The 40,669-nt window shown below is 52.6% G+C and carries 36 protein-coding genes and 2 tRNA genes; 8 read left to right on the top strand and 30 right to left on the bottom strand.

All coding sequences use genetic code 11. From position 1 onward, the window contains the following. Positions 1-65: 65 nt before the first annotated feature. Both ACT3XD_RS15880 and ACT3XD_RS15875 read right to left on the bottom strand, forming a co-directional pair. Positions 66-1,244, bottom strand: coding sequence for an extracellular catalytic domain type 1 short-chain-length polyhydroxyalkanoate depolymerase (locus tag ACT3XD_RS15880; RefSeq protein WP_192536925.1), 1,179 nt, complete (start codon positions 1,242-1,244; stop codon positions 66-68). 22 nt (positions 1,245-1,266) lie between these two features. Further along, positions 1,267-1,683, bottom strand: a complete 417-nt coding sequence (locus tag ACT3XD_RS15875; protein WP_192536924.1) for a CopG family transcriptional regulator — start codon at positions 1,681-1,683, stop codon at positions 1,267-1,269. A 342-nt stretch (positions 1,684-2,025) separates the two neighbouring features. Here ACT3XD_RS15875 and ACT3XD_RS15870 point away from each other — a divergent pair, with 342 nt between their 5' ends. Both ACT3XD_RS15870 and ACT3XD_RS15865 read left to right on the top strand, forming a co-directional pair. Continuing rightward, on the top strand, positions 2,026-3,144 hold the full coding sequence (locus tag ACT3XD_RS15870; RefSeq protein ID WP_192536923.1) for a glycosyltransferase family 4 protein: 1,119 nt from the start codon (positions 2,026-2,028) through the stop codon (positions 3,142-3,144). Then, positions 3,128-4,171, top strand: coding sequence for a lysylphosphatidylglycerol synthase transmembrane domain-containing protein (locus tag ACT3XD_RS15865; protein ID WP_192536922.1), 1,044 nt, complete (start codon positions 3,128-3,130; stop codon positions 4,169-4,171). The genes ACT3XD_RS15870 and ACT3XD_RS15865 overlap by 17 nt, the downstream gene beginning before the upstream one ends. A gap of 89 nt (positions 4,172-4,260) precedes the next feature. Here the strand turns inward: ACT3XD_RS15865 and sucD are convergent, their stop codons facing one another. From sucD to sdhC, 9 genes are all read right to left on the bottom strand, one after another. Then, a complete protein-coding gene (sucD, locus tag ACT3XD_RS15860) occupies positions 4,261-5,133 on the bottom strand; it encodes a succinate--CoA ligase subunit alpha (protein ID WP_007111115.1) in 873 nt (290 codons plus the stop codon). Further along, entirely contained in the window at positions 5,133-6,299 is a 1,167-nt protein-coding gene (sucC, locus tag ACT3XD_RS15855; RefSeq protein ID WP_018916615.1) for an ADP-forming succinate--CoA ligase subunit beta, read from the bottom strand. The genes sucD and sucC overlap by 1 nt, the downstream gene beginning before the upstream one ends. A gap of 145 nt (positions 6,300-6,444) precedes the next feature. Next, the gene (lpdA, locus tag ACT3XD_RS15850; RefSeq protein ID WP_192536921.1) at positions 6,445-7,881 is read right to left on the bottom strand and encodes a dihydrolipoyl dehydrogenase; all 1,437 of its coding nucleotides are present in this window, start codon (positions 7,879-7,881) and stop codon (positions 6,445-6,447) included. Between the two features lie 117 nt (positions 7,882-7,998). Further along, positions 7,999-9,588 carry a 2-oxoglutarate dehydrogenase complex dihydrolipoyllysine-residue succinyltransferase gene (gene odhB, locus ACT3XD_RS15845; RefSeq protein WP_192536920.1) on the bottom strand — a complete coding sequence of 530 codons (1,590 nt, stop codon included), beginning with the start codon at positions 9,586-9,588 and terminating at the stop codon, positions 7,999-8,001. 39 nt (positions 9,589-9,627) lie between these two features. Next, the gene (locus ACT3XD_RS15840; RefSeq protein WP_192536928.1) at positions 9,628-12,462 is read right to left on the bottom strand and encodes a 2-oxoglutarate dehydrogenase E1 component; all 2,835 of its coding nucleotides are present in this window, start codon (positions 12,460-12,462) and stop codon (positions 9,628-9,630) included. Positions 12,463-12,785: 323 nt separating this feature from the next. After that, complete coding sequence (locus tag ACT3XD_RS15835; RefSeq protein WP_018916611.1) at positions 12,786-13,496, bottom strand: succinate dehydrogenase iron-sulfur subunit; 711 nt, start codon at positions 13,494-13,496, stop codon at positions 12,786-12,788. 27 nt (positions 13,497-13,523) lie between these two features. Further along, positions 13,524-15,296, bottom strand: coding sequence for a succinate dehydrogenase flavoprotein subunit (gene sdhA, locus ACT3XD_RS15830; RefSeq protein ID WP_192536919.1), 1,773 nt, complete (start codon positions 15,294-15,296; stop codon positions 13,524-13,526). A 3-nt stretch (positions 15,297-15,299) separates the two neighbouring features. Then, a complete protein-coding gene (sdhD, locus tag ACT3XD_RS15825) occupies positions 15,300-15,647 on the bottom strand; it encodes a succinate dehydrogenase, hydrophobic membrane anchor protein (RefSeq protein WP_018916609.1) in 348 nt (115 codons plus the stop codon). After that, a complete protein-coding gene (sdhC, locus tag ACT3XD_RS15820; protein ID WP_026285629.1) occupies positions 15,641-16,018 on the bottom strand; it encodes a succinate dehydrogenase, cytochrome b556 subunit in 378 nt (125 codons plus the stop codon). The genes sdhD and sdhC overlap by 7 nt, the downstream gene beginning before the upstream one ends. A gap of 537 nt (positions 16,019-16,555) precedes the next feature. On the opposite strand from sdhC, the gene gltA reads away from it, so the two are divergent. Then, positions 16,556-17,842, top strand: a complete 1,287-nt coding sequence (gene gltA / locus ACT3XD_RS15815; RefSeq protein ID WP_192536918.1) for a citrate synthase — start codon at positions 16,556-16,558, stop codon at positions 17,840-17,842. Between the two features lie 643 nt (positions 17,843-18,485). Here gltA and ACT3XD_RS15810 read toward each other — a convergent pair. From ACT3XD_RS15810 to gltX, 3 genes are all read right to left on the bottom strand, one after another. Continuing rightward, a tRNA-Glu gene (locus tag ACT3XD_RS15810) sits at positions 18,486-18,561 on the bottom strand. Positions 18,562-18,582: 21 nt separating this feature from the next. Next, a tRNA-Ala gene (locus tag ACT3XD_RS15805) sits at positions 18,583-18,658 on the bottom strand. Between the two features lie 129 nt (positions 18,659-18,787). Next, entirely contained in the window at positions 18,788-20,266 is a 1,479-nt protein-coding gene (gene gltX, locus ACT3XD_RS15800; RefSeq protein WP_192536917.1) for a glutamate--tRNA ligase, read from the bottom strand. Positions 20,267-20,554: 288 nt separating this feature from the next. On the opposite strand from gltX, the gene ACT3XD_RS15795 reads away from it, so the two are divergent. After that, the gene (locus tag ACT3XD_RS15795) at positions 20,555-21,079 is read left to right on the top strand and encodes a helix-turn-helix domain-containing protein (RefSeq protein WP_192536916.1); all 525 of its coding nucleotides are present in this window, start codon (positions 20,555-20,557) and stop codon (positions 21,077-21,079) included. 23 nt (positions 21,080-21,102) lie between these two features. Here ACT3XD_RS15795 and ACT3XD_RS15790 read toward each other — a convergent pair whose 3' ends face one another. From ACT3XD_RS15790 to ACT3XD_RS15765, 6 genes are all read right to left on the bottom strand, one after another. After that, positions 21,103-21,681: a hypothetical protein gene (locus ACT3XD_RS15790; protein ID WP_192536915.1), complete on the bottom strand. Its 579-nt coding sequence runs from the start codon at positions 21,679-21,681 to the stop codon at positions 21,103-21,105. Between the two features lie 131 nt (positions 21,682-21,812). Beyond that, positions 21,813-22,544, bottom strand: coding sequence for an oxygen-insensitive NADPH nitroreductase (gene nfsA, locus ACT3XD_RS15785; RefSeq protein WP_192536914.1), 732 nt, complete (start codon positions 22,542-22,544; stop codon positions 21,813-21,815). Between the two features lie 133 nt (positions 22,545-22,677). Continuing rightward, on the bottom strand, positions 22,678-22,944 hold the full coding sequence (locus tag ACT3XD_RS15780; RefSeq protein WP_192536913.1) for a DksA/TraR family C4-type zinc finger protein: 267 nt from the start codon (positions 22,942-22,944) through the stop codon (positions 22,678-22,680). Positions 22,945-23,069: 125 nt separating this feature from the next. After that, positions 23,070-24,476, bottom strand: a complete 1,407-nt coding sequence (locus ACT3XD_RS15775; protein WP_192536912.1) for a Na+/H+ antiporter NhaC family protein — start codon at positions 24,474-24,476, stop codon at positions 23,070-23,072. 33 nt (positions 24,477-24,509) lie between these two features. Next, positions 24,510-25,799: an NAD(P)/FAD-dependent oxidoreductase gene (locus tag ACT3XD_RS15770; RefSeq protein ID WP_192536911.1), complete on the bottom strand. Its 1,290-nt coding sequence runs from the start codon at positions 25,797-25,799 to the stop codon at positions 24,510-24,512. A gap of 5 nt (positions 25,800-25,804) precedes the next feature. Then, positions 25,805-26,602 carry an IclR family transcriptional regulator gene (locus tag ACT3XD_RS15765; protein ID WP_225736030.1) on the bottom strand — a complete coding sequence of 266 codons (798 nt, stop codon included), beginning with the start codon at positions 26,600-26,602 and terminating at the stop codon, positions 25,805-25,807. Between the two features lie 344 nt (positions 26,603-26,946). Between ACT3XD_RS15765 and ACT3XD_RS15760 the strand changes: the two genes are divergently transcribed. Continuing rightward, entirely contained in the window at positions 26,947-27,714 is a 768-nt protein-coding gene (locus tag ACT3XD_RS15760) for a class I SAM-dependent methyltransferase (RefSeq protein WP_192536909.1), read from the top strand. 90 nt (positions 27,715-27,804) lie between these two features. Here ACT3XD_RS15760 and ACT3XD_RS15755 read toward each other — a convergent pair whose 3' ends face one another. Continuing rightward, positions 27,805-29,487 carry a methyl-accepting chemotaxis protein gene (locus ACT3XD_RS15755; RefSeq protein ID WP_192536908.1) on the bottom strand — a complete coding sequence of 561 codons (1,683 nt, stop codon included), beginning with the start codon at positions 29,485-29,487 and terminating at the stop codon, positions 27,805-27,807. Between the two features lie 175 nt (positions 29,488-29,662). Further along, the gene (locus tag ACT3XD_RS15750; RefSeq protein ID WP_192536907.1) at positions 29,663-30,724 is read right to left on the bottom strand and encodes an NAD(P)-dependent alcohol dehydrogenase; all 1,062 of its coding nucleotides are present in this window, start codon (positions 30,722-30,724) and stop codon (positions 29,663-29,665) included. 204 nt (positions 30,725-30,928) lie between these two features. On the opposite strand from ACT3XD_RS15750, the gene ACT3XD_RS15745 reads away from it, so the two are divergent. Continuing rightward, the gene (locus tag ACT3XD_RS15745) at positions 30,929-31,822 is read left to right on the top strand and encodes an AraC family transcriptional regulator (protein WP_192536906.1); all 894 of its coding nucleotides are present in this window, start codon (positions 30,929-30,931) and stop codon (positions 31,820-31,822) included. Between the two features lie 33 nt (positions 31,823-31,855). Here the strand turns inward: ACT3XD_RS15745 and ACT3XD_RS15740 are convergent, their stop codons facing one another. After that, complete coding sequence (locus tag ACT3XD_RS15740; protein ID WP_192536905.1) at positions 31,856-32,281, bottom strand: VOC family protein; 426 nt, start codon at positions 32,279-32,281, stop codon at positions 31,856-31,858. Positions 32,282-32,415: 134 nt separating this feature from the next. On the opposite strand from ACT3XD_RS15740, the gene ACT3XD_RS15735 reads away from it, so the two are divergent. Next, a complete protein-coding gene (locus ACT3XD_RS15735) occupies positions 32,416-33,291 on the top strand; it encodes a LysR substrate-binding domain-containing protein (RefSeq protein WP_192536904.1) in 876 nt (291 codons plus the stop codon). Positions 33,292-33,385: 94 nt separating this feature from the next. Here ACT3XD_RS15735 and mqo read toward each other — a convergent pair whose 3' ends face one another. Then, positions 33,386-35,089, bottom strand: a complete 1,704-nt coding sequence (gene mqo / locus ACT3XD_RS15730) for a malate dehydrogenase (quinone) (protein ID WP_192536903.1) — start codon at positions 35,087-35,089, stop codon at positions 33,386-33,388. A gap of 144 nt (positions 35,090-35,233) precedes the next feature. On the opposite strand from mqo, the gene ACT3XD_RS15725 reads away from it, so the two are divergent. Next, positions 35,234-35,452 (top strand): DUF3820 family protein, encoded by a 219-nt coding sequence (locus ACT3XD_RS15725; RefSeq protein WP_192536902.1) that lies wholly within the window; start codon positions 35,234-35,236, stop codon positions 35,450-35,452. Between the two features lie 2 nt (positions 35,453-35,454). Here the strand turns inward: ACT3XD_RS15725 and ACT3XD_RS15720 are convergent, their stop codons facing one another. The 6 genes from ACT3XD_RS15720 to ACT3XD_RS15695 form a co-directional block, all read right to left on the bottom strand. Beyond that, positions 35,455-35,796, bottom strand: coding sequence for a hypothetical protein (locus tag ACT3XD_RS15720; protein ID WP_192536901.1), 342 nt, complete (start codon positions 35,794-35,796; stop codon positions 35,455-35,457). Between the two features lie 128 nt (positions 35,797-35,924). After that, positions 35,925-36,287 (bottom strand): ribbon-helix-helix domain-containing protein, encoded by a 363-nt coding sequence (locus ACT3XD_RS15715; protein ID WP_192536900.1) that lies wholly within the window; start codon positions 36,285-36,287, stop codon positions 35,925-35,927. 146 nt (positions 36,288-36,433) lie between these two features. Beyond that, positions 36,434-37,003: a DJ-1/PfpI family protein gene (locus ACT3XD_RS15710; RefSeq protein ID WP_018916588.1), complete on the bottom strand. Its 570-nt coding sequence runs from the start codon at positions 37,001-37,003 to the stop codon at positions 36,434-36,436. Positions 37,004-37,128: 125 nt separating this feature from the next. Further along, complete coding sequence (locus tag ACT3XD_RS15705) at positions 37,129-37,632, bottom strand: metallophosphoesterase family protein (RefSeq protein WP_192536899.1); 504 nt, start codon at positions 37,630-37,632, stop codon at positions 37,129-37,131. Then, positions 37,616-38,245, bottom strand: a complete 630-nt coding sequence (locus tag ACT3XD_RS15700) for an SDR family oxidoreductase (protein ID WP_192536898.1) — start codon at positions 38,243-38,245, stop codon at positions 37,616-37,618. The genes ACT3XD_RS15705 and ACT3XD_RS15700 overlap by 17 nt, the downstream gene beginning before the upstream one ends. Positions 38,246-38,374: 129 nt before the next feature. Beyond that, positions 38,375-40,480 carry a methyl-accepting chemotaxis protein gene (locus ACT3XD_RS15695; RefSeq protein WP_192536897.1) on the bottom strand — a complete coding sequence of 702 codons (2,106 nt, stop codon included), beginning with the start codon at positions 40,478-40,480 and terminating at the stop codon, positions 38,375-38,377. Positions 40,481-40,669: the final 189 nt, after the last annotated feature.

Here is a 40,669-nt window from a genome sequence, read left to right as displayed (position 1 = left end):
TGATGGCTTTCTTATTTTTGATGGCTTTCTTATTTTTGATGGCTTTCTTATTTTTGATGGTGCTCTTAATGATGGTGCTGCATGAAAAAGCGCAACATCTCCTTGGAAGCATCCGGCCCTTTGGGGTCAGTGTAACTTCCTAGTGAGCTACCCCCGGCCCAGGCGTGGCCAGCCCCGTGAATGCGCCACTGCTCCAGGCGCGCCTCACCCATGGCGTCGCGATAGACCGTGCGCGTGTAGCCATGGCCGCCTGCCACGCGTCCTGCATCAACATCCCCCTTGCCCTGTGTGATGGCGTACTGCGCCGCTACGCGTTCGGCATTGCTCAGGTGAACGGTGGTGTCGCGATCACCGTGAAAGATGATCGCCGGCACGCTGGATGCCGGATGACGCCCCTGCCCTTTTGCTCCGGGTGCGCCGCCCTGCATGGCGGCCAGCGCGTCGGGCAGGCTCTTGGCCACGCCATGAGGCAGCCCGGAGTGCACACCTACGGCGGCGAAAAGTTCCGGATAGGTCATCGCCAAGGTTGTAGCCATGGCGCCGCCGGCGGAGAGCCCGGCGACGTATACCCGCGTAGCGTCAAGCTTATGGGTATCGAGTATCTCGCGCGTCATGCCCGCCAGCACCTCGGGCTCACCGCCGTCGCGCTGTTGATCGCTCGCCTTGAACCAGTTCCAACATCTGGAGCTGTTGGCACTTATCGGCTGGGCCGGATAAAGCACGCAAAACGCCTGCTCTTCGGCCAGTTGATTCATCTGGGTTCCTGCCGCGAAGTCATCCGGGTTCTGGGTACAGCCATGCAGCATGACCACCAGCGGCATCGCCTGGCCGTGATAGCTACTCGGCAGAAAAATTTTGTAATCCCGCGTGCCCGCTCGATTGCTGAAACTGCCTGCGGTAAAAGCTCCGGGTTTAGCTTCTTCAGAACGACCAGGCGTATGACCAGGCTGCGCCATGCCTTGAAAGCTGGTCCATTTGCTGCGCCAGTCAGGTGCCTCTTGGGTACGGGTGGCACGTCCAAAAGAGGGAGATTCTGCCTCAGGCTTTACGCTTGAAACTTCTTCTTCCACACACTGACAGGTACTTTCATATACGTTACCGGGCTGAGAAGAGGCTATGGGTGCCTGCTGACGTTTGCAACCATCCCCATCGCCCTGAAGCAGCGCCATGGCCTCCTTCAATTTTCCAGCGCGGGTAAGCCGCGTCGCTTCTTGCATTCGTTGGGTCACAGTGGCGTCGATCATTATCAATGCCCTCATCAAGAATTCAGTGAATGCGGTCTGCCAACGCAGCCTTCACTGCGGCACTGGCATTTAAGGCGCCCAACACGACCACCGATTCAATGGTGGCGGCAGCGAGCTCGGGGGTAACGTCGTTTGCAATGCTGGCCATGCCCAGCACCTGAATCTGCAGCATCTCGCCCGCCGCCTGAACGGCTTCTAAATCCGAGCGACTGTAGTGCTCCAGCCCGAGCACGAAAGATTTACGCGATACGGTTTCTTTGACCACCTCGGCATGGGTTGTCAACTGATTACGGATAGCCGTACGAATCAAATCGGTTCGGTTGGAGTAAAACCCTTCCTGAACCAGCAGGTCGATCTGACCAAGATCGATGACTCCCACATTAATCGTGATCTTTTCGCTGGAGTCGCCAGGCTTACGGCGTAATTCATGCACGCTCATATTTACTTCCTCAGTGGCCTTACCGCAATGCAGAATAAAGGCTAAAAAAACATCCTTATGGAATCCATTTACCATCCATATGGATGGTAGAGTAGATTATGCGTTGTTATAGTCAAGACGGCAGACCAGGATAAGAGTGAATACCCAGAAGTTTTAACAAAGATGGGAATCCCCCGGACATTACCAGAACAAGGGGACTTAACAGGCCAAAAACGCAGGTAAGTACTGAACACTCGGATACTTTGAGCGGGCCAAACTGGTCAGCTGGCGATAACTGTCGTATAACTGACTTATCTCTGCATTATGATAAACCGATGACACTTTGATGGCTCGGAGGTTGCTTTGCATATTGCCGATGTGACCATGTTTCATGCGCCCGCCAGCGGCGGTGTGCGCACTTATTTACAGGCCAAGCATCGCGTTATGAGTCGCTATCCCGACTTTCGTGCGAGCTTGCTTGTGCCTGGCGCCGAGCGCGATAGCCTCGGCGATTTGCATACCCTGCCCGCGCTACGGTTGCCGTTAGGTCAGGGCTATCGTTTTCCAGTGCGCAGCACGCCTTGGCGGCAACGATTGATAGAGCTAAACCCGGATATGATCGAAGCGGGTGACCCCTATGTGACGGCTTGGGCAGCTCTTTCCGCTGGCCAAAAGCTGGGGGTGCCGGTATCCGGCTTCTATCATTCTGATCTGCCGCGCCTGATGGGCGACCGTTTTGGTAAACGGGTCTGCAAGCGTCTTGAACGCTACGTCGTGGATCTCTACTCGCGCTTCGATAGTGTTTTAGCCCCATCTCAAACGATAGCTGATCGGTTACTCGAATGGGGTGTGCCTAATGTGCGCGTGCAGCCGCTGGGCGTTGATCTTGAACGTTTCCATCCCGGCGCCCGTGACCCGCATCTACGCAGTACGCTAGGTATCGCTGCTGACAAGCGCCTGCTGATATTCGTTGGGCGTTATTCACGCGAAAAAAATATCGATGTGTTGCTTGCCACTATGCGCAAGCTGGGTAGTCAGTACCATCTTTTGTTAATCGGGCCAGGCATGCCGCGCCAGGTTTCCAGCAATGTATCGGTGGTGGATCGCTGTTGTAATGCCCATGAAGTTGCCACAGCATTAGCCAGTAGCGACGCACTGCTTCATGCAGGCACCCGGGAAACGTTTGGGCTGGTCGCCCAAGAGGCAATGGCATGCGGCCTACCGGTTATCGCTGCCAATATCGGCGCCTTGGCTGAAAACGTGCCGTTGGGGGGAGGTGTTCTTTGCAAGCCCCTTGACCCTGATGAAATGGCGGACGCCTGCCACGCACTTTTTAACCGCGATATCGCGGCCAGTGGGCGCTATGCTCGCCGCCATGTTGAACGCCACTTTAACTGGGATAAGGTTATTCTTGATCTTTTAAAGCATTATCAGGCGCTCCATCAACCCGAAACGCAGCAACTTCATGCCAAAAACGGTTAAACACCTTATTCAGTCCAAGTGGTTGCTTCATCTACTTTTCATTACCTTGGCGTTGTCAGCGCCGTTACTGCTCACCCATTGGATAGGCGGGGATGCCGCCTGGAGCGAGCTGGCAGCGTTTCCTTTCTCAATTTTTCTGGGCATGCTGGCGTTAGCCGTGCTGTGCTGGAATTTGAATGCCTTAAGGCTGCGCCTTTTATTGAATGGGCGTGCAGGCCCCATGAATCAACGTAGCGCTTTAGGTATTGAACTAGCCACCAAGTGTGCACTTTGCGCAACGCCTGGAGGAAGCGGAGGGCCTGCAGTTTTGCTCACACTTCTTGCCCGGCGCGACCTGTCGCCCGCGAAAGGGGCCGGTGTATTTTTGATCGACCAGGGGTTCGACTCGCTATTTTTCATCAGCTTATTGAGTGGCCTGGCAGCTTATACCCTATCCGTCGATACCGGCTGGCCCTATCAGACCTTAATTCAGTGGTCCTTATTGGGGCTACTCACGGTTATCGTGCTGGTATCACTGTGTCTGTGGACATTTCCGCGCTGGCGGCTTGGCATATTTACCGATAGCCGTTTTTTTAGGCGTACTTGGCAGCGCACGCTGCTGCGTCGTTCGCTACGTTGTCGCCAGGCATTTTTACGTACGCTCAAACTTCCTAAACGGATACTGGGGGCCGTATGGGTACTCACGATAATGCACTGGTGCGCTCGTTACAGTCTGCTGTATTTGGCGGTGATCGGCGTGGGAGGCAATATCGATTGGCTCTGGACATTCTTTACTCAGATGCTGGGTATGGCTGCTAGCCAGTTCAGCTTTCTGCCAGGCGGTGCGGGCACTGCTGAGGTAGGCGTTAGCGCGTTGTTAATGCCTTTTTTAACGACGGCTCAAATAGGTGCGGCGGTATTGATCTGGCGGCTGGTGTCGTATCACCTTTACATACTCGCAGGCGCTCCTGTCCTGCTGTGGTTCGGCTTTAAGCGCCTGGGGCAGCAGGCTTCACCGCATGAGGCCAAGCTTAGCCGCTTTAGATAACGCGACTGATCGTCCTTGAGCCAATAAATGCCAGGCAATAAAAAAGCACCCCGAAGGGTGCTTTTTTGACATGCAAGATAGAGCGTGACTTACCAGCCAGTCACTTCTTTCAGTGCATCGCCGATTTCTGCCAAAGAACGAACGGTTTTAACACCGGCGTCTTCCAGGGCAGCAAACTTCTCGTCAGCAGTACCTTTACCGCCAGAAATGATCGCGCCGGCGTGGCCCATACGCTTGCCAGGAGGTGCAGTAACACCGGCAATGTAGGATACCACTGGCTTGGAAACGTTGGCTTTGATGTAAGCCGCTGCTTCTTCTTCAGCCGTGCCGCCGATTTCACCGATCATGACGATCGCTTCGGTTTTCGGGTCTTTTTCGAACATCTCCAGGATGTCGATAAAGTTGGAACCCGGAATCGGGTCACCGCCGATACCTACACAGGTAGACTGGCCGAAACCGTGATCAGTCGTCTGCTTAACGGCTTCATAGGTCAGGGTGCCTGAGCGCGATACGATACCTACGCGGCCCGGCTGGTGGATATGACCCGGCATGATACCGATTTTGCATTCGCCCGGGGTGATAACACCAGGGCAGTTCGGGCCAATCAGACGCACACCCAACTCGTCGCATTTTACTTTTGCTTCGAGCATATCAAGCGTGGCGATACCTTCGGTGATGCACACGATCAGCTTGATGCCTGCATTTGCAGCTTCAAGGATCGAGTCTTTACAGAACGGTGCCGGAACGTAGATAACGCTGGCTTCCGCGCCTGTTTTCTCAACCGCTTCTTTAACGGTGTTGAAAACCGGCAGACCCAAGTGCTCCTGGCCGCCTTTGCCCGGCGTTACACCGCCGACCATCTGCGTACCATAGGCAATCGCCTGCTCGGAGTGGAACGTGCCCTGGCCACCGGTGAAACCTTGGCAGATGACCTTGGTGTTCTTATCGATCAGGATACTCATTACTTGCCCTCCGCCGCTTTAACGACCTGCTGAGCCGCATCGGTCAGACTGGTAGCAGCGATGATGTTCAGACCGCTAGATGCCAGTTTCTCAGCACCCAGCTCGGCATTGTTACCTTCCAGGCGAACGACAACCGGTACGTTGACACCGACTTGCTCAACGGCACCGATAATGCCTTCAGCAATCATGTCGCAACGAACGATACCGCCGAAAATGTTAACCAGAACGGCTTTAACATTGTCGTCAGACAGAATGATCTTGAACGCTTCTGCAACGCGCTCTTTGGTCGCGCCGCCGCCAACGTCCAGGAAGTTAGCCGGTTTGCCGCCGCTCAGGTTGACGATGTCCATGGTACCCATGGCAAGGCCTGCGCCGTTAACCATGCAACCAATGTTACCGTCGAGAGCAACGTAGTTCAGTTCCCACTTCGCCGCATCGGCTTCACGCTGATCTTCCTGGGAAGGATCACGCATGGCCTGCAGATCCGGGTGACGATACAGCGCGTTGCTGTCGAGGCCCAGTTTGGCGTCGAGGCAGTGAAGATTGCCTTCGTCAGTAATAACCAGCGGGTTGATCTCTAAAAGCGCCAGATCTTTGTCATGGAACAGCTTGGAGAGGCCTAGGAAAATCTTGGTGAACTGTTTGATCTGGTCGCCTTTCAGGCCCAGAGCAAACGCCAGTTCACGCGCCTGGTACGGCTGTGCGCCGACCAGCGGATCGATTTCGGCTTTAAGAATCTTTTCCGGCGTTTCTTCTGCAACCGTTTCGATCTCGACACCACCTTCAGTCGAGGCCATGAAGACCACGCGACGGGTAGTACGATCGACGACGGCACCCAGATACAGCTCATCAGCAATATCGGTGCAGGTTTCAACCAGGATCTTGGCAACCGGCTGACCTTTTTCGTCAGTCTGGAAGGTCACCAAGTTTTTGCCCAGCCACTGCTCAGCAAATGCTTTTGCTTCGGCGGGATCTTTGATCAGCTTAACGCCGCCCGCTTTACCGCGACCACCTGCGTGAACCTGGGCTTTAACAACCCACATGTCGCCGCCGATTTTTTTACACGCTTCTACTGCTTCTTCGGGAGTGTCCACGGCAAAGCCTTTGGACACTGGTAGACCATAATCAGCAAACAGCTGTTTGCCTTGATACTCGTGAAGGTTCATCGATTCATGCCATTGGTTGCATGTGACTCGAACGACAGCCAGTTATCGAAACTGGCTATCCCCGTACTTTCGCGCGCTATTTTACAACATGCCCGAAAGTGATGCGCCACCTTATGGTGGCGCTTGGTTGTTACCGCTGAACTTATTAACGCTTTTTACGATTAGCCATATGAATTGCATGGCCTTCCACCGCGAGAGCCGCTTCGTGAATCGCTTCAGAAGTACTCGGGTGGGCATAGCAGGTCAACGCCAAGTCTTCGGCACTGGAGCCAAATTCCATTGCGATAACGCCTTGGGCAATCAGCTCACCCGCGTGCTGGCTGACGATATGCATACCCAGAATGCGGTCGGTCTCGGCATCGGCAATAATCTTGGCCATACCTTCAGGCGCATTGTTGGCAAGCGCACGACCGTTGGCCGAGAACGGGAAAGAGCCCGTTTTAACTTCGATGCCTTTGGCTTTGGCATCCTGCTCGGTCATACCTACCCATGCCACTTCAGGCGAGGTGTAGATAACGCTGGGGATGGCATCGTAGTTCATTTCAGCTTTATGGCCGGCAATAATATCAGCCACCATAACGCCTTCTTCAGATGCTTTATGCGCCAGCATCGGTCCACGTACGCAGTCACCGATCGCATAGACGCTCGGGACATTGGTACGGCACTGATCATCAACGAAAATAAAGCCACGCTCGTCAAGCTCAACACCTACGCCGTCGGCAATCACGCCTTGCGTATAAGGACGACGACCCACGCAAACAATCAGTTTGTCGAAGGTCATTTCCTGCTCGCCGTCACCATCGGTGTACTTAACGACGACTTCACTGTCCTTAACCTCAGAACCGGTCACGCGTGCGCCCAGTTTGATGTCCAGTCCCTGTTTCTTGAGCAGCTTCTGGGTTTCTTTGGCAATCGCACCATCAACCATCGGCAGGAAGCTGTCCATGGCTTCAAGAACGGTAACGTCAGAACCTAAACGCTTCCAAACGCTACCCAGCTCTAAGCCGATAACACCGGCACCGATAACCCCCAGACGCTTGGGTACTTCGGTAAACTCGAGCGCGCCTGTCGATGTCACAATCAGGTCGTCGGTCAGCGGCGTCGGCGGAATTTCAACCGGTACGGAGCCTGCGGCGATAACGATGTTGTCAGCGGTGTAGGTTGTCGCATTGCCATCGTGGTCAGTTACTTCAACTTCTGTGGAAGAAGTAACTTTGCCTTTACCTTCCAGTGAAGTAACGCCATTCGCTTTGAACAGCGCGCTGATGCCGCCAACGTTCTTGTTAATGACCGAGTTTTTGAACTCGAGCATTTTGGCGATATTAGCCTTCGGCGCGTCGATTTCGATGCCTACTTCGGCAAAGTGATCGCGCGCTTCAACAAACTTATGCGACGTTTCAAGCAGCGCCTTAGAAGGAATACAGCCGACATTTAGGCAGGTACCGCCATGAACGGTTTTGCCTTCTTTATTGACCCATTTCTCAACACAGGCTGTTTTCAGGCCCATTTGTGCTGCACGAATAGCAGCAACGTAACCGCCAGGGCCAGCGCCGATAACGATCACATCAAACTTGTCAGCCATGTTGGCTCCTTTAGCTTGGTGCCCTTCTCCCGTTTTGACATTAGCCGGGAGAGGGGCTGTGTGCGATTGCATTAGAAGGTGACGCGTAAATACGCGAAGATACGTAGTGACTGTATCTTAGACGTCCAGCAGCAGACGTGCCGGATCTTCCAGCAATTCTTTAATGGTCACCAGGAATCGAACGGCGTCTTTGCCGTCGATCATACGGTGGTCATAGGAGAGCGCCAGGTACATCATAGGGCGAATCTCGACCTTACCGTTGATCGCCATCGGACGATCCTGGATCTTGTGCATGCCCAAGATAGCGGTCTGCGGCGGGTTGATGATCGGCGTCGACATCAGCGAACCGAAAGTGCCACCGTTAGTGATGGTAAAGGTACCACCGATCATGTCGTCCATACCCAGCTTGCCGTCACGACCACGTTTACCAAAGTCGACAATCGTTCTTTCGACGTCAGCAATTTTCATATTGTCCGTGTCGCGCAGTACCGGTACGACCAGACCGCGGTCAGTAGATACCGCAACGCCAATATCCTGGTAACCGTGATAAACGATGTCGGTACCGTCGATAGAGGCGTTAACGTCCGGGAAGCGCTTGAGCGCTTCAGAGGCCGCTTTAACAAAGAAGCCCATAAAGCCCAGTTTGATATCATGCGCTTTGAGGAAGGTATCTTTGTACTGCGCACGCAGGGCCATGATTTCAGTCATGTCCACTTCGTTGTACGTCGTCAGCATCGCCGCCGTTTGCTGCGCCTGAACCAGGCGCTTGGCGATGGTCTGGCGCAAGCGGGTCATAGGTACACGCTTCTCAGCACGCTCGCCTTCAGCCACAGGCGCCGCCGCTGATTTAGCCGGTGCAGCAGCAGGTTTGGCAGCACCTTTCTTGGCGGAGCCATCTTTCACGGCTTTTTGCACGTCTTCTTTCAGGACGCGACCACCTTTACCCGTACCTTCAATCTTGGCAACATCAAGGTCGTGCTCAGCAATCAACTTACGTGCAGCCGGTGCAACAATCTTATCGCCCATCTTCTCATCGCTGGCGCCATCGTCAGCAGAGGCGGCTGGCTCTTTATCAGCCGCTGTCGCTACGTCGCTACCGCCGCCTTCAGTGAAGACTGCAAGAATCGCTTCGGACTCAACCTGGCTGCCCTCTTCGGCCTTAATTTCAGCCAAAGCACCGTCAGCCGGTGCTACGACTTCGAGCACAACTTTATCGGTTTCAATATCAGCCAGCACTTCATCGCGCTTAACCGCTTCGCCGACTTTCTTATGCCAGGTAGCAACGGTGCCTTCCTGAATCGACTCAGGGAAGCTCGGCGCCTTGACGTCATGCTGCTTACCGCCGCTGCTGGCTTGCTTCTCTTCCTGCTTGGCGTCTTTCTTTTCGTCGGATTTCTCTTCGGATTTTTCAGCGCCGTCATCGTCAGAAGATTTTTCTTCTTTCTTACCGCTGTCGTCGCCTGAAGCACTGCCTTCACCGATTTTGCCAAGCACCTGCTCAGACTCGACGGTTTCGCCCTCTTCGGCCATCACGTCAGTCAGGGTACCCGCTTCCGGTGCAACGACCTCCAGCACCACCTTGTCGGTTTCGATTTCAACAATCAGTTCGTCACGTTCGACGCTGTCACCCGGCTTTTTATGCCACGCAGCCACAGTACCTTCGGCAACGGATTCCGGAAAGGTTGGCGCTTTGATCTCAGTAGCCATGTCGTTTCCCTTATGTGTTCTCTAAATCCGGTGGGCGCTTTATAGATTAAAAGCGTCTTCCACCAGTTGGCGCTGCTGTTCAGTGTGAACGGACATGTAGCCCGCTGCCGGTGCGGCAGAGGCAGGACGTCCTGCAAATTTCAACTCGCGTCCTAGGCCATCTTTAAGCATATCGGCCACTGTACGCATGTGGTGTTGACTTGAATACCAGGCGCCTTGATTCAATGGCTCTTCCTGACACCAGACAATATCTTCCACATTGGCATACGCCTGGAGCACTTCCAGAAGCTCTTCTTTCGGGAAGGGATAGAGCTGCTCAAGACGAATAATCGCCGTATCGTTACGCTCATTCTCTGTGCGCCAAGCCGCCAGGTCATAATAGACCTTGCCTGAACACAGAATCACACGCGTTACCTCTTCAGCAACCAGATCCGCTTGATCCGGCAATACCATTTGGAATTTGCCGTGGGCAAGATCATCAAGGCTCGATACCGCTTCTTTATGGCGCAGAAGCGACTTAGGTGACATAACGATCAACGGCTTACGCAGCGGGCGAATAACCTGACGACGCAGCAAGTGATAAATCTGCGCAGGCGTTGTGGGTACGCACACCTGCATGTTGTGCTCAGCGCACATTTGCAGGAATCGCTCCAGTCGGGCAGACGAGTGCTCTGGACCCTGACCTTCATAGCCATGGGGTAGCAACATCGTCAGGCCACACAGCCGGCCCCACTTGGTTTCACCTGATGAGATGAACTGGTCGACCACCACCTGGGCACCATTAAAGAAATCACCAAACTGGGCTTCCCAGATAACTAGATCATTCGGCGCTGTGGTCGAGTAGCCGTATTCAAACGCCAGCACGGCCTCTTCCGAAAGGTAAGAGTCATGAATCGTGAACGTCGGCTGGCCATCGGCCATGTTTTGCAGCGGCACATAGGTAGAGCCATCTTTCTGGTTATGTACCACGGCGTGACGGTGCGAGAACGTACCGCGGCCTACATCCTGACCGGTAATCCGGATGGGATGGCCTTGCTCCAGCAAAGTGGCATAGGCCAGCGTTTCTGCAAAGCCCCAGTTCATGGCCATGCCACCGGCCTGCATCTTGCGACGGTCTTCGTAAATCTTGGCTACCTGACGCTGCACTTCGACCCCATCCGGAATCTCGCACATTTTCGCAGCCAGCTGCTGAAGACGCTTCATGTCAAAAGACGTGTCGGCATCGCCAGACCACTCATGCCCCAGGTACGGCGCCCAATCCACAAACAGGGATGTATTAGGCTCCTGCACCAGCGCATTGGCAACGTGGTTACCCGCGACCAAGTCATCGCGATAGGTTTCCATTATTGCTTTGGCGTCGTCTTCAGATAAAACACCCTGCTCAACCAGACGCTGCGCATAAACTGTGCGCGTTGAAGAATGGTCTTTGATCTTGGCGTACATTAGTGGCTGCGTACCGGAAGGCTCATCGGCTTCGTTGTGCCCACGACGACGGTAGCAGACCAAATCAATGACAACGTCTTTTTTGAACTGCTGACGGTAGTCCAACGCCACTTGGGTAGCATGGATAACGGCGTCAGGATCATCACCATTAACGTGAAAGATAGGCGCTTGAACCATCTTGGCGATGTCAGTGCAGTACTCAGTAGAACGAGCATCCAGGGGGTTAGACGTCGTAAAGCCCACCTGGTTATTGATGACGATATGAATCGTCCCGCCAGTTTTATAGGCCCGGGTCTGAGACATCTGAAATGTCTCCATGACCACACCTTGACCAGCAAAAGCAGCATCACCATGAACATTGATGGGTAAAACTTTATCCCCTGCGGGATCTTTGCGGCGGTCTTGACGTGCACGTACCGACCCTTCAACCACCGGCGCTACGATTTCCAGATGCGACGGGTTGAACGACATGGCCAAGTGGACTTCGCCACCCGGTGACATGACGTTAGAGCTAAAGCCTTGGTGATATTTCACGTCGCCAGAACCACGCTCAATCACTTTCTTGCCGTCGAACTCGTCAATCAAATCAGCGGGATTTTTACCCAGAATATTGACCAACAAGTTAAGGCGACCGCGGTGCGCCATACCGATAACGACTTCCTTTGTACCATAACCGCCAGCACGCTGGATAAGCTCGTCCATCATAGGTACAAAGACTTCACCGCCTTCAAGACCAAAGCGTTTGGTACCTGGATATTTAGACGCCAAGTAAGTTTCCAAGCCTTCCGCAGCGGTCAGACGCTCAAGTACATGCTTGCGAACATCGTCACTAAACTTGGGAGCACTGCGTACTGATTCGAAGCGACGTTGCAGCCAACGTTTTTCTTCGGTGTCCACAATGTGCATGAACTCGCAGCCGATGGAGCGACAGTATGTCTTCTCCAGCGCATCCACGATGTCACGCAGCGGGGCCTTATCAATACCCAGGAAAAATGAACCGGTCTGGAACTCTGTATCAAGATCAGCTTTCGTCAGCTGATGAAATGACAAATCGAGGTCAGGGACGGGGGTGGGATTGCGCAGTCCTAGCGGATCGATATCGGCCTTTTGATGGCCACGAAAGCGATACGCATTGATCAGCTGCAGGACTTTAACCTGCTTTTTGTTCTCACCGCTATCGGCAGCGGCGACTACCCGACCAGGACGGCTTTCGCGGCCTAACTGGTAGAACTGATCACGAACGGGGCTTAGTGGAACATCGTGGGAGGCACTGCCCTCAGAACTGGGTAGCTGATCAAAATAGCTACGCCATTCGTCGGGAACAGCATCGGGATCGGCGAGGTACTGCTCGTAAAGCGCTTCCACGTAGTGGACATTGCCACCACTAACGTGAGAGGAACGCCACATTAACTCCATTATGCCTTGTTGCATCTCTCGGTCACCCTGCACTGATGGGGTGGTATCGGCATCGCTGCAAAAACGCAACGACATCGCTATTGCCCTGCCGGCGGGGCGGAACATTTGCCGGCGGCATCGGCTCAAAGCCGGAAGCCCTACTTATCTAGCGGTTCTTAATCAGTTCATGCTCAAAAGCCGGTACGTACAGCACCGGCTTTTAAACGTGTCTGGTCATAAGCTGCGACGCGTCGCCGCACCTTATGACAAACCCTATGATAACAAGCGAAGCGCCACGATTTAAGTAGCAAAGCGATACAAGTTGCGTGGCAATCGCTTTTTATTTGCTCAAAGGGTACTTACGTTGCATCCGCAAGCAGCATTTCACGGATTTTACCGATGGCGCGCGTCGGATTTAAGCCCTTCGGGCAAACTGCTACACAGTTCATGATGCCGCGGCAGCGGAACACTGAGAACGGATCTTCCAGATCGGTCAAACGCTCGCGGGTTGCTGTATCACGCGAATCTGCCAGGAAGCGATAAGACTGTAGCAGGCCGGCAGGCCCGACAAACTTATCGGGGTTCCACCAGAACGACGGGCATGAGGTGGAACAGCAGGCGCACAAGATACACTCGTACAGGCCGTCCAACTTTTCACGGTCTTCGGGCGACTGCAAACGCTCAATGGCGGGTGCTGGCGTTTCATTTTGCAGGTACGGCTGAATACGCTCGTACTGCTTATAGAAAATCCCCATATCCACAACCATATCGCGGATAACCGGCAAGCCAGGTAGCGGGCGCAAAGTCAGCTTGTTGTTTTTCACAACATCTGACAGCGGCGTAATACACGCCAAGCCGTTTTTGCCGTTCATGTTCATACCATCAGAGCCACAAACCCCTTCACGGCAGCTACGACGGAACGCCAGGCCACTATCCTGCTCTTTCATCAGGTGCAGTACATCCAGCACCATGATGTCGCGCCCTTTGGTATCAACTTGAAACTCCTGCATATAAGGCGCGGAGTCGGTTTCCGGATTATAACGGTATACGGATACCTGAAGATTGGACATTATAACTCCCTCTCGTCAATACGAAGCTTAGTAGGTACGAACCTTAGGTTCGAACGTATCAACAGTTTTTGGCTTAAAGTTAACATCGCGCTGCTTCAGCTCTTTCGTTGCGGGGAAGTAGAGCGAGTGTTTCAGCCAGTTGACGTCATCACGGTCCGGGTAGTCGTAACGCGAGTGGGCACCGCGGCTCTCTTTACGCTCAAGGGCAGCAATCGCCGTTGCTTCGGCCACTTCCATCAGGTTATCAAGCTCTAACGCTTCTACACGAGCAGTGTTGAAAGCGTTGGATTTGTCAGGCAAATGCGCATTGGCGATACGCCCACGCAGGTCGGCAAGCTTTTGAACACCTTCAACCATGTTTTTCTCTTCACGGAATACACCGAAAGAGGTTTGCATGATGTCCTGAAGCTCCGCCTTCAGCGCAGGAATACTCTCGCCACCTTCAGACTCATTCCAGCGGGTGATGCGCTTCATAGCGGATTCGATATCAGATTCGGAAGCGTCCAGGTACTCAATACCTTCGTTCAACGCGCCTTCTATAAACATGCCAGCCGCACGTCCAAAGACCACCAAATCAAGCAAAGAGTTCCCGCCCAGACGGTTAGCGCCGTGAACTGATACACAGGCTGCTTCACCACAGGCAAATAGACCGTTGATAATCTGGTCGTTGCCGCTTTCGTCCTGCAGAATCGCCTGACCATGAATGTTGGTCGGAATACCGCCCATCATATAGTGACAGGTAGGTACGACCGGAATCGGGTCTTTTGCCGGATCAACATGTGCGAAGGTTTTGGAAAGCTCAACGATACCCGGCAGGCGCTTGCCTAGAACTTCTTCGCCCAAGTGATCAAGCTTCAGGAAGACGTGATCGCCCTTCTCGCCACAGCCGCGGCCTTCCAGAATCTCCATCACCATGGAGCGCGCCACCACGTCACGACCCGCCAGGTCTTTCGCGTTGGGCGCGTAACGCTCCATAAAGCGCTCGCCGTCTTTATTGATCAGGTAGCCACCTTCACCCCGGCAACCTTCAGTCACAAGCGTCCCCGCACCGTAAATACCGGTCGGGTGGAACTGCCACATTTCCATGTCCTGCATCGGGAAGCCGGCACGCAGTGCCATACCAATACCGTCACCCGTATTGATCAGCGCATTGGTAGTAGAGGCGTAGATACGGCCTGCACCACCCGTCGCCAGCACGGTCGCTTTCGATTTAACGTGAACGACCTCACCGGTTTCAATGCACATAGCGATACAGCCAACCACGTCACCGCTGGCATTCTTCACCAGATCAACCGCGTACCACTCATTCAAGAACGTCGTGTTGTTCTTCAGGTTATTCTGGTAAAGCGTGTGTAGCAGTGCGTGGCCAGTACGGTCAGCCGCTGCACAGGTACGTGCTGCCTGACCGCCTTCGCCAAAATTCTTGGACTGGCCACCGAACGGACGCTGATAGATACGGCCATTATCAAAGCGAGAGAACGGCAAGCCCATGTGCTCAAGCTCAAATACGGCTTTAGGGCCTTCAGAACACATGTACTCTGACGCGTCCTGGTCAGCGATATAGTCGCCGCCTTTAACGGTGTCGTACATGTGCCAGCGCCAGTCATCATTAGGATCTGATGATGCAATAGCACAGGTAATACCACCCTGAGCAGAAACAGTATGGGAGCGTGTCGGGAACACTTTAGATAAAACGGCTGTCTTCTTACCGGATTTAGCCAGCTCCAGAGCAGCGCGCAGGCCAGCGCCACCGCCACCAATGATAATGGCGTCAAACGTCAGGCTACGAAGGTTAGACATGGATCAAGCTCCCCACAGAATTTGAATGCCCCACACCAGGTATACGAAGATGGCCAGAATGATCAGCGTCTGGGCACCTACGCGCAGTAGAGTGGACTTAAGGTAATCGGTGGTTACGGTCCACAGGCCAATCCAGGCGTGCGCTGCGATAGAGATAAAGGCTAACAGCGAGAAGATCCGCATCCACGTTTGGTTAAACAGACCGCTCCAGGTGTAGTAGTCAAGGTCTGGATGCAACAGCAGGTAGGCCACCATAAAGACCGTATAAACGGCCAGTACGACCGCGGAAACGCGCTGCATCAGCCAGTCAGACAGCCCGCTACGGCCAAAACTTGTGATGTTGGTTACCATACCCAAACTCCTGCCAGAATAATCAGAACCGCACTGACCACTACGGTGATCTGTGCTTTTTGCACACTACCTTCTAGCGTCACGCCAATATCTGCATCCATTAACAGGTGTTTAATACCTGCCACAAAATGGAACGCCAAAGCAGATAGCAGACCCCATGCAATGAACTTCGCCAATACGTTATTGGCTAGCGCATTGCTAACAGCATCAAAGCCTGCCGGAGATGACAGTGACTTACCCAGCGCCCAAAAAGCGAAAATCAGGCCCACGAACAAAATAACCCCCGTAACACGGTGGGTAATCGACGTCAGTGCCGGAAGTGGGAAGTGTATCGTTGTTAGATCTAAATTTACGGGTCGTTTGCTATTCACGGCTTATACACACTCTCTTGGCCCGCTCTGCGACAGGTCGGGCATAGCCCGAGCGGGCAGTGGTTGCTGGAAGGGGCTCGGCCGTTTGCCAAGTCTGGCACGACCACCTACCTGCCGGTCGCGCGCCGTGGATTATAAGAACCTTCGCCCCTGCTGACAAACCGATCTCGGACCTAACTCGACTATAGAGCAAAAAAAAAGCTATCAACCCGAGTCGATTTTGCGTTGCAGCATCGATATAGTGACAGAGCTGAGATGATTTGATAAGCCTGTTAAGGAGTCGTCAAACCTCTGACACTTCGCTACTATAACGAGCAGCAACTATATACAAGTATTGTTCACAATAATAATTTTGCATAACTACGCTTGTACGTTTGATATGCATAAAATTTTCACATGACGTTTTGCAGCGATGACGCCTAGCGTTTTGACTAATTGACAAAATGTCGCACGCTTCTATAGTGGGCAAGCCTTTTCGCCGGCGCGGTCTGCGAAACAATGACTTTACGTCCAACCCGAATCCGAAAGGAGGCCAGCATGGCTGACAGGAAAGCAACATTGACGGTAGACGGTCTCGATAAATCGATCGAGCTACCCATGTATTCCGGCACACTTGGCCCTGACGTTATTGACGTTCGTGGACTAGGTGCTGAAGGCCTGTTTACCTACGATCCCGGCTTTATGGCCACCTCTTCCTGCCAATCTGCCATTACCTATATTGATGGCGGCAAGGGCGTACTGCTACACCGCGGTTACCCCATTGACCAACTGGCGAAAGAGTCCAACTTTGTTGAACTAAGCTACACTCTGCTGTTTGGTGAGCTGCCTAACGATGAGCAGTATGCGGATTTCGCGGCACGTATCCGCAACCATACGATGGTGCACGACCAAATCAACAACTTCTTCAAAGGGTTCCGCCGTGATGCGCACCCCATGTCGATTCTTTGTGGCGTAGTCGGCGGCTTGGCGGCTTTTTACCATGACCACATGGACATCACCAAAGAAGAAGACCGCATTATCAGCGCTATTCGTCTGATTGCCAAAATGCCTACTCTGGCGGCCATGTCGCACAAGTATAATGTTGGCCAGCCGTTTAACTATCCGCGCAACGACCTGAGCTATGCAGAGAATTTTCTCTACATGATGTTTAGCAACCCGTGCGAAGAGTACAAAATCAACCCAGTCTACGCGAAAGCGATGGATCGCATTTTCATGCTGCATGCCGATCATGAGCAGAATGCGTCTACCTCTACCGTACGCCTGGCAGGCTCTACCGGTGCCAACCCGTTTGCATGCATCAGTGCGGGTATCGCTGCACTATGGGGCCCAGCACACGGCGGCGCTAACGAAGCCGTACTGGCGATGCTTGATGAGATCGGCGACGACTCTGAAGAGAACATCCAGCGCTTTATTGATAAGGCAAAAGACAAAGAAGACCCGTTCAAGCTGATGGGCTTTGGTCACCGCGTATATCGCAACTTTGACCCTCGCGCCAAGGTAATGAAAGAGACCTGCGACGAAGTGCTTGCCGAACTAGGCATGGCTAACGATCCGCAGCTCAAAATTGCCAAACGCCTTGAACAAATTGCGCTGGAAGATGAATACTTCGTCGAGCGTAAGCTCTACCCGAACGTCGACTTTTACTCAGGCATCATTTTGAAAGCGATGGGCATTCCCACCAATATGTTCACGGTTATATTTGCCGTGTCGCGCACCATTGGCTGGATCTCTCATTGGCACGAAATGCTGAGCGAAAGTTATAAAATCGGTCGGCCTCGCCAGCTTTACATCGGCCACGACCAACGTGATTACCCGAAGAAATAAATTTTCGTCGGCGCACATCTAAATGAAGAAGGCCACCCTCGGGTGGCCTTCTTGGTTTACGTGCCTGCGCGCCTCTATATGGCCACTCCTTTTAACTCTCCACCTTATCTTTTGGCCATCACTACCCTACCTTATTGACGCCCCCTGTACGCACCTTTCAATGGGCCACTAAGCCAACTAGCCATACTTCAACCAAGATCTGTTCAAACGTCTATATCCCACCCTCTCAATAGACGAAAGCACCAGCCAAAAGGCTCGCAATAGGCTGTAATAGCGCTTGACTTTTTAAGGAGCCAGGATAGAAAAATGTTTTCCACACTATCTGTGGATAAGCTTGTTCATAACCTCGCAGGAATGCCCCACAATCGCCATGAACAGTGACCTAGCCTTAGATTGGTTATTTTTTAACCTCCCGTAAGTAATTGTTTTTAAACAAGATAAGCTATTTTGAATATTTTTCGCGGGTGCAGCAAGGGGTTGTGCACAACCTGCCCAAAGGATCACCAAAAGTGGACAAGTCAAGCAAAAAAACAGCAATTAAAGTGAGAATTTAGCCGTTTTTCAGACTAACAGGCAGGCAAAACGCAGCGAATGATTAACTCATTGCCACATTGATATCGGGATAGGAAAGTATAAAAAGAGATGGCGTCCCATAGGGGGTTCGAACCCCTGTTACCGCCGTGAAAGGGCGGTGTCCTAGACCACTAGACGAATGGGACGTTACGACAAATCTACTTAATTGGTGGAGCCTAGCGGGATCGAACCGCTGACCTCAACACTGCCAGTGTTGCGCTCTCCCAGCTGAGCTAAGGCCCCACATGTCTTGAAGACGGAGCGTATAGTACTGATTACGCTTGCCTTCGTCAACCTCTCAATCAAAGGAAAACGCCACCCTCTTAGTAGCTACATAAAGATGGCGTTTTCTGCAGCGATTAGCTTATCGAATTACAGGTCGCGATACTCTTTCTCAAAGCGCTTCACCTGTTTCTTGGAAACGCCGCCCAGTACATCAATAGCACTGCGCAGGCGCGCGCGGGTTACATCTGAGCCTAGTATCGCCATGGCATCCATAACGGATGTACTTGAGGCACTTCCCGTAATGGCGATAAACACAGGCGCCAGGAACGCTTTCATTTTAAGCTCAAAGTGTTCAGCGAGGCTTTTCACCTCTTCCAGTAGAGCTTCTTTATGCCAGGCTGGCACGACCTCAAGGCGCCAGACCAAAAACTGCAGCAGTTTTACCAGCTCCTCTTTATCCAGCTTCACGCTATCAAAATCATCTTCGCTGAGCGCAGGCAACCCGGAGAAAAAATGCCCGGCCAGCGGCATTACTTGTGAAAGCGTTTCTACCCGTGGGCGCACCTGCGGCAGAATCTGCTTCACATAAGCGTCATTGAACGCCCATTCGCGCAGCGCGTTAAGTAGCGCGTCATCATCTAGGTCCTCACGAATATAAACGCCGTTGAGCCAGGTGAGCTTTTCAAGATCAAATACCGGCCCGCCCAGCGATACTCGCTGGATATCAAACTCAGCCATCATATCGGATAGGCTAAATTTCTCGCGTTCATCGGGCATGGACCAACCCATGCGACCCAGGTAATTGGTAACTGCTTGGGGTAAAAAGCCCATACGGCGATAGTAATTAATCGACGTGGGGTTTTTACGTTTAGAAAGCTTGGACTTGTCGGGATTACGCAACAGCGGCATATGACATAGCTCAGGCATATCCCAACCAAAATATTCATACAACAGCTGATGTTTCGGCGCCGAGTTAATCCACTCTTCACCGCGTAGAACGTGAGTAATGTCCATTAAATGGTCATCGACGACGTTCGCCAGATGATAGGTAGGCATTCCGTCGGACTTGAGCAGTATCTGCGCATCGACCTGAGCCCACTCCACTTCAATCGTGCCACGCAGCATATCATTAACTACGCAGACGCCTTCGCCTGGCACCTTCATGCGTACTACGTAGGGCCAATCTTCTTGCTCACGACGAGCTACTTCCGCTTCATCCAAGGCCAAATCGCTTGGTTTCAGGGCCAGCTGCAAACCTTCGGCCTTACGGGATTCACGCAGCTCATCTAACTCTTCTGCGGTTCGGAAACATTTAAAGGCATGCCCGGCATCCAGCAACTGCTGAGCGTACTTCGCATAAATATCGCCACGCTCACTTTGGCGATAAGGGCCATGCGGGCCACCAACATCGGGACCTTCATCCCACTCAAGGCCTAGCCAGCGTAAGGAATCCAGAATCATTTGCTCTGACTCAGGCGTCGAGCGCACGCGATCCGTGTCCTCAATGCGCAAGATAAACTGGCCGCCATGCTGACGCGCAAAGCATAAATTGAACAGCGCAATATAAGCCGTACCAACGTGGGGGTCTCCTGTTGGGGAGGGTGCAATGCGAGTACGTACAGTCATGAAGACATCCTTAATAGCGAGAAAGCGTGGCGATATTATACCTACCCTACGCGCAACCAACAGCGTCATAAAGGGAACGACTAGCGTATAAAAGCGTCATATAAAAAGTCATAAGGTTATAGATTACAAGATGCGCGACATTGCACAATCGCTTAGTATGTCGCCGCGCCTATGATCGGCGATCATGCTGATAAAAAGTGTTTAAACACACCCAGCATGCCCACATCACCGCGCTTGCGGTGGAAGTAAACAGAACGAGCTGATAAAGCTCACTTATAGGAAATCGAAATGGAATCGCTAGGCTCACGAATCAAGCAATTGCGGCTTCGGGCCAAGCTCAATAAAGCTGCCCTAGCACGCAACGTTGGCGTGTCGGATGTCACTATCTCTTACTGGGAATCAGGCGCAATTAAGCAAATCGGTCATGAGCGCTTAGTCGCACTTGCCGAAGCGCTCGACTGCTCGCTTGCCACCCTGTTAGAAGGTGACACTGCTCCTCAACTATTGACGTTGACGCACACTGGCCCCCTCCCCTGGGAACAGGTACAGGCAACGACAATTACCGTGCCGCATCACCTGTCTTTAAACATTGACTGGAAGGCGCCATGCGTTATGGCCACTCCCGGTCCTGACACAGACTTCGCCCCTGTTGCAGCGAATGATCTACTGCTACTGGGTCCGACGCATGTGTTTCATAAAGCAGGGCATTACCTTATAAAACGTGATGATCGCTTTGTCCTTGAGCACTTTGCAAAAGCGCCCTCTGACACTGCTATTCACGCCGTACTACTCGCCCATTGGCGTTCTGTCTAAAGCATCCCCCTCCCCATAATATTTTAATGAACTTCCACCTGGTCACGTGTTCGTCTTGGTTCATCCCCCACCAAGAAACGGCGTGAGTAGGTGGCCAACTGTCCTAACCCATGGCGGGATTGGCTTACCAGCTCTCCCGCCAAATGCTCCCCACGGCGACCAATGCGATCTTGCACAGCCTCAGGCTGTACGCTTGCTGCGGAAAGCTGCACGCTTACTACATAAGTGCCATCCGGCAAACCGCTTCCCGAACCGAACGGGCCAGCACTGAAGCGACCATTATTTACATTGGTACGCGCATGCCAACGAACTCGACTTACTTCACGCTCTACAATGATCTGCACCTGCGCCTGATCAGGAAGATTGGTTTCGCCTTCAACCATTAAACGCCGGTCAGTGCGCAAGGAAACAGATGTCGAGATCGCCACCTCTAAAGGCGCGACCGATGCCTGCTCAACGTTTTTTGGCGCATCAGCAGGTAGAACGTTGCTGGATGTCTGATCCGATCGTTCACGAAGCGGTTCATGCTCCTCGTCACCACAACCTGCGATCAATAGCGACACGACCATTACTAAACCCACACCCGCTTGTAGCTTATACATAATGCTTCCTCGACAACGGCAGTTTACAGATTATCACTGCAGCCCTAAGACCACAGTGAATTAGGCCGTTCACGAAGTAAATTAAGTCGCCCAGCAGTGGCCTTTGCCATTGCGTTGACCTAACAGCGCTTTTATTTCATTTCAAAACCACGCTCGATCAGGAAGTCACGCATATGCGGACGCAGCTTGTTATCAAATAGCGGCTTTAGGTTTTGCGACCAGTCGGAATGTTTATTACCACTGCTACGCGATTGATAATACGTCTGCATGGTGTCATCAAACGCTTGCACCTGCGCGCTGTCGTCACTGTAGTAGTCTTCTTTTAAAATAGCCTCAACCGGCAGGCGGGGCTTTACTTCTGGCTCATGGGCCGGGTAGCCAAGGCACATACCAAATACGGGGTAAACATGCTCAGGCAGCTTTAAAAGATCGCTGACAGCCTGTGGATTATTGCGGATCCCGCCGATATAACAGATGCCCAACCCTTCGGATTCAGCGGCTGTCGCGACATTCTGGGCCATTAAAGCGGTGTCTACCGTGGCTACCAGCAGCTGCTCGGTCATTCCGCGTACGACGTTGGAACCCGCTCGCTCAGACGCCTCGGTTGGGCGTTTCATATCGGCACAGAAGACCAGAAAATCTGCACAGCTGGCAATATATGACTGCCCCCCCGCCAGCTCAGCAATCTGCTCGCGGTTAGCTGCGTTTTTGACATGAATAACCGTGTATGCCTGAACATGGCTGGACGTTGCAGCGCCTTGCCCTGCCTGGATAAGCTCGATCAGTAATTCGTGCGCAACGGGGCGATCGCTGAATTTTCGAATGGAGCGGTGGGATTTCAAGAGTTTAATAACGTCGTTCATGGTTCCTCGTCTAAATAGAGTATCGCTTATCGAACATTAGAATTGCACAGCACCACGCCGCTAGCTTACTGCTAAACGTTTCACCAAATAAGATGCAATATATTAGGCCTCAAGAAAAAGTATAGTGGGCCTGCTAGCGAAGCTGGCTATCTTTACTACCTCGACGATTATAACTGCCAGCATTCGACTGTTTTTTATCGTGCTCGTTCTGACAAGCAACGCATAGCCGTACACCGGGAACAGCAATACGGCGTGCCTCAGGGATCACCCCATCACACTCTTCACAATATTTACGACTTTCCCCCCGAGGGAGTCGGCTGCGAGCCAGCTCAACGGCATCGTCCAGCGTTCTTTCGATTTGCTCTTGTTCGGCACCATCCTTTGCCCATCCGCCTGCCATTATCTATCTCCTGTTTATTGGCCTACCTATCAAGATAGCAATAATAAGTCTTGCTGCTTAACAACGGAGAGTTTTGCTGATGTCGTAAAGCTGATTGATAAGCAGGTGGAGCCAAGCGTTAAATATTAGAGCGACAGACCAACAACCAAATAGGCGGCCAGAGAGAACAGAGCAACGGTCAATGCAAACGGGATTTGGGTTTTAATATGGTCAATGTGATCAGAAGCCGCCCCAGTGGACGCAAGCACCGAAGTGTCCGATAGCGGTGAGCAGTGATCTCCGAACACTCCTCCACCGGCTACGGCAGCAACCGTTGCATATATCAGCGGGGTAAGCACATCGCCACTAAAATTAAATGCCAGAGGCACTGCCAGCGGCATCATGATCGCGAAAGTACCCCAGGATGAACCTGTTGAAAAAGCTACCAATGCCGCAATTAGAAACGTCATGGCGGGCAACAGCGAAGGCGTAAGCCAGCCCGAGGAAATTTCCACGATATAGCTGGCGGTGCCCATATCCTTGGAAAGCTGATTAAGCGAATAAGCCAGCGCAAGAATAATAATGGCCGGCATAACGCCTTTCATTCCTGAAATTGCTGTTTTCATGATGTCGTTAAAGGGGATGCCTTGCAGGCGCATTACAACGCCCAGGAATACCGCAGCGGCCAAAAAAGCTTCCATGGTTTTAGCAGAACCCATGACAATGAAAGTTCCTACCGCGACACCAATAACAATCATTACCGGGGCAAAAAAGTTTAACAGTAGCCCCGTACGTGCGCCTTCATAGGCGGGAATTTCCGTCAACTCCTCACCCACCAGGGGCTCGGCACCATCGCGAAGCACTTTTCCTTCTTCTTGCGCACGCTTTTCGGCCTGACGCATGGGCCCAAATAGAGGAATGATGCCAATTATCACCAGGCCCACCATAAGTACAGAAAGCCAGGCATAGAGGTTAAAAGGGATCGCATTAAGAAATACGCCCATCGCCTGCCCGGCAGTTTCAATGGGCCCCATACCAATCAGCAGGCCAGAGATAAATACGGCCCACCCGGTGATTGGAACCAATACGCTGACCGGTGCGGATGTTGAGTCGGCAATATAGGCAAGCTTTTCACGGGAGACCCTGTAGCGGTCAGTCAAACCGCGCATCGTACTACCCACGAACAAGGGGCTGAAATAGTCGCTAAAGAAGACAAACATACCCATCAGCCAGGCTATGAGCTGAACGCGGACACGTGTTAAGGCGCGACGCTCAACCCAAGCCGTAAAGTTTTGGATGGCTCCGGTGCGCTGAAAGAAAGCAATGACCGTACCAATGAACAACTCGAGAAGCAGTATCCAGGAGAAGCTGGTCGTGCCCAACGTTTCCTTTAACAGGGTGGGAAAGCCCATCAAGCCATTCCCCAGTGTAATCACGCCGACAAAGCAGGCCACTGCTAATGAGAAAACGGTATTACGCGTAATAAATGCCAGGATAATAGCTAACGTGGCAGGAAGAATGGACAGCAATCCGATATGTGCTTGGGGATCCATAGGAATCTCTCTGTTTTTATAAGGAAGGAGCTTTCAAGTTTCACGTTTTGCTTTACGACGCTCGATACCGCTTTTTAAATAGAACCCCAGCTTGCGTATCGGGCTCGGGGGCATCCAGCTGGCTTTACCAAATAGCGATGCAATATCCTCAACCGGTAAACCTAACGCATGGCGCGCCAGGGCATCCCCCAAATAGGTGCCTTTGACTATTCCCCCACCGTTACACCCAGCCGAGACATACAGGCCTGACTGCAGTTCACCCCAAAACGGCGCGCCGTTATACGTCAGGCCCGTGGTTCCGCCCCACATCTTGTCGAAATGCACAGGGCCAAGCTCAGGATAGCGAGCCTCAAGACTGGCTTTCAGCTCAGCCTCAATAAGTGCATTGTCAGCCTCTTTTTCGTAGCTATAACGTGAGCGAATCATCAGCCGTCCATCACTGGTGGTTCGCAGCGTACAACCCAGGCGGTGCGCCGGCAGTAGTCCCCATTGCTCACTAATAATGCGCTGCTGGTCGGCGCTAGAGAGAGGAGGCGTTAATGCTGCATACGTATAGATGGCCGTTAACCGCGAGGTGTCAGCACCTAATGCACGCGAGAACGCATTGTTGGCAAGAATGACGGTTGGCGTTTTAACTTCGCCTTCAGGCGTGATTACGCGCCAGCCAGCGCCATCAGGTAAAACGCCGATAGCCGGTGAGCGTTCAAATAGCTGAATGGCAGGATCAAGGTTATCCACCAAGCCGGTGATCAGTGCAGCCGGTTGCACCAGATAGCAATCCGGCGAATAAAGCCCCTGCTGGTAGTAATTAGTGCCCAGCCGTTCATAAAGCTCAGCCTTATCAATAGCTTGATAGCTTAAGCCAGCCCCTTCGAGAAACTCACGGTATTGGTGTAGCGCATGCTGCCCAATATCGCTACGTGCCGCTCGATAGGTGCCGCTATGATGAAGCTGGCAATCAATGCCATATTGCTCGACTCGCTCACGCAATAGCGCCATCGTTTGGCGACTAAGCGCGTTCAACTTGGCCATACGCGCCAATTCATTGGGATGCGCGTCATTAGCTAGCGCCACTTCAAGCATGAAACCAGAATTTCGCCCAGGGCTACCTTCACCGATGCTATCGGCTTCAAGTAACGTAACGCGGTCTTGGGAATGATGTTTTTGCCACGCCATCGCCGCAGCCACACCCGTATAACCAGCGCCAATAATCACCACGTCGGCGACGTCAGAGCCTTGAAGAGATGGTTTTTCCTGGCGCGTGGGTAGCCAGTCGTTCCAGCCGCAACTTCGCTGGTGAGTAGGGTGAGTGGGTAGTGACATGGTAGTTATTCCAGATAAAGTAATCCGTGGGCCTGATCAATCATTTCGCGAACCTCAGAGTGCATGTTTTCCAGAACCTCTTTGCGGTGAGTGTCCGTCATGCGCGACTTGAGCATTGAGCAGCTCATCGCGCCCAACGGGTGCCCGCTATGATCAAGAATGGGAATAGCTAGCCCGGCGTATTCGGGCAGCAAAGAGCCTTCAACGCCCCGCGCAAATCCGTGCTCCTTTAGGTGGGTAATTTCAACGTTGACTGCCGCAATGGAAATCCCATACTCATTCAGAAGAGTTTCTGCATTGCGGCTTAATATGTCTTGTTGCTCTTCAACGGGAAGGTAAGCGAGCAGCGCAATAGAGGCTTGCCCTACGCCTAACGGCACACGTCCCCCCGTCGCTCGTACAAAACTGCCAACAGGATAGGCGCCGTTTTGGACTTCCAGGCAGACCGCATTAACGCCATCCTGAGCAAACAGATAAAAACTATCCCCAAGCCGTTGGGCTAGCGCCAATAACCTGGGACGAGACAAGTCACGAAGCCCCGCCCCATTACCCGCCTGAGCACCTAGCACCAGGAGTTCGTAACCCAATAGATAACGGCCTCTAACAGGTGATGAGCGCAAATAACCTTGCTGCTTAAGGCTTTTCAGCAAGCGATAAAGTGTGGGACGACTGAAGTCAAGCGCCGTTAAATAGTCGTCGATGCTTGCACCACGGTGGCCACCCTGCGCCGTCACTTTTAGTATCTGCATTGCATGAATCAGCGTGGCGGGCCCAGCACGATGAGATTGCTCATAAGTTGACATGGTTTTTATCATTATTGGCTTCTTTGTTTTAAAACATAACAAGACAAAACGACCAATTCATCTCACATAGTGAGACATGCAAATTAATACAATAAAACGACTTTTCCTTTGATGGAGAGTCAAAGGCGGAGTGTGATTAAAATCGTGTCTGACGTGATGAGCTAGATAGCAAGCACTAGACCGTAAGTGATCTTATAAGGCAGAAAAGGCGCTCAAAAGTGGCATCTGAGTTAACGTTCATACGCTTAAAAAATCAGATATTTTCTTGTCGGCGCAGACGTTATGCCGCCGCAGGCTATACTCTTTGTACTCCCCTTGAAATATAACGATGCTAGGAAGCCGCCATGAACAACATTACGCCGAATGCGCCTGGTCAAGAGTGGGATGCTGGCCAATATGCTAGAAATGCTGACTTTGTTTCCAAACTGGGTAGTGATGTCGTTAAGCTGCTCTCGCCTCAACCGGGCCAACGCATTTTAGACTTGGGCTGCGGTGACGGTGCATTAACTGAGCAATTGATGCAGCTCGGCGCCGATGTGTTAGGCGTTGATACCTCAGAGGACATGGTGGAGGCCGCCCGCCAACGCGGGATTACCGCGCGTCTGGTTGATGCGCACGACCTTCCATTTGATCACGAATTTGATGCCGTTTTTAGCAACGCTGCTCTGCACTGGATGCTTGACCCACAAGCGGTTCTGTCTGGCGTTAAGCGTGCATTGAAACCGGGCGGTCGGTTTGTCGCTGAGTTTGGTGGGCACGGTAACGTTGCGGCCATTTGCACCGCACTGATTGCGTCGCTTCAGTTTCGAGGGGTTAGCGCTCGCGGGCGGCATCCATGGTATTTCCCAACCACCGAAGAGTACGCCCACTTACTACAAACCGTTGGATTTCAGGTGGATTCCATCGAGCTGATCCCTCGCCCTACTGCGTTACCTACAGGCATGACAGGTTGGATTGAAACCTTCGCCAGCCCGTTTTTACATGGGCTGGAAGAGGATCTCCGCCACTCCATAATTGATAACACCATCATGCTGCTGAGCCATAGTTTAAACGATGGCCAAGGCAATTGGACCGCTGACTACGTACGCTTACGGGTATCAGCCCACGTCTAGTTTGTACTGAGAAGACGTTCTACTCAGCACCCTGACCAGGCTTGTTAACTTTCTTACCAGCCCGGTCAGGTGAAACACCAAAACGTTTATTTAAAACTCATCCCAATCATCAGCGGCCGTTTCTTTAACACCAACCTGTCGGGAAGGCTTTTTAGTAGAGGAGCTAGTCTCCGTAGACCATGATGAGGGCAATGCAGAAGACGCCAAATATACTGGGGCCTTACCTGCCTGCTCATCAAGGCGAAAAGTTGCCATGAGTTCGGCTAATTGACGCGCCTGATCTTCAAGCGCCCCAGCGGCGGCACTGGTTTGTTGCACCAGTGCGGCATTTTGCTGAGTGACTGAATCCATTTCCGTCAGCGCCGCATTTATTTGCTCGATACCTCCGGTTTGCTCACGGCTTGCCGTTGATATTTCGCCCATCAGGGCGGTTACCTGACCGATCGCCTGAACCGTTTGCTGAATGGTGTGCCCACTGCGTTCAGCCTGCGCGGCGCCACCTGTGATTTGCGACGTCGTTTGCTCAATTAAGCCACGAATTTCCTTGGCTGATTCCGCACTACGGGTGGCAAGCAAGCGAACTTCACTGGCGACGACCGCAAACCCGCGCCCTTGCTCACCGGCTCTAGCAGCTTCAACCGACGCATTAAGCGCCAGAATATTGGTTTGAAACGCAATCGAGTCGATCACACCGATAATATCGTTAACGCGATTCGCGCTGGCCGCAATGTCACGCATCAACTGCACCGTATGCTGAACTTCCTCTCCCCCCGCCTTGGCAGACTGCGAGGCCGCCACCGACAGCTGGTCGGCGGCTACCGCCGTTTCGGCATTTTTGCTCACCGTGGTCGACATTTCTTCCATGCTCGAAGCCGTCTGCTGAAGCGCCGATGCCTGCTGCTCGGTACGTGAGGAGAGATCCTGGCTTCCTACCGAGATATCGCCAGCACCGCTAAAGACACTTTCACTGCTGCTTCTTAACGAGATGACCAGCGTTTTTAGCTTAGCCTGCATTGTGGCTAACGCGCTAAATAGTTGGCCCACTTCGTTTCGACCCCGCGCTTCGATACGCCCGGTCAAGTCACCGTCGGCAATATGCGCAAAATGCGCTATCGCCTGGTTAAGCGGGTGTACTACGCCACGCATCATTGCTATACGGATAAGAATCGCCGCAACAAAGGAAATGAACAGCAAGACCAGGGCGATGACCCCGATTATTTGCGCTAGCTGGTCAACTTGCTCAATCACTCGCCGCCCTCGACTCTCGGTATAGGTAATAAAATCCCCCATGGCCTCGTCAAGCTGGGCGCTGCTCTCGCCTAACGCCTCCTGACGCCGCTGAACCTGAAACGGCGCCGCTTCCAGCAAAGGTATGATGCCATTAATAACGAACGCTTCGTAAGCCACCACTACCGCCTCGCGATAGCCTGCCAATTCGCTTTCCGATAGTACTGGAAGCGCTTGAAACTCATCAAAGCGCGCCTGCGCTGCGGCGACTGCTTCCGTCGCCATTAGTAGGCTGGCTTGGCCTTTTTCCGGGTTCCCCTGAGTGCTAAAGCTTGCAAAACGGTCCAGAAAAGTTTGCGCTCTTAACGCATTGACCTGGGTTCGGTTGGCAAGGTTCGTCAATCGCACATTGATATCGGCAAGCTCCTCAAGTGCTCGGCCACTTGTATGATTGGCGTAAAATCCAAGGCCACTGATCAATCCGATCATAAGTACCATCAATGCCAATGCAGCGGTCAAACCCCACTTAATCGAGAGATGCCTCATCTATTTGATCCCCTTGCTTTTTTAGATATTGATCATTAACAGAGGCCAGAATAAACCAAGCAGAAGCTTTTTACGGCGTACTATCGACCTATGTATAACGCGAGGACATAAAAAAGCCCACCGCAGCAAAAGCCCCGATGGGTGGTTAACACTCCTAATCGTTACTCACTTTCCGTTAGTCGGCAGAGTCCTTTAGCGTGGCCATGTCAATCACAAAACGATAGCGCACGTCGCCTTTCTCCATACGCTCGAAGCCTTCATTGATGTTATTGATATTCAGCATCTCGATATCACAGGTAATTCCCTTCTCAGCGCATAGCGCGAGCAGTTCCTCGGTCTCAGCAATACCGCCAATCAAGGAGCCAGCTACTACTCTGCGCTTGAGCACTAGGTTGAAGGCTTCAATAGCTGGTTCAATCGGCTCTAAAAGACCGACAATAATATGCGTGCCGTCGTATTTGAGTGATGCAAGGTAAGGATTCAAGTCATGCTGGACCGGCACGGTATCCAGCATGAAATCAAAACTTTCCGCGACAGCCTCCATCTGGGACGTGTCGCTTGAAACAACGACGTGGTCAGCGCCATTGCGCTTGGCCTCTTCTACCTTGGCATCTGAGCGGGTAAATACGGTAACTTCAGCACCCAACGCTTTGGCCAGTTTGACGCCCATGTGGCCTAGACCACCCATGCCGATAACGCCCACCTTGTGGCCTTTGCCTACACCGTAATGTTTGAGTGGCGAATAAGTGGTAATACCAGCACAAAGGATGGGCGCCGCAGAAGCCAGATCAATGCCGTCCGGCATCTTCATTACAAAGTGTTCGCTAACCACGATAGCATCTGAATAGCCGCCCTGAGTAATAGTGCTATCCTGCCGATCTAGGCTGCCGTAGGTCATGGTAAACCCTTCCAGACAGTACTGTTCCACGCCATCTTTGCACGCGCTGCAGGTCTGACAGGAGTCGACCATGCAGCCGACACCTACCAGGTCGCCTTCCTTGAAGCGGCTCACCTTGTGGCCTACTGCAGTGACACGGCCCACGATTTCATGGCCGGGCACAACCGGGTACTGACTCATGCCCCAATCGTTACGGGCAAAGTGCAGGTCGCTGTGACAAACCCCACAGTAAAGAATCTCAATGGCGACATCATCAGCACGCGGCTGACGACGCTCAAATGAAAAAGGCGCTAACGGTTTATCCGCCGCAAAGGCAGCGTAGGATTTGGCTTGGCTCATCAGATAAAACTCCTTAAATCGGTGATCCTCTTGACCACGAGGACGCCTGACTATTATTCGCCGATTGAGCAGCAATAACGATGAGCGAAGCTCCGTATTTTTTGCCTATTCCTCCATATAATTGTGATAAAATAACAAAAAATGGCCGATATTTGACATTATTATCTTAAGCTGCCCATTTTCAAACATTTCTGGCAGGTCTTCATGAGCACGCTGTTACCTACCTACCCGCCCTTGGCACGCATTATTGCAACGCTAACCAAGGCAGACGGCATCACCCAGACGCGCTTATCCGGCGTCTCACTGCTGTGTCTGGGGCGCCATCAAGCGCGCACTCCGTTACTGTACGAGCCCAGTCTGACCGTTATTGCTCTGGGCCGAAAAGTGGGCTATCTGGGCGATCGTGAAATTCACTATAACCCCGGGCAATACTTGGTACAGACCCTACCGCTGCCGTTTGAGTGTGAAACCTATGGTTCACCCGAAGCGCCACTGCTGGGTATTTCGGTAAAGTTGGATCCGGCGCTGTTAAGCGAAATGGTCATGGCCATGGGCGATATCAGCGCACCGACTATTTCCCCAAAACCCATGGCGTCGGTTGCCATGACATCAGGCATGCAGGAGGCGGTGGATCGGCTAGCCGTTACACTGACGTGCGCAACAGAATGCGCCATCATGGGAGCAGCACGCATTCGTGAAGTGGTTTTCGAGGCGCTGAAAGGGGAGCAAGGGCCAGCGCTTAGAGCACTAGTAAACGGACAGGGGCACTACTCACGAATAGTGCAGGTGTTGTCGAGGCTTCACGTAAGTTTCGCTGATGAGTTTAAGGTCGAGCAGTTAGCCCAGCAGGCCAGTATGAGCGTTTCGACGTTTCATCACTATTTCAAGCAGATTACTCGCGCTTCCCCTGCCCAGTATCTGAAGCGGCTGCGGCTAATAAAAGCTCAGCAGCTTCTGTCGCAGCAGGGGCATAACGTCAATCAGGCGGCATTGGCGGTGGGCTATCGTAGCGTGCCGCAATTCAGCCGCGACTATAAACGCTACTTTGGCGAATCTCCCCTGCAACATCGCCGCCAGGAGCAAATGCTGCAGGGGTAATTATCACTTACTTGGCCAGATTACGTGGCAAACTCACTTGGCAAAGATTTGGCTCTTGTCCTTGAATGCCTTGAACTCTAACGCGTTACCGCATGGGTCGAGCAAGAACATGGTGGCCTGCTCACCCACTTGGCCTTTAAAGCGCACGTAGGGCTCAATTACGAAAACGGTATTATGTGCCTTCAAGCGCTCGGCAAGCTCCTCCCACTCATCCCACTCTAGAATCACCCCAAAATGCGGCACCGGAACGTCGTGGCCATCTACCGGGTTGGTATGAGCGTTTTCTTGGCTGGGCGTTTTAGGATGCCCGTGAATCACAAGCTGGTGACCAAAGAAATTGAAGTCGACCCAGTTGTCACTGGAGCGCCCTTCTTCTAAGCCGAAAACGTCGTTGTAAAAAGCCCGAGCTAGCGCCACATCGTAAACCGGGATGGCAAGATGGAAAGGGGAAAGGCTCATAGTGGTCTCCTGTTAGCTATCGTTTTGTAAGGCGTGGCGCAAACAAAGTGCCAACCTGTATTAGTCATCCTAGGCCGCGCGATATAAAAATAAAATCAATATCTTTTTCATTAATTCACAAATATTATTTATCAATGATACGAGAATTGAAAACCTTAACGGCCGTTGCTCAAGAAGGCACCTTTGCCTCGGCAGGCCAAAAGATCGGCTTGACGCAAGCAGCCGTCAGCGCACAGATGAAGCGACTAGAAGAACAGCTGGGCGTTACCCTGTTTGCCCGAAAAGGCCGCGCGGCGGTATTAACGGCGCAAGGCCAGGAAGTACTTCAACAGGCACATACCCTATTAGCCCTTTACCGGACGCTTGGCGAAGCCAATGCCGATAAACCTGCCAGAACGCCGGTGAACATAGGCGCTATCGCCTCCATTCAGCGCTCGCTACTGCCCAGTGCCCTGGCTCGCTTTCACCGTGCCTATCCAGACTGTCGGAGCCGCGTGCTGCCGGGGCTTTCCATGGCACTGGTCAATCAGGTGGATGCAGGTGAGCTTGATATGGCGGCCATTATTCGGCCGTTTTTCTCGCTGCACAGCGATTTACGCTGGACACCGCTTGCCCATGAACCTTATCGGCTGATAGTCCCGACTTCTGTTGAAGGTGATGACTGGCGCGAGCTGCTGACCCGAGAACCTTTTGTGCGTTATGACCGCACCTCGTTTGGTGGCCGCCAGGTCGACCGCTTTTTACGCGCCCAGCATTGCCACGTGCGTGAGCTGTGTGAGGTGGATGAACTGGACACTATTATTCAACTGGTTGCCAACGGCGTGGGTATTGCCCTGGTGCCGGAGGTAGCCGCATTGCAGCCTTGGCCGCCAGCGGTGCGCGCCATCTCGCTAGGTGAACATACGTTTCATCGCGATGTAGGGTTGATTCATCGTGCCAGTAGCCAGCTGAGTGCCCCAGCCCGCGCCCTTGCCCAACTGATTTGTGAAGCCGCCAATTGTGATTATTGAAGCCAAAAAAACGCTAGCCCCTTGAAAGGGGCTAGCGTTATCGAGCGCACCTGATATGGCACGTTAGTGCATTCAGGTTTGAGTTGGCAAAACCTTACAGAGCAACTTCTTGTATTTCGGCGTCCTGCTCTTCGCTTTGTGTATCAACGTTTTCGTCAGCGCTGCTTTCTTCACCGGCATCAGCGGCTTCTGATTCAGGCTGTACGTTTTCAACTTCCGTTTGAACGTCTGTGTCTGTTTCAGCAGCATTCATCGGCTCATTCAGCTTAAGCGCTTCTGCCGTATATACACGCATTTCACGCAGCAGCTCTGGGTTTTCGGAAAGGCGCTGGCCGTAGGAAGGCACGATCTGGGTCAGTTTTTCCTGCCACTCGTCGCTTTGTACCTGCTCAGCGAACACGTTTTCCAGCAAATGCAGCATGATGGGCGGCGCGGTAGAGGCACCGGGTGAAGCACCCAGAAGTGCGGCAATAGAGCCGTCTTCAGAGCTTACCACTTCGGTACCAAACTGCAGGAGTCCGCCACGCTCAGGGTCATCCTTGATGATCTGAACCCGCTGGCCAGCAGTCCACAGCTCCCAATCATCGCTGTTCGCTTCGGGGTAAAAATCCTGCAGTGCTTCAAAGCGGTCATCATCTGACATCATTACCTGGCCCACCAGGTAGCGCACCAGGTTGAAATTGTGCATTCCTACCTGAGTTGTCGGCCAGATATTATCAAACGTCATGGAGCCAAATAGGTCAGTCCACGAGCCTTCTTTCAGAAACTTGCTCGAGAAAGTCGCAAACGGGCCATAGAACAGCGCTGGCTTGCCATCCAGGTTACGGAAGTCTAGGTGCGGCACCGACATTGGCGGAGAGCCTTCGCCCGCTTTGGCGTATACCTTGATCTGATGTTGAGACACAACGTCAGGATTGGTGGTGTACAGGAACTGACCGCCCACCGGGAAGCCGGCATAGGCATTCGCTTCCGGAATACCAGATTCCTGAAGTAGCGGCAGCGCGGCACCGCCAGCCCCAATAAACACAAACCGGGCGTCAACGGTGGATTCATCACCGCTTTCCAGGTTTTTAATCGTCACATGCCAGGTATCGTCGTCATTGCGTTCAAGGCCGCGCACTTCACTGTTAAGCGAGAGGGTGAAGTTATCGCTATCACCCAAGCCTTCAATCATCTGGCGAGCCTGGGCACCATAGTTAACTTCTGTACCCATCTGCATGCGGGTCGCGGCAACCGGCTCGTTGTCATCACGACCGACCATGACAAGCGGCATCCACTCAGCGATCTCCTGGCGATCTTCCGAGTATTCCATGCCTTCATATAGCGGGTTTTCAGTCATGCGTGCATAACGTTCGCGCAGGAAAGCGACATCGTCTTGCCCCCACACCAACGCGTGATGCGGTACCGAATTAATAAAGGCTTTGGGGTCGCTAAGAATCCCTTGGTCAACCTGATGGGCCCAGAACTGACGGGAAATTTCAAACTGTTCGGTAACATTAACCGCGCGCTCAATTTCAACGTGCTCGCCATCACCCGGCGTATAATTCATTTCCATAAAGGCAGAGTGGCCGCTGCCTGCGTTATTCCAGGCGTTGGAACTTTCTTCAGCAACCTGACTCAGGCGTTCGTAAAGATAGATATCCCAATCAGGTTCTAATTCTTGAAGATAGGTACCTAGTGTGGCGCTCATGATACCGCCACCAATTAATACAACATCAACAGGCTCATCAGCCGAAACGGGCATCGCTGCCATCGCCAGAAGCGGTGTGCAGAGTAAAAAACTAAAACGTTTGTGCATGTCATATCCAGACGATACATAAGTAACTTACCGAAGCTATAATCGCCCGGCATCGAGGGGGGGTATAATTTGTCGACTAAAGTCTAACAAAATTACGTCTTTTCGGAAACCAGCGCGGTAGATAAGCACAGAGGAAACAAAGATATGAGGCCTGAAGACCTTGAAAAACTGGTCACCCGTACGATGCCATTCGGCAAACACCAGGGCTGGCTGATTGCCGATCTGCCGGGGCCCTATCTTAACTGGTTTGCGCGGGAGGGATTTCCATCGGGAGAAATTGGCCAGCTGCTGCAACTAATGCAGGAGATTGACCATAACGGGCTGAGCGACTTGCTTGATCCGTTACGCAAGCCGTCTAAATAAGATTATGCGTTTGAACGCGATGCCAACGCCTGCTGATATTCAGCGCGATAAGCCTCCGTATGCTGTATGGGGTGAGCAGGAAAGCGCCCCAACGCGACGGCTTGCTCAAAGAACCCAGCGGCGGGCATATTTTCGCCTCGGCGGCTAACCACCAATGCAGCGATAAACGGCCGATGAGAAGCGGCATCGTCGCGCATAAGCTGTTCCAACGCCTGCGCTACCCGCTGAATAGTACGAGGAGGCGTCAAGCCCAATGCCGCCGCCACTTGTTGATAAGTCATCGGTAATGTTTTTTCCGGTGCCGTGGCGAGTAATTGACGCACGGCAGTGGCAACATCTGTCATAAAAGTCCTGTTAATGACTGTCTTGAGTACTGTCTCAAGTACTGTTTCAAGTACCGTCTCCGCCACTATCTTTATCGCTACCCATCGGGGCCTTAATGTTGCTCATTATAACTCTGAGGCGGTAAGGATTAGTGAACCTGGCTGCGCCTGGATCGACTTTCACGAAAGAGTATTTCCTCGGCATCCAGAGTCGCAATCGGTACCTCATGCTGAGCGGGAATGTCTCCCGATAGTTGAAGCGCCTGGTAACGCAGCGCGCACACGCGTAAAAACGAGGTGAAATTACCCAGGTCGTGTCCGGCATCGATAGATTCATGATATAGGCGAGTAATCAGTTGAGCCGTATTCATACCATCACGCGTGGCGATCTCTTCCAGAATGAGCCAGAAGTAGTGCTCCATTCGCACGCTCGTCACCATGCCATCAATACGCAGTGAATGCGTCGCGCTGGACCACAGCTCAGGATTGGCGTGAATAAAGAGTTTGCACATGGGTGTGATCTCTTAACGTTCAGATAAGTCGTTAGCATAGCGGGCAACGACGCTACGCGCCTAATGTCTGTAGATGCATGTCTGTAGATGCATGTCGGTTAGGCGCGCAGGCTTCGCTTTATATGATTATGCTAACGACCCAGTGCTCACTTGTTTAGCAGCGCCATAAATTGAGCAAGCCAAGCTGGGTGTGCTGGCCAAGCGGGCGCCGTTACCAGGTTGCCATCGGTTACCGCGTCACTTACGTCGATGCTGGCGAAATGCCCGCCCGCAAGCTCAACTTCTGGCTGGCAAGCCGGGTATGCAGAACACTGCCTTCCTTCGAGCACTTTTGCAGCGGCTAACAGTTGTGCGCCGTGGCAAATCGCGGCGACAGGCTTGTTGGCTTCAAAAAAGTGCCGAACCATCGTCAACACATCCTGATTCAAACGTAGGTATTCCGGAGCACGCCCACCGGGTACCACCAGGGCATCATAATCAGCGGGATCGATACGCTCAAAATCGGCATTGAGCGCAAATCGGTGACCAGGTTTTTCAGAATAGGTTTGATCACCTTCGAAATCATGAATCGCCGTCGCCACGGTGTCACCCGATGCCTTGCCAGGGCAAACAGCATCGACCTGATGGCCAACTGCCATCAATGCCTGGAAAGGAACCATGGTTTCGTAATCTTCAGTAAAGTCGCCAGTAATCATCAAGATACGCTTGCTGCTCATCTCCGCACTCCTTATTGTTTTATCATCGAGCACACGCTGAGTGTGTAACACAAGCCTAACAAGCGCTTTTACTTCAGGGGTAGTACGTCATTACTACACTGTTTTTTATGACCAAGAACGCGCCTTCAAAGCGGTAAGTGAATAATCGCGCGCTTTATCTGGTGCTCTTCAAGCCATAATTTGCCAAGCGTAATGGGTAGTTTAAAGCGACGCTTGCCCGCCGCGCCGGGGTTAAATAGCAGGCGATCCTCTTGCCACTCGTTACGCGGCTTGTGAGAGTGGCCATGCAAAACCACATCACAAGGCGTCGCTTCATCGAAATCGATAAGGCGATGTACCAGATGCAGCCGCCAACCATTTACGTCAAGCGAATGGGTTAGCGGCAATGACTCGGCCCATGGAGCGGTATCGATGTTGCCCTTAACCACAAACAGCGGCGCTATTTGCTCAAGGCGATCAAGAATGGACTGATCTTCCGGCTTTTGGCCGACATCGCCTAAATGAAGAATGAGCCCACACCCCGTTAAGTAAGTGAGGGCTTCATCGCGTAGCAACCCATGCGTGTCGGCAATCACGCCGACAGGTGCATCGAGCGTCAATAAGGACTCGGGTTTAGTGCACGAGGTCACTAATGGATTCCTTACCGTTCAAGAGTGTGAACTCCTTATCTTTCAACGTAGGTGTTTTCACAACGTGCAGTAAGGCATGAGCAACATCTGCCCGGGTAATGGATTGTTCAGGAGATGCCTGCATCGTTCCGGCAAATCCGTGCGTTGCCTTCTCATCAGTCAAGGGGCCCGGCTTGAGGATGACGTGGGGAACTTTGGCAAAGCGTAGGTGGCTATCCGCGGCAAACTTGGCAGCCATGTAAGGGCGCATCTTTTCGGGTGCATCCAAAGGGCGCTCTGCGCGAATAGCGCTCACCATAATATAGCGATCAAGCCCTTTTTCACTGGCAATGTCGGCGGCCCGAATAGCACCAAACAGATCGATCATGAGCGTTTTATCCGGGCCGGTGTGCGGGCCAGAACCCGCTGTAAAAACGACCTGATGGCAATCTTCGAACGCATGTTCAAGCTCACCTTCAAGGTCGGCGATCACCGTTTCGATGCCGCGTTCAGTAAACCAGGCAGCTTGCTCATCCTTGCGCACCATGGCCTTGATCGGCACATCAGCCTGTTTGGCCAGCTCGCAAAACTGTTTACCGATCTGCCCGTTGGCGCCAATCACTAATGTCGTCATTTCACTTCCTTGATTTGGATGACTGTCTCTTGATGGGTGCAGGCACCTCGGCTATAAATCAACCCCTAAAACGCAACACAGCGAACGTGCCTAAGACACGTTCGCTGAAAGAAAGCACGGCGGCGATGGTTAGGTTAACTGCATCGGTGCCTTATGTTGCGGTAATGAAAGTGCATTTTGCCCAACGCTGTCGCTAACCCTGAAGCGGCTAACCAGCGTATGCATATCACCGGCACGCTCATCAAGCTCCTGACTCGCGCTTGAAGCATCCTGCACTAAGCGAGCGTTCTGGTGGGTTACCTGATCTAGCTGGGAAATCGCCTGGTTGATCTGCTCGATCCCCGTCGACTGCTCTTGCGTTGCGTCGGCGATCTCGGTCACGTAGCGCGTGACTTCAGAGAGACTATCGATAATTTCCTGAAGGTGCGTGCTGGAGGCATTTACCAACTCCTCACCCTCGCTGACCTTGGCCACGCTATCATCGACCAGATGGCGGATTTGCGCCGCCTCATCCGCACTGCGCCCGGCAAGCTTACGCACTTCCTGGGCCACTACCGCAAAGCCACGCCCCTGTTCGCCTGCACGAGCGGCCTCTACGGAGGCATTTAGCGCCAGTAAGTTGGTCTGGAAAGCAATATCGTCAATGGCTTTAATGATTGAGGTGATTTTCTCGCTCGCTTCGCGAATGTCACTCATCGCGGCTGTAGTGCGCTTGGCGATATCACCTGCCGAACGTGCCCGCTGATCGACACTACCACTGGCATCTTTGGCCTGGTCGGCATAGTCAGCGGTTTGCTTAACCGTTGCGGTAATTTGCTCAAGGCTCGACGCTGTTTCCGCAAGCGAAGCGGACTGCTGGTCAGTACGCTGGGAGAGGTTTTCATTACCGCTGGCAATCTGTCGGCTACTCGCAGCAATGGCCTCAGCGCTTTCCCGAATCTGTGCAACCATACCTTCAAACGTATCCATCATCCGGTTAAAGGCCTGAGCGGTTTGGCCCACTTCATCATTGCGCTGTAACATCAGGCGCTGTGAAAGGTCGGCATTTTCACCGGCGGCACCGCTAATATTTTCCATCTGACGACGCATGGCGACCAGCGGGCCTAGAACACGTACCAGCGTACGCCAGCCAAAGATGGCCAGTAGCGTAACAACTCCAAGCGTTACGCCAATCAGCAGCGTCAAACCGGTAGCTGCTAAGGCTTCAGCCCGGTTAACGGCACTATCCGCCTGAGCAACGGCGTAGTTTTCTACCTCGCCTAGCGCTTGCTGCATTGCTTGCATAGCGCTTGCGACATTCGTAAGCGCTATCTGAACCTGCTCACTGAGCTCCAGCTGCTGCTCACGCAGCATAGACACCGACATGGGGCCGGTTATCATGATGCTTTCAAGCTCGTCGACCACCTCAGACAGCGCAGTGACCATACGCGCCTGATTTCTATCGGAATTAGGCGCATCGAGAATAGCGGATAATGAACTACGCACCTGGCTAAACTGCGTTTCAATAAACTGCTGACGTAACATGGAAAGCATCCCGCTATTGGACGCCTGTACCATTTGATGGCCATATCCTGCCAACATCGCCAGTGCCGTACGTACATCGGCACTATAACGCCCTATATTGGCGCCCTGAACAAACAAACCATCCAGAATCGTTGTGGGTAGCGTGGTCATGTCATCTTCACGCCACGCCTCCATAAGGTCCCTTTGATCACGCTGATAGCGCTGCTGATTAAGCACCGAAACGTTAGCGATCTCTTCCGCGCTACTCATGGCGCTACTCACAAACATTTCCATGTTGCCCAGCTGGGCGTCCATTTCCGATTTCAGATTAAGCTCAACCTGACGCACCATTTCAAGCTCAGCATCACCGTCCAATAGCGCATTATAATGACTATCGAGGGTTGCCAGCTGCGCTTGAGCCCCGTCCTCTTTCAGCGCTTCGCGTGCATCCATAAAACGTTGATTAAGTGTCTCTTCAGACACGACGTTTTCCAGTGCAGACTCATCTTCTGCAGCGAGCAGCTCACTATGGCGTTGGCCAAAAGCGGCCATGGTCAGTACCAAACGGCGGCTGGCATCCTGAAGGGGAAGCACCTCATCGGTAATAGTGTGCTGGGAGTTGATAAGCCGCTGATTGGTAAACCAACCGGTAGCAGCAAGCGCAACCGCGCCCAGCATTGCCATGATGAAAAGGCTGATTAACATGGCGCGGATACTGAAAGTCTTTTTCATTATGGGTGTTCGCTTGTGTCAGAAGTTATACAGGTAACGTCTGCTTTTTTTTGAAAAAGCACCTCTAATAAGGCGGCTAAGGATAACCGCTTAGGGCAAGGGTTAGGTATTCATTTTCCAAAAAATCGATATAAATGACGGCCTTGAGCGCCATTACAACGCTCTTTCCAAAAACAGATATCACGCTAC

It is taken from the genome of Halomonas sp. AOP7-B1-5, assembly GCF_052353045.1.
Classification (GTDB): domain Bacteria; phylum Pseudomonadota; class Gammaproteobacteria; order Pseudomonadales; family Halomonadaceae; genus Vreelandella; species Vreelandella colorata.
The sequence above is the reverse complement of the archived record's forward strand: the minus strand, read 5'-3'. Positions and strand labels throughout refer to the sequence as shown.

Coding starts and splice junctions, on each gene's coding strand:
- ACT3XD_RS15880 (WP_192536925.1), bottom strand. CDS start 1,244: ATGATCGACGCCACTGTGACCCAACGAATGCAAGAAGCGACGCGGCTT.
- ACT3XD_RS15875 (WP_192536924.1), bottom strand. CDS start 1,683: ATGAGCGTGCATGAATTACGCCGTAAGCCTGGCGACTCCAGCGAAAAG.
- ACT3XD_RS15865 (WP_192536922.1), top strand. CDS start 3,128: ATGCCAAAAACGGTTAAACACCTTATTCAGTCCAAGTGGTTGCTTCAT.
- sucD (WP_007111115.1), bottom strand. CDS start 5,133: ATGAGTATCCTGATCGATAAGAACACCAAGGTCATCTGCCAAGGTTTC.
- sucC (WP_018916615.1), bottom strand. CDS start 6,299: ATGAACCTTCACGAGTATCAAGGCAAACAGCTGTTTGCTGATTATGGT.
- lpdA (WP_192536921.1), bottom strand. CDS start 7,881: ATGGCTGACAAGTTTGATGTGATCGTTATCGGCGCTGGCCCTGGCGGT.
- odhB (WP_192536920.1), bottom strand. CDS start 9,588: ATGGCTACTGAGATCAAAGCGCCAACCTTTCCGGAATCCGTTGCCGAA.
- ACT3XD_RS15840 (WP_192536928.1), bottom strand. CDS start 12,462: ATGCAACAAGGCATAATGGAGTTAATGTGGCGTTCCTCTCACGTTAGT.
- ACT3XD_RS15835 (WP_018916611.1), bottom strand. CDS start 13,496: ATGTCCAATCTTCAGGTATCCGTATACCGTTATAATCCGGAAACCGAC.
- sdhA (WP_192536919.1), bottom strand. CDS start 15,296: ATGTCTAACCTTCGTAGCCTGACGTTTGACGCCATTATCATTGGTGGC.
- sdhD (WP_018916609.1), bottom strand. CDS start 15,647: ATGGTAACCAACATCACAAGTTTTGGCCGTAGCGGGCTGTCTGACTGG.
- gltA (WP_192536918.1), top strand. CDS start 16,556: ATGGCTGACAGGAAAGCAACATTGACGGTAGACGGTCTCGATAAATCG.
- gltX (WP_192536917.1), bottom strand. CDS start 20,266: ATGACTGTACGTACTCGCATTGCACCCTCCCCAACAGGAGACCCCCAC.
- ACT3XD_RS15795 (WP_192536916.1), top strand. CDS start 20,555: ATGGAATCGCTAGGCTCACGAATCAAGCAATTGCGGCTTCGGGCCAAG.
- ACT3XD_RS15790 (WP_192536915.1), bottom strand. CDS start 21,681: ATGTATAAGCTACAAGCGGGTGTGGGTTTAGTAATGGTCGTGTCGCTA.
- nfsA (WP_192536914.1), bottom strand. CDS start 22,544: ATGAACGACGTTATTAAACTCTTGAAATCCCACCGCTCCATTCGAAAA.
- ACT3XD_RS15780 (WP_192536913.1), bottom strand. CDS start 22,944: ATGGCAGGCGGATGGGCAAAGGATGGTGCCGAACAAGAGCAAATCGAA.
- ACT3XD_RS15775 (WP_192536912.1), bottom strand. CDS start 24,476: ATGGATCCCCAAGCACATATCGGATTGCTGTCCATTCTTCCTGCCACG.
- ACT3XD_RS15770 (WP_192536911.1), bottom strand. CDS start 25,799: ATGTCACTACCCACTCACCCTACTCACCAGCGAAGTTGCGGCTGGAAC.
- ACT3XD_RS15765 (WP_225736030.1), bottom strand. CDS start 26,602: ATGTCAACTTATGAGCAATCTCATCGTGCTGGGCCCGCCACGCTGATT.
- ACT3XD_RS15760 (WP_192536909.1), top strand. CDS start 26,947: ATGAACAACATTACGCCGAATGCGCCTGGTCAAGAGTGGGATGCTGGC.
- ACT3XD_RS15755 (WP_192536908.1), bottom strand. CDS start 29,487: ATGAGGCATCTCTCGATTAAGTGGGGTTTGACCGCTGCATTGGCATTG.
- ACT3XD_RS15750 (WP_192536907.1), bottom strand. CDS start 30,724: ATGAGCCAAGCCAAATCCTACGCTGCCTTTGCGGCGGATAAACCGTTA.
- ACT3XD_RS15745 (WP_192536906.1), top strand. CDS start 30,929: ATGAGCACGCTGTTACCTACCTACCCGCCCTTGGCACGCATTATTGCA.
- ACT3XD_RS15740 (WP_192536905.1), bottom strand. CDS start 32,281: ATGAGCCTTTCCCCTTTCCATCTTGCCATCCCGGTTTACGATGTGGCG.
- ACT3XD_RS15735 (WP_192536904.1), top strand. CDS start 32,416: ATGATACGAGAATTGAAAACCTTAACGGCCGTTGCTCAAGAAGGCACC.
- mqo (WP_192536903.1), bottom strand. CDS start 35,089: ATGCACAAACGTTTTAGTTTTTTACTCTGCACACCGCTTCTGGCGATG.
- ACT3XD_RS15725 (WP_192536902.1), top strand. CDS start 35,234: ATGAGGCCTGAAGACCTTGAAAAACTGGTCACCCGTACGATGCCATTC.
- ACT3XD_RS15720 (WP_192536901.1), bottom strand. CDS start 35,796: ATGACAGATGTTGCCACTGCCGTGCGTCAATTACTCGCCACGGCACCG.
- ACT3XD_RS15715 (WP_192536900.1), bottom strand. CDS start 36,287: ATGTGCAAACTCTTTATTCACGCCAATCCTGAGCTGTGGTCCAGCGCG.
- ACT3XD_RS15710 (WP_018916588.1), bottom strand. CDS start 37,003: ATGAGCAGCAAGCGTATCTTGATGATTACTGGCGACTTTACTGAAGAT.
- ACT3XD_RS15700 (WP_192536898.1), bottom strand. CDS start 38,245: ATGACGACATTAGTGATTGGCGCCAACGGGCAGATCGGTAAACAGTTT.
- ACT3XD_RS15695 (WP_192536897.1), bottom strand. CDS start 40,480: ATGAAAAAGACTTTCAGTATCCGCGCCATGTTAATCAGCCTTTTCATC.